Genomic DNA, 57,671 nt, shown 5'->3' with positions numbered 1-57,671 from the left:
GCTTCGCGAGCATCAGCGAGGTCGCCTACGGCGAGGAGGAGGCCTTCCGCCGCACCCTCGTCGCCGGCACGACGATCCTCGACACCGCCGTGAGCAAGGCGAAGGCGGCCGCGGACGGCCGTCCCCGGCTCGGCGGCGCCGACGCGTTCGCGCTCCACGACACCTACGGCTTCCCGATCGACCTCACCCTCGAGATGGCCGCCGAGCAGGGCGTGAGCGTGGACGAGCAGGGCTTCCGCGAGCTCATGGCCGAGCAGCGCGAGCGCGCCCGCGCCGACGCCCTCGCCAAGAAGGCCGGGCACGTCGACCCGGCGCAGTACCGCGAGCTGCAGACCCGCCTGGGCGGGGACACCCTCTTCCTCGGCTACACCGACCTCACCAGCGAGGCGCGCGTCGTCGGGCTGCTCGTCGACGGCAGGGCCGTCCCGGCGGCGACCGCTCCTGCCGACGTCGAGGTCGTCCTGGACCGCACGCCGTTCTACGCCGAGGCCGGTGGCCAGCTCGCCGACCACGGCACGATCAGCCTCCAGGGCGGGGGCATCGTCGCGGTCGACGACGTCCAGGCGCCGGTCAAGGGCCTGGTCGTGCACCGCGGCCGCCTCACCGAGGGCACCGTGACCCTCGACGAGAACGGCGTGGCGATGATCGACGTCACCCGCCGCAAGGCGATCGCCCAGGCGCACAGCGCCACCCACATGGTCCACAAGGCGCTGCACGAGTCCCTCGGCGACCAGGCGACGCAGGCCGGCTCGGAGAACGCGCCCTCGCGCCTGCGCTTCGACTTCCGCCACGGCTCGCAGGTCCCGGCCAGCGTCCTCGGCGAGATCGAGGAGCGGGTCAACGGCCAGCTCCTGGAGAACCTCGACGTCAGCGACGAGGTCATGGACATCGACGACGCCCTCGCCTCCGGCGCGATGGCGCTCTTCGGCCAGAAGTACGGCTCGCGGGTGCGCGTCGTGTCGATCGGCGGGGACTGGTCCAAGGAGCTGTGCGCGGGCACCCACGTGCCCTCCACCGGCCACATCGGGCGGGTCACCCTGCTCGGTGAGTCCTCCATCGGCTCGGGCGTGCGCCGCGTCGACGCCCTCGTCGGCGCCGGCGCCTACGGCTTCCAGGCCAAGGAGCACGTCCTCGTCGGTCAGGTGACGAGCATGCTCGGCGGGCGTCCGGAGGAGCTGCCCGAGCGGGTCTCCAGCCTCATGAGCCGGCTCAAGGCCGCCGAGAAGGAGCTCGCGACGCTGCGTCGCCAGCAGCTCCTCGCCGGCGCGCGGCAGGTCGCCGACTCCGCCCAGGACGTCGCCGGCACCCTCGTCGTCGTGCACGACGCCGGGGAGGTCGCGGGCGACGACCTGCGCACCCTCGCGCTCGACGTGCGCGGGCGGCTCGGGGACGCGCGTCCCGCCGTCGTCGCGGTCGCCGGCACGAGCAACGGCCGCCCGTCCGTCGTCGTCGCGACCAACGCGGGGGCCCGGGACCTCGGCCTGCGCGCCGGCCAGCTCGTCCGCGGCGCCGCCGGGCGCCTCGGCGGTGGCGGCGGGGGCAAGGACGACGTCGCCCAGGGTGGCGGTACCGAGACCGCGGCGGTGCCCGCGGCGCTCGACGGAATTGTCGCCGACGTACGGAGCGTGGTCGCCTGATGACGGACGACTCCCCGACCTTCAGCCGCGGGGTGCGCCTCGGGGTCGACGTCGGTGCCGTGCGGGTGGGTCTCGCACGCAGCGACGCAGACGGACTGCTCGCGACTCCGGTCGAGACGGTCACCGGTGACAGGGACGCCCAGGTGCGACGGATCGTCGAGGTCGCGCAGGAGCTGGGGCGGTCGCTCTGGTCGTGGGCCTCCCGCGCCAGCTGTCCGGTGCGGAGGGACGTGCTGCGCAGGCGGCGCGGGAGTACGCTCTGGTGCTGGCGCGGGCATGCTCGCCCGTGCCCGTGCGGCTCGTCGACGAGCGGCTGACGACCGTGAGCGCCCATCAGGCACTGCACCGGTCGGGTCGTCCGGGACGGCAGCACCGCGCGGTCGTCGACCAGGTGGCCGCGGTGATGATCCTGCAGGAGGCATTGGACCAGGAGCGCCGGACGGGTCAGCCGGCGGGGGAGCTCGTCGACCATGGAACGGAGATCGAGTCGTGAGCGACCTCTTCGACCAGACGTTGCTGGCCGACGAACACCATCCTCCCGCCGAGCGCGTCGGACGCGCGGCCAGGCGCGACCGCGCCGCCCGCAAGCGGCGCCGCCGCCGCAGGACGGCCATCGCGGTGACGCTGAGCGTGCTGCTCGTCGCGGCCCTCGCCATCGGTGGCTTCATGGTCCTCCGCCCGCTCTTCGACGGGCGCGAGGCCGCGTCGACCGAGGACTTCGCCGGTCCCGGCAGCGGGAGCGTGTCGGTCGTCATCGCCGAGGGCGCCACCGGCGCCGCGATGGGTGACGCGCTCGTCGCAGCCGGCGTCGTCGCCTCGCGCCAGGCGTTCGTCGAGGCGTTCACCGCCAACCCCGACGCCGCGCAGATCCAGCCGGGCACGTACTCGCTCATGACCGAGATGCGCGCCGAGGACGCGGTGTCCGCACTGCTCAACCCGGCGAACAAGTCCGAGCTGCGGATCACCGTCCCGGAGGGCTGGCGCGCGAGCCAGATCTTCGAGCGCATCGCCAGCGTCGCGCAGATCCCGGTGGAGGAGGTCGAGGCCGCGGCACAGGACCGCGCCGCCATCGGCCTGCCGGAGCAGGCCGCGGACAACCCCGAGGGCTGGTTCGCCGCGACGACCTACATCCTCGAGCCGGACGCCGACGCGACGGAGATCCTCGCCGCGATGGTCGAGCAGACCAAGCGGACCCTCGAGCGCTACGGCGTGCCCGCCGAGGACCAGCACGACGTCCTCACCAAGGCCTCGATCATCGAGCACGAGGTCAACCGCGACGAGGACCGCGGCAAGGTGGCCCGGGTCCTGGAGAACCGCCTGGCGAACTGCTCCGGCGACGGCCTCATCGGCATGGACTCGACGATCAACTACGGGGTCGGGCGCTCCGGCGGTGTGCCCGAGCGCTCGGAGCTGAACAACGCGGAGAACCCCTACAACACCCGCATCCACGCCGGGCTCCCGCCGACCCCGATCGGCGCGCCCGGGGCCGCCGCCATCGAGGCGGTGCTCGAGCCGCCAGAGGGTGACTGGTGCTACTTCGTCACCGTCGACCTCGACAGCGGCGAGACCCGGTTCACCGGCGACTACTCCGAGCACCTGCGCAACCAGGAGCTGTTCCGCCAGTGGCTGGCGAACAACCCCACCGAGGAGGACGAGGGCTGAGCGTGAGCAGTGTGCCGGGCGTCCTGCCCACGTACGACCGGGCGCCGACCGGCACGCTGCCGGCCGGCGCGCGCCGCGCCGCCGTGCTCGGCAAGCCCGTGGCCCACTCGCTGTCCCCGGTGCTCCACGACGCGGCGTACGCCGCCCTGGGCATCGACTGGGTCTACGGCGTCGCGGAGGTCGACGAGGCCGGCCTGCGCGGCGTCGTCGCCGCGCTGGACGGGGAGTGGGCCGGGCTCTCGCTCACGATGCCGCTCAAGCACGTCGCCCTCGAGGTCGCGGACGTCGTCGACCCGCTCGCGCAGGTCGTCGGCGCCGTCAACACGCTCATCGTCCAGCCCGGCCCCGGCCGCGGCCTGCTCGTCGGGGCGAACACCGACGTCCACGGCGTCGTCGCGGCCCTGCGCGAGGCGGCCGGCCGTGCGGACTGGCGTCCGCACGGCGCGGTCGTCCTGGGCGGTGGAGCGACGGCGGCCTCCACCCTCGCCGCGCTGGCCGAGCTCGGCATCACCTCCTCCCTCGTGCTCGTGCGCAACCCCGCCCGCGCCGGCGCCCTCCAGCGGGCCGCCCACCGGATGGGGGTGGACATCACCCTGCGGCGGTGGACCTCCGCGGAGCAGGCCGCGGACGCCGTGCGCGCCGCCGACGTCACCGTCTCCACGCTGCCCGCCCACGCCGGTGACGACCTCGGGGACCACCTCGCCGCGACGGCGCAGGGGCAGGGCGCCGGCCGCGTCCTGCTCGACGTCGCCTACGACCCGTGGCCCAGCCGGCTCGCCGCCGGCTTCACCGCCGACGGCGGCGCGGTCGCCCCGGGGTGGGCGATGCTCCTGCACCAGGCCGCCGAGCAGGTCCGGCTCATGACCGGCCGCCCCGCGCCGGTCGAGGCGATGCGCACGGCGCTGACCGACGCCCTCGCCCGCCGTGGCGGCTGACGCCGCGCTCCCCGGAGCGGCCGGGCGCAGACGCCCTTCGCCGACCGTGCTCGCGGTCGCCTGCATGGTGGCCGCCGTGCTCGCCGTCGTGCTCCACGGCTGGCGCGCCGACCTGCCGGCCGCCGTCGTGCTCGCCGTCGCCGGGGTCCTCCTCGCTGCCGAGGACCTCGCCTCCCACCGGCTGCCCAACGCCGTCCTCGGCCCGACGGGCGCGGCGCTGGCAGCTCTCCTCGTCCTCGCCGCGGCCCTCACGGGGGAGTGGGCGGGGCTCGGGCGCGCAGCGCTGGCGGCGGTGCTGTGCGGGGCGGGGTACCTGCTCCTCGCGCTGCTGCGGCCCACCGGCCTGGGGATGGGCGACGTCAAGCTCGGCGCCCTGCTCGGCGCCTGGCTGGGGTGGCTCGGCTGGGGTGCCGTCCTGCTCGGGGTGGTCGCCGGGTTCGTCCTCGGTGGCCTCGCCGGGCTGGTGCTCCTCGCCACGCGCCGGGCGACCCGGACCACGGCCATCGCCTTCGGGCCGTGGCTGCTCCTCGGCGCGGCCCTCGCCTCGGTCCTCACCGTGCGCCTCGGCCCGGTGCTCTGAACGCCGCCCCGCCGCTCCGGCTGGCGGACGCGCGGCAAGGACGTCGGTGGGCCGTGGGAGGATGCCGGGCATGCGTTGGTTGACAGCAGGGGAGTCGCACGGGGAGGCCCTCGTCGGGGTCGTCGAGGGGGTTCCCGCCGGTGTGGAGGTGACCACGGAGGACATCCGCTCGGTCCTCGCCCGGCGGCGCCTCGGCCACGGCCGCGGCGCCCGGATGAAGTTCGAGCAGGACGAGGTGCGCCTGCTCGGCGGTGTGCGCCACGGGCGCACCATGGGCGGCCCTGTGGCCATCGAGATCGCGAACTCCGAGTGGCCCAAGTGGCAGACGGTCATGTCCGCCGACCCGGTCGACACCCGGCTGCTCGAGGTCGACGCCGGCACCGGCGACACCCGTGAGATCGCCCGCAACAAGCCGCTGACCCGCCCCCGGCCCGGGCACGCCGACCTCGTCGGCATGACGAAGTACGCGCTGGAGGACGCCCGGCCGGTGCTCGAGCGCGCCAGCGCGCGGGAGACCGCCACCCGCGTCGCGCTCGGCGCGGTCGCCGCCGCGATCCTCGAGCAGGTCGCCGGTGTGCGGCTCGTCTCGCACGTCGTGTCCGTCGGTGAGGTCGAGGTGCCCGACGGCGCCCCCCTCCCCGGCCCGGACGACGTCGCCGCCCTCGACGGCGACCCCATCCGCTGCTTCCACCCGGAGACGTCGGCCGCGATGGTCGCGGAGATCGACGAGTGCCGCAGGGACGGCGACACCCTCGGCGGCGTCGTCGAGGTGCTCGTCTACGGACTGCCGCCCGGTCTCGGCTCCTTCGTCCACGGGGACCGCAAGCTCGACGCGCGCCTCGCCGGCGCGCTCATGGGCATCCAGGCGATCAAGGGCGTCGAGGTCGGTGACGGCTTCCGCACCGCCCGGCGCCGCGGCTCGGTCGCCCACGACGAGATCGTCCGCGACGCCCACGGCGTGCGCCGCACGACCAACCGGGCCGGTGGCATCGAGGGCGGGATGAGCAACGGTGAGGTGCTGCGTGTGCGCGCCGCCCTCAAGCCGATCTCCACCGTCCCCCGCGCCCTGCGGACCATCGACGTCGCCACCGGTGAGGCGGCCACCGCCATCCACCAGCGCTCCGACGTCTGCGCCGCCGCGCCGGCCGCGGTCATCGCCGAGGCCATGACCGCCCTCGTGCTCGCCGACGCGCTCCTGGAGAAGACCGGTGGTGACTCCGTCGCGGAGTGCCGGCGCAACCTCACCTCCTACCTCGAGTCGATCCCGGAGGTGCTGCGATGAGCGCCCGACGCGCCACCGTCGTCCTCGTCGGTCCTCCCGGTGCTGGGAAGACCACCGTCGGCGGCGAGCTCGCCCGGCTCCTCGGCGTCGAGCTCCTCGACACCGACGAGGACGTGGAGCGCCGCGAGGGCCGCACGATCAGCGACATCTTCATCGACGACGGCGAGGCGCACTTCCGCGCGCTCGAGCACGCGGCCGTGGTCCGGGCGCTGGAGGCGCACGAGGGGGTCGTCGCGCTGGGCGGAGGAGCGGTCGAGCACCCCGAGACCCGCGCCGCGCTGCGCTCGGTGCCCGTCGTCTACCTCGACGTCTCCATGGCCAAGGCCCTGCCGCGGGTGGGACTGTCCGGAGCGCGCCCGCTCCTCGTCGACAGCCCCAGGGCCCGCTGGAAGGCCCTCATGGACGCCCGGCGCCCGCTGTACCAGGAGGTTGCCGGCCTCGTCGTCCTCACCGACGACGAGCCCGTCGAGCGCCTCGCCACGCTCATCGCCGAGGCGCTGGAGCGCGGGGAGCTGCGCCCCCGGGACGAGACATGATCGAGGCGCGCGTGCCCGTGCGGGCCGAGCACGACTACGAGGTGCTCATCGGCCGGGGCCTGGAGGCCGAGACCGCGCGAGCCGTGGGCAGTGAGCCCCGCCGGGTGCTGCTCGTCCACCAGCCGCCGCTCGCCGAGCGCGCCGCCCGGCTCGCCGACGTGCTGCGCGACGCCGGTCACGAGGTGCTCCCCGCCGAGGTGCCCGACGGCGAGGCTGCCAAGACCGCCGCCGTCCTCACCGACCTGTGGGGCCGCCTCGGCCGCGCCGCCTTCACCCGCCAGGACGTCGTCGTCGGGCTCGGGGGAGGGGCGGCCACCGACCTCGCCGGGTTCGTCGCCGCCTCGTGGCTCCGTGGCGTGGCCGTCGTCCACGTGCCCACGACCCTCCTCGGCATGGTCGACGCCGCCGTCGGGGGGAAGGCCGCGATCAACACGGCGGAGGGCAAGAACCTCGTCGGAGCCTTCCACTCGCCCCGCGCCGTCGTGTGCGACCTCGACACCCTCGCCACGCTGCCGCCCCAGGACCACGCCGCGGGTCTGGCCGAGGTCGTCAAGTGCGGCTTCATCGCCGACCCCCGCATCCTCGAGCTCGTCGAGGCCGACGCCGGCACGGCGGCCCTCGACCCGTCCACGCCGGTGCTCGCCGAGCTCGTCCGCCGCGCGGTCGAGGTCAAGGCCGACGTCGTGTCCGCCGACCTGCGTGAGGCCGGGCGCCGCGAGTTCCTCAACTACGGCCACACCCTCGCGCACGCGATCGAGCTGAGCGAGGACTTCCGCTGGCGGCACGGCGACGCCGTCGCCGTCGGGATGGTCTTCGCCGCCGAGCTCGCCCGCGCCGCCGGCCGCCTCGACCCCGCCGACGTCGCACGTCACCGCGAGGTGCTCGGGATGCTCGGCCTGCCGACCACCTACCGCCAGGACCGGTGGGCGGAGCTCCTCGAGGCGATGGGCCGGGACAAGAAGACCCGTGGCTCGACCCTCCGTTTCGTCGTCCTCGACGGGATCGGCCGGCCGGGTCGCCTCGAGGGTCCCGACCCCGAGCTGCTGCGCAGCGCGTACGCCACCCTCGCGAGATGAAGGCCTCGGCCTTGATCTGCGCGCATCAAGGGCTTAACCTTGCGCCATGTTCGTCATGACGGCCGACCAGAAGGGCAGCCGCCGGCGGGGTGACGCCGTCCCCGGGCTGCTCACCGCCGTGTCCGCCTGGGCCGAGGAGTGGGGCGACCCGTTCGTCCTGCCCGTCCAGCGCACCGTGGGCGACGAGGTCCAGGGTGTGCTCGCCGACCCCGCGGCCGTCGTCAGCCTGGCTCTGCTCCTCCAGCGGCTCGGCGGGTGGAGCGTGGGGATCGGCGCGGGCCCGGTCACCGAGCCGCTGGCGTCGAGCGCGCCGGCGAGCGCCGGTGAGGCCTTCGTCCTCGCACGCGACGCCGTCGAGCGCGCCCGCGGACGGGCCGTGAGCGTCCCGCTCGCCGTCGCCGGCGCCGAGCCCCGCGCCGCCGAGGAGGCCGAGGCGCTCCTCCAGCTCCTCGCCGCCGTCGTCCGCCGGCGCACCGCCGCCGGCTGGGAGGTCGTCGACCTCATGGCGCGCGTCGGCACGCAGCGGGAGGCCGCCAACCGGCTGGGCATCAGCGCCCAGGCGGTGAGCCAGCGCCTCGACACCGCGCTGTGGCACGAGGAGACCCGCCTGCACCCCCTCGCCGCGCGGCTGTTGCGGACCGCGGAGGTGGCGGCATGACGTGGGCCGCCGCCGGGGTCGTCGCCGGAGCGCTCGTCCTGTCGGTCCTCCTGGGCCGAGTCGTCACGGCGCTCGTGCTCCGGCGCGTGGAGTCCGAGGCCCCCGGGAACGGGGTGCTGCGAGGCGGCGCGTGGATCGGGATGCTCGAGCGGGCCGCCATCACCGGCTCCTTCCTCGCCGGGTTCCCCGAGGGCATCGCCGTCGTCCTCGCCGTCAAGGGCCTGGGCCGCTACCCGGAGCTGCGCGAGAGCCACCCGGACAAGCGCAGCCCCGCTGCGGAGCGGTTCATCATCGGCACGCTCATCTCCTACACGTGGGCCGGTGCGTGCGCTGCGCTGGGAGCCTGGGGCCTCCACGCGTTAGGCTGACTGGCGCTCATCCCCGAAAGGACATCCCTGTGGCCACCACGAACGACCTGAAGAACGGCATGGTGCTCGTCATCGACGGCAACCTCTGGTCCGTCGTCGAGTTCCAGCACGTCAAGCCCGGCAAGGGTCCGGCCTTCGTGCGGACCAAGATCAAGAACGTGCTCTCGGGCAAGACGGTCGACAAGACCTTCAACGCCGGCGTCAAGGTCGAGACCGCGACCGTCGACCGGCGCGACATGCAGTACCTGTACCAGGACGGCGACGACTACGTCTTCATGGACACCTCGACCTACGACCAGCTGCCGGTGAGCGGCGACGTCGTCGGCGACGCGGCGAACTTCCTCCTCGAGGGCCAGATCGCCACGGTGGCCACCCACGAGGGCCGGGTCCTCTACATCGACCTGCCCGCCTCGGTCGTCCTCGAGATCACCTACACCGAGCCCGGCCTCCAGGGCGACCGTTCCTCGGCCGGCACGAAGCCCGCGACCGTCGAGACCGGCTACGAGATCCAGGTGCCCCTGTTCCTCGAGCAGGGGACCAAGGTCAAGGTCGACACCCGCACCGGGGCCTACCTCGGCCGCGTGAACGACTGAGATGGCCGCACGCAGCAAGGCGCGGGCGCGCGCCGTGGACGTGCTCTACGAGGCCGACCAGCGCGCGCTCGCCGGCTGGGACGTCGAGCTCCGGGAGCTGCTCGCGCAGCGCCTCGAGCGCACGACCGCCCAGACCGCCCTCCCGCAGTACGCCGTCGACATCGTCGAGGGCGTGGCCGACCACGCGGCCGAGATCGACGAGCTCATCACCACCTACGCCCAGGACTGGACGCTGCCGCGGATGCCCGCGGTCGACCGTGCCATCCTGCGGCTGGGCGTGTGGGAGCTGATGTTCAACGACGACGTGCCCGGTGCCGTCGCCGTCGACGAGGCGGTCGCCCTCGCGACCAAGCTCTCGACCGACGAGTCGCCGCGGTTCGTCAACGGCCTCCTCGGCCGGATCCTCCAGCTCGAGGCCGGCGGCCGGGACTAGCCTCCGGCAGGCCGGCCAGCCGCACGTCGCGCGCGTGGGGGCGCAGCCCCACCGACTCGTAGGTGGCCCTGGCCCCCGGCGCCGCGGCTGGCCGGCTGCCGGCTCGCCACCTGCCATCTCGGCAGGGGCGCGCCGTGCCCCCGCCACCACGCGGAGAGCTCGCCGGGGTGCCGCCGGCCCGACCAGCCCCACAGGCGGCCGGCGAGCTCGCGCACCCGCCTCAGCGCCCCGCGTCGCAGCCCGTGACCAGCTCCGGCTCCACGCCCGCCCCCTCCGTCGCGGACCGCTCGCGAGTGACCTTGTCGACCTTGCGCGGAGGCCCCCCACAGGCGCATCGTGGAAGGGAGCGTGACCTCGGTAGGGCGGCCTCGGCCCTCGTACCAGGATGTAAGACGTTCGCCGTGTCCGGGGCCCATATGTCCAACCGCAGGGTCACCGGGGCGTAAAGTCTCGGCACGCTGGGTCAACGGCGCCCCACCTCTCGTCATGGACATCTGTTAACGAAAGGACACTCATGGGGCCGATCCACGGGAACCCGCCGCAGTCCGGAGCGCCGCCGCGTCAGGGGCTGTACGACCCCGCGAACGAGCACGACGCCTGCGGTGTGGCCTTCGTCGCAACCCTCCGTGGCACCCCTTCCCGCGAGATCGTCGAGTCCGCCCTCACGGCGCTCATGAACCTCGACCACCGCGGCGCCGTCGGCGCCGAGGAGGACACCGGCGACGGCGCCGGCATCCTGCTCCAGGTCCCCGACGCCTTCCTCCGCGAGGAGCTCGGCTTCCCCCTGCCCGACCCCGGGTACTACGCCGTCGGCATGGCCTTCCTGCCGGGCGGGACCAGCGCCTCGACCGAGCGCGCCGCCGCCGTCGCCGCCGTCGAGCGCATCGCCGCCGAGGAGGGCCTGCGGGTCCTGGGCTGGCGTGAGGTCCCCGTCGTCGCCGACCTCGTCGGCCCGATGGCCCGTTCGACCATGCCGGCCCTGCGCCACCTCGTCGTCACCGACGCCGACGGGACGCGCTCCGGCGTCGCGCTCGACCGCCTCGCCTACCGGCTGCGCAAGCGCGCCGAGCACGAGGTGGGCGTCTACCTCGCCTCGCTGTCCTCGCGCACCCTCGTCTACAAGGGGATGCTCACGACGACGCAGCTCGCGCCCTTCTTCCCCGACCTCGGGGACCCGCGGATGGTGAGCGCACTCGCGCTCGTCCACTCGCGCTTCTCGACGAACACCTTCCCCTCCTGGCCGCTGGCCCAGCCGTTCCGGCTCGTCGCGCACAACGGTGAGATCAACACGGTGCGTGGCAACCGCAACTGGATGGGGGCGCGCGAGGGCGTGGCCTCCAGCGAGCTGCTCGGGGACCTCGAGCCGCTGCTGCCGATCTGCCCGCCGGGGGCGAGCGACTCCGCGTCCTTCGACGAGGTGCTCGAGCTGCTCCACCTCGCCGGCCGCTCCCTGCCGCACGCCGTGCTCATGATGATCCCCGAGGCGTGGCAGAACCACGCCGAGATGGACGCCTCACGCCGCGCCTTCTACGAGTACAACTCCACGATCATGGAGCCGTGGGACGGCCCCGCGGCCATGACGTTCACCGACGGCACGCTCATCGGGGCGGTGCTCGACCGCAACGGCCTGCGCCCGGCCCGCTACTGGGTGACCGACGACATCGTCGTCCTCGCCTCGGAGGCCGGGGTGCTCGACCTCGACCCCTCGACGATCACCCGCAAGGGACGCCTCGAGCCAGGGCGCATGTTCCTCGTGGACACCGCCGCCGGGGAGGTCGTGGACGACGACGCCCTCAAGGCCGAGCTCGCCGCCCAGCACCCGCACGCCGACTGGCTCGCCGAGCACACCCTGCACCTGGGTGACCTGCCCGACCGCGAGCACGTCCTGCACTCGCGCTCCTCGGTGGTCCGCCGCCAGCAGGTGTTCGGGTACAGCGACGAGGAGCTGCGCATCGTTCTGGCGCCGATGGCCCAGACCGGCGCCGAGGCGCTCGGGTCGATGGGCACCGACACGCCGGTCGCCGTGCTCTCCAGCCGTCCGCGCCTGCTCTTCGACTACTTCGCCCAGCAGTTCGCGCAGGTGACCAACCCGCCGCTCGACGCGATCCGCGAGGAGCTCGTCACCTCCCTCGGCGGCGCGATCGGCCCCGAGCCCAACCTCCTCGCCGACCTGCCCGAGCACGCGCGCAAGCTCGTCCTGCCGTTCCCGACGATCGACAACGACCAGCTCGCCAAGATCGCCCACCTCGGCACGGCGCGCGCCGCCAAGGGCCTGAGCTCGGTCGTCGTGTCCGGCCTGTACCCCGTCGCCGGCGGGGGAGCGGCGCTCGAGCAGCGCCTGCAGGAGATCTTCGCGGAGGTCGACGAGGCCATCGAGCGTGGCGTGAGCTTCATCGTGCTGTCCGACCGGCACGCCACCGCCACGCTCGCCCCGATCCCCTCCCTGCTCCTCACCGCCGCGGTGCACCACCACACGCTGCGCCGCCGCACCCGCACGAAGGTCAGCCTCCTCGTCGAGGCCGGGGACGTGCGCGAGGTCCACCACGTCGCCATGCTCATCGGCTACGGCGCGGCGGCGGTCAACCCCTACCTCGCGATGGAGAGCGCCGAGGAGCTCGTCCTCGGGGGCACGGTCACCGGGGTCAGCGCCGAGCAGGCGGTCGCCAACGTGATCCGCGCGCTGGGCAAGGGCGTGCTCAAGGTCATGAGCAAGATGGGGATCTCCACGGTCTCCTCCTACCGCGGCGCGCAGGTGTTCGAGTCCCTCGGCCTGTCCCGCGAGCTCGTCGACACCTACTTCACCGGCACACCCGCCCCGATCGACGGCGTCGGCCTCGACGTCGTCGCCGCGGAGGTCGCCGCCCGCCACGCGACCGCCTACCCGCCCTCGGGCATCTCCCCGGCCCACCGCAGCCTGCGCGTGGGCGGGGAGTACCAGTGGCGCCGCGAGGGCGAGCCGCACCTGTTCGACCCCGAGACCGTCTTCCGGCTCCAGCACGCCACCCGTTCGCGCAAGATGGACGTGTTCCGCGACTACACCCGCCGGGTGGACGAGCAGTCCGAGCGGCTCATGACGCTGCGCGGCCTGTTCCGCCTGCGGACGGGGGAGCGCCCGCCGGTGCCGATCGACGAGGTCGAGCCGGTGAGCGAGATCGTCAAGCGCTTCTCCACGGGCGCCATGTCCTACGGCTCGATCTCCGCCGAGGCGCACGAGACGCTCGCGATCGCCATGAACACCCTCGGTGCCAAGTCCAACAGCGGTGAGGGCGGGGAGGACACCGACCGCCTCCACGACCCGCTGCGCCGCTCGGCGATCAAGCAGGTCGCCTCCGGACGGTTCGGCGTCACGGCCGACTACCTGAGCAGCGCGGACGACATCCAGATCAAGGTCGCGCAGGGCGCCAAGCCGGGCGAGGGCGGGCAGCTGCCCGGCCCGAAGGTCTACCCGTGGGTGGCCGGCACCCGGCACTCCACGCCGGGCGTCGGGCTCATCTCCCCGCCGCCGCACCACGACATCTACTCCATCGAGGACCTCGCCCAGCTCATCCACGACCTCAAGAACGCCAACCCGCAGGCGCGCGTGCACGTCAAGCTCGTCTCCGAGGTCGGCGTCGGGACCGTGGCGGCGGGCGTCGCCAAGGCGCACGCCGACGTCGTCCTCGTCTCCGGGCACGACGGCGGGACCGGGGCCAGCCCGCTGACCTCGCTCAAGCACGCGGGCGGCCCGTGGGAGCTCGGCCTGGCCGAGACCCAGCAGACGCTCGTGCTCAACGGGCTGCGTGACCGGATCGTCGTCCAGACCGACGGGCAGCTCAAGACGGGGCGCGACGTCCTCATCGCGGCGCTGCTCGGCGCGGAGGAGTACGGCTTCGCCACCGCGCCGCTCGTCGTCGCCGGCTGCGTCATGATGCGCGTGTGCCACCTGGACACCTGCCCGGTCGGCATCGCGACGCAGAACCCCGAGCTGCGCGCGCGGTTCACCGGCCGCGCCGAGCACATCGTCACGTTCTTCGAGTTCGTCGCCCAGGAGGTGCGCGAGCTGCTCGCCTCCCTCGGTCTGCGCTCGATCGACGAGGCCATCGGCCGCGTCGACCTGCTCGACACCGACGAGGCCGTGGGCCACTGGAAGACCGCGGGCCTGGACCTCAGCCCCGTGCTCGCCGACATCGACCCCGCGCCGGGGACGGCCCGGCGGCGCGTGCGCGAGCAGGACCACGGGCTCGACAAGAGCCTCGACGTCGCGCTCATCGAGCAGGCCCGCCCCGCGCTGGAGGACGGCACACCGGTGCGCATCGACGTGCCGGTCCGCAACGTCAACCGCAGCGTCGGCACCCGCCTGGGCCACGAGGTGGCCCGCCGGTACCGGTCCGCGGGGCTGCCGGACGGCACCATCGACGTCACCCTGCGCGGCACGGCGGGGCAGTCCTTCGGGGCGATCCTGCCCGCCGGGATCACCCTGCGGCTGCTCGGCGACGCCAACGACTACGTCGGCAAGTCGCTGTGCGGCGGGCGGATCATCGTCCGGCCCGAGCCCGACTCCCGGCTGCGCGCGGCTGAGAACACCATCGCGGGCAACGTCATCGGCTACGGCGCCACCTCCGGGGAGCTCTTTCTCTCCGGCCGCGTGGGGGAGCGGTTCTGCGTCCGCAACTCCGGCGCGACCGCCGTCGTCGAGGGGGTGGGGGACCACGCGCTGGAGTACATGACCGGCGGCACGGTCCTCATCGCCGGTCCGACCGGCCGCAACCTCGGCGCCGGCATGTCCGGCGGCACCGCCTACGTCCTCGACCTCGACCGTGCCCGGGTCAACGCCCCGGCCGTCGCCGACGGCGAGCTCCTCCTCGTCGACCTCGACGCCGAGGACCGCTCGATCGTCCTCGACCTCCTGCGTCGTCACCTCGAGCACACCGGGTCCACCGTCGCCGCCGAGCTCCTCGACGACGCCGACGCCACCTGCGCCCGGTTCGTCAAGGTCCTGCCCCGCCGCTTCGCGGCCGTCTCCGCCGCCCTCGCCGACGCCGCCCAGGAGGGCCTGGACGCCGGATCCCCGGACGTGTGGAGCACCATCCTGGAGGTGTCCAATGGCTGACCCGCGCGGCTTCCTGACCTACCGGGAGCGCGAGCTTCCCGCCCGCCGTCCGGTGCCCGTCCGCATCCTCGACTTCCACGAGGTCTACGAGCGCCGCCAGGAGGACGCGCCGGCGCTCGTGCGGCAGGCGACCCGCTGCATGGACTGCGGCGTGCCGTTCTGCCACGCGGGCTGCCCGCTCGGCAACCTCATCCCGGAGTGGAACGAGCTCACCCGGCGCGAGGACTGGGAGGCGGCGATCGGCCGGCTCCACGCGACGAACAACTTCCCGGAGTGGACCGGGCGGCTGTGCCCGGCGCCGTGCGAGAGCGCGTGCGTCCTTGGCATCAACCAGCCGCCGGTGACGATCAAGAACATCGAGCAGTCCATCGCGGACAACGCCTGGGAGCAAGGGCTCGTCACCCCCCAGGTGCCGCCGCGGCAGACGGGCCGGACGGTCGCCGTGATCGGCTCCGGGCCGGCCGGCCTGGCCGCCGCGCAGCAGCTCACCCGCGCCGGCCACACCGTCGCGGTGCTCGAGAAGGACGACCGGGTCGGTGGCCTGCTCACCTACGGCATCCCCGACTTCAAGATGGAGAAGGTCCAGGTCACGCGCCGGCTGGAGCAGATGGAGGCCGAGGGCACGATCTTCCGCACGGGGGTCGAGGCCGGGACCACCATCACCGGTGAGGAGCTGCTCGAGCGGTACGACGCCGTCGTCCTCGCGACCGGCTCCACCGTGGCCCGCGAGGTCCCGGTGCCGGGGCGTGAGCTCGACGGCGTCGTGCTCGCCATGGACTACCTCGTCCAGTCCAACCGGGTGGTCGCCGGGGACGTCGTCCCCGACCAGATCCTCGCCACCGGCAAGGACGTCGTGGTCATCGGCGGTGGAGACACCGGCTCCGACTGCTTCGGCACCGCCAAGCGCCAGGGCGCCCGGTCGGTCACCCAGATCGACATCAACGTGCGCCGGCCCGACGAGCGCGCACCCGGCGAGCCGTGGCCGATGGACCCCCGCGTCTTCACCGTCTCGACCTCCCACGAGGAGGGCGGGGAGCGGGTCTTCGGCACCGCGACCCTCGAGCTCCTGTCCGACGGCTCCGCCGGTGAGGGCAAGGTCAGCCACGTCCGCCTCGTCGAGGTGGTCCGCCACGCGGACCGGTCCACGACGCCGGTCGAGGGCACCGAGCGGATCATCCCCGCCCAGCTCGTCCTCATCGCCATCGGGTTCTCCGGGGTGCCGCGCGAGGGCCTCGTGGAGCAGCTCGGGCTCGAGGTCGACGAGCGCGGGCGTGTCGTCCACGACGAGACGTTCGCCACGTCCGTGCCCGGCGTCTTCGTCGCCGGCGACGCGGGCCGCGGCCAGTCGCTCATCGTGTGGGCAATTGCGGAGGGCCGGTCCTGCGCGGCAACCGTGGACCGCTACCTCGGCGGGGGCACCGCGCTGCCCGCCCCGGTGAGCCGTTCCAGCGCGCCGATCGGGGCCGACATCGCCGGACTGGCGCGCTAGCGCAGCGAGGGGGACGTTCGCTGGCCGAACGTCCCCCTCGCGAGGTCCGATTCGGGCGATAGGGTGACAACCATGCGTAGAGCGAAGATCGTGTGCACCATCGGCCCGGCAACGGAGTCCGCAGACCAGATCCAGGCCCTTGTCGACGCGGGGATGGACGTGGCGCGGATCAACCGCAGCCACGGCGACGCCTCCGAGCACGAGGCCGTGTACCACCGGGTGCGCGACGCCGCCCAGGCCTCCGGCCGCGCGGTCGCGGTGCTCGTCGACCTGCAGGGCCCCAAGATCCGCCTCGGGCGGTTCGTCGAGGGCGAGGTCGAGCTCGTCGAGGGCCAGACCTTCACCATCACCACCGAGGACGTCCCCGGTACCGCCGAGATGGCCTCGACGACCTACTCGGGCCTCCCGGGCGACTGCAAGCCCGGTGACCGCATCCTCATCGACGACGGCCGCGTCGCGGTGCGGATCCTCGAGGTCGACGGCCCGCGCGTCGTCACCCGCGTCGAGGTCGCCGGCCCCGTCTCCAACAACAAGGGCCTCAACCTCCCCGGTGTCGCCGTCAGCGTCCCCGCCCTGTCCGAGAAGGACAAGGAGGACCTGCGCTGGGCCGTGCGCCTCGGTGCCGACCTCATCGCGCTGTCCTTCGTGCGCAGCGCGGCGGACATCGACGACGTCCACGCGATCATGGACGAGGAGGGACGCCGCGTCCCCGTCGTCGCCAAGATCGAGAAGCCGCAGGCGGTCGACAACCTCGTCGAGATCGTCGACGCGTTCGACGGCATCATGGTCGCCCGCGGCGACCTCGGCGTCGAGCTGCCCCTCGAGGAGGTGCCGGTCGTCCAGAAGCTGGCGGTCGAGCTCGCCCGTCGCAACGCCAAGCCGGTCATCGTCGCCACCCAGGTGCTCGACTCGATGATCACCAACCCGCGCCCGACCCGCGCCGAGGTGTCCGACTGCGCCAACGCCATCCTCGACGGTGCCGACGCGGTCATGCTCTCCGGTGAGACCTCGGTGGGCCAGTTCCCGATCGAGGCCGTCCGCACGATGGCGCGCATCGTCGAGCACACCGAGGAGGAGGCCAGCGACCGCATCGCGCCGCTCGGCACCACCCCGCACACCCGTGGTGGCGTCATCACCCGCGCGGCCGCCGAGATCGGCGAGCTCCTCGGGGTCAAGTACCTCGTGACCTTCACCCAGTCCGGTGACTCCGCCCGCCGCATGTCGCGGCTGCGCTCCTCGATCCCGCTCCTGGCCTTCACGCCGCTCACCTCCACGCGCAACACCCTCGCGCTGAGTTGGGGCGTGCAGACCTACGAGGTGCCCGAGGTGACCCACACCGACGACATGGTCGCCCACGTCGACAAGGTCCTCCGCAGCTCCGGCCTCGCCGAGGAGGGTGACCGCGTCGTCATCGTCGCGGGCATGCCCCCCGGCAAGGTCGGCACGACCAACTCGATCCGCGTCCACCGGCTCGGGGAGCTCCCCCAGTCCTGAGGTCGCTGACCGTCGGCGCCGGCCGTCCCCCTCGGGGGGCGGCCGGCGTCCGTCTTCCCGGCCTCAGCCGCGCAGCTGGTCGGCGAGGACGGCGGGGTCGGTCGTCGGCAGGTCGCACACGAAGCCGCGGCAGGCGTAGGCCGTCGGCAGGCCGTCACGTTCGGTACGTCCCTCGAGCAGCTGCGGGGGAGCGCCGCGGCCCACCGCGAGCACGAGGCCGGGCGCGCTCGAGCGCCGGGCGACGGACGCCAGCGCGCCGGTACGGGGGTCCTCGCGGTCCCCGACGACGGCGACCTGTCGCGGTCCGTCGAGCGCGGCCTCCGCGGTGGCCAGCGCCCAGCCCGCGGCCCGGGGGTAGCGCACGGCGATGACGGCCACCCGTCCCAGCGCCGCCTCGGCCTCCTCGCGGGCCGCGGTGTCACCGGTGAGCGCGCTCCAGGTGAGGAGCGCGCCCGCGGCGACGGCATGCCCCGAGGGCGTCGGTCCGTCGGCCGGATCGGCCGGGCGGCCGAGCCGCGCGACGGCGGGGTCGGTGGCGTCGTCGGCGGTGTCGAAGACGGTGCCGTCGGTGCCCGCGAACCGGCTGCGCACGGTGTCGAGCAGCCGTCCTGCGGCTGCGAGGAGGGCGGCGTCGCCCGTGACCTGGTGGAGCGTGAGCAGGCCCTCGGCCAGGGCGGCGTAGTCCTCGAGGACGGCCGGACTCGTGCCGGCGGCCCCGTCGCGTGACGTCCGCACCAGGCGACCGTCCCGCTCCTGCACGCGGAGGACGAGGGAGGCAGCCTCCTCCGCCGCGTGCACCCACTCCGGCCGCTCGAGGAGGGCTCCCGCCTCGGCCAGCGCGGTGACGGCGTACCCGTTCCACGCGGCGACGACCTTGTCGTCGCGAGCGGGCCGCGGCCGGGCCTCGCGGACTGCGTGCAGGGCGGCGCGGACGCGCTCGTAGCGCGCGGGGTCCGTCGGGTCGGAGGGGAGCTGGAGGACCGAGGCGCCCTCCTCGAAGGTGCCGTCGGGGGTGACCCCCCAGACCTCCGCCGCCCACGCGCCGTCCTCCTCCCCGAGCGCCTCGTGCAGCTGCTCCGGGGTCCATACGGAGAAGGCGCCCTCTCCGCCGGGGGAGTCGGCGTCGAGCGAGGAGGCGAACCCGCCCTCCGGGGTGCGCAGCTCGGCGAGCATCCAGCCGGCGGTCTCCTCGGCCACGCGGCGGGCGAGCGGGGATCCGGTCTGCCGCCACCAGTGGGTGTAGACGCGGAGCAGCAGAGCGTTGTCGTAGAGCATCTTCTCGAAGTGCGGCACCGTCCACGTCTCGTCGACGCTGTACCGGGCGAACCCGCCGGCGAGCTGGTCGTAGATGCCGCCGCGGGCCATCGCGGTGAGCGTCCCCTCGGCCATCTCCAGCGCCCGGGTGTCGCCCGTCCGTGCGGCGCGGCGCAGGAGCCACTCGCAGACCATCGAGGGCGGAAACTTCGGCGCCCCGCCGAACCCTCCGTGGCGCGCGTCGTAGCTCGCCGCGAGGGTGTCCAGCGCGCGGGAGAGGACGTCCTCGTCCAGCGGTGCGGGTGGGGCCGGGGCGGCGACCTGCGCGAGGTGGGCGCGGACCCGCTCACCGGTGCGCTCGAGGTCGGCGCGCTGCTCGCGCCACGCCCGCGACACCGCCTCGAGGACCTGCGGGAAGGACGGCGTGCCGAAGCGGGGGACCGGCGGGAAGTAGGTGCCGCAGAGGAACGGGGTGCCCTCCGGCGTCGTGAAGACCGTCATGGGCCAGCCACCCCGGCCGGTCATCGCCTGTGTCGCCGCCATGTAGACCGCGTCGACGTCCGGCCGCTCCTCGCGGTCCACCTTGACATTGACGAACCCGGTGTTCATCAGCTCCGCCGTCGCCTCGTCCGCGAAGGACTCGTGGGCCATGACGTGGCACCAGTGGCACGCTGCGTAGCCCACCGACACGAGGAGGGGGACGTCCCTGCGCCGCGCCTCGGCGAAGGCGTCCTCGCCCCACTCGTACCAGTCCACCGGGTTGTCCCCGTGCTGCTGGAGGTAGGGGCTCTGGGCGCGGGTGAGTCGGTTGGCCATGCCACCCACGCTAGGTGCGCCCAGCGGTCACCGCGCGGCATCGTCGTTCATGTGCCGGCTGGGGACGCAACAGGGCGAGGGCCGTTGCCGACCCTCGCCCTGGAGAAGCTCAACAGCTCAGACGCGACACCAGTACCACCAGCCGACGACCTGGCAGAAGGAGAGGTTGGGGCTCACCTCGCTGCCGCCGGGCTCGAGACCCGGGGCGGTCACGGGGGCGCCGGGCAGCTCGAGGCTGTCCGGCGCAGCGGTGGCGGGCGCCATGGAGAGCCCGATGACGGCGACAGCGACGGCGGTCGCCCGGACCAGGGTGCGCTTCATCTTTGCCTCATTCTCGTGGTGGTGGAGGGGACATGGAGGTCAATCGTCATGTTCGCGTCCACCCCGGGCGGAGTGCATCCTACGAAAGGAGGAGAGGCACCCTCCGGCAGCATGATTTCTGCAGGTGCAGCAAATCAGCGCACGAGGCGCCGTTCGTAGGCGTGGACGACGATCTCGAGGCGCGAGCCGACCCCCATCTTTCGCATGATCGAGGAGACGTGGGTCTTCACGGTGGTCTCGGCCACGAACAGCTCCTCGGCGATCTGGCCGTTGGACCGTCCGCGGCAGAGCAGCTCGAGGACCTCCTGCTCCCTGCCGGAGAGGCCGATGTCGGAGGCGTCGGCCGTGCTCGGGGACCGCAGGAGGTAGTTGTCGATGAGGCGATCGGTCGGACCCGGGGAGACGACGCGGTTGCCGCTGTGCGCCCGGCGGATCGACTGGACGAGGTCCTGGGGGCTCGTGTTCTTCAGGAGGAAGCCCGCCGCGCCGGCGTCGAGCGCCTCGAGGAGGAACTCGTCCTCGTCGAACGTGGTGAGCAGGACGATGCGCAGCTCCGGGAACTCCTTGCGCAGCTGCTGGGTGGCCTCGATGCCCGTCATCGTCGGCATCTGGATGTCCATGATGACGAGGTCCGGCGTGTGCTGCCGGACGAGGTCGCGCACCTTGTGGCCGTCGTCGCCCGTCCCGACGACCTCGACGTCGTCGGCGGTCGCGACGTAGCTCTGGAGCGTGGCGAGGACCATCGGGTCGTCATCGACGAGCAGCACCCGGATGGTGGGTGTCGTCCCGGTCTGGCGGTCGGTTCCCTCAGTGCTGTGCTGCACGCTCTACCTGTCCTTCGCTAGCGGAACTGATCGTCGGGATCAGGGCCTGGATGATCCACCTGCCATCATGATGTCGTACCGCGAGGCTCCCGCCGACAGCCTCCACCCGTTCACGGGCGCCGATGAGGCCGACCCCGGAGCTCAGGGCTGTGTCGACGCGGCCGCCCTCCCGCACGTCGTTGATGAAGAGGGCGCGGGTCTCGGTGTCCGTGCGCTCGACCATGACGGTGCACGGGGAGCCGGGCTCGGCGTACTTGACCATGTTCGCCGTGCACTCCTGGATGACGCGCACGAGCGCGGTACGGACCGACAGGGGCATGGGCAGGTCGATCTGGTCCTCGAGGTGCACGCGCAGCTCGTGGCCCATCCGCCCGAGCGTCTGTCGGGCGTCCTCCAGGGCGCGCTGCACCGTCGACGTCGATGCGAGCACGGTTGGGATGGCGTCGGGCGTGCGGGTCTGGAGGGTGTCCTCGGACCGCAGGATCTTGAGCACGCCGCGCATGCTCACGACCGACTGGCGGCCTGCGGCGATCGCGTGGTCGATCTCCTCGAGCGCCTTCGGCGTCCCGAGGCCGACGAGCTTGGCGCGCTCGAGCGCCATGATCATCGCGGTGATGTCGTGGATGGACGTGTCGTGCAGCTCGCGGGCGAGATCGCGGCGCTGGCGGCCGAGCTGGGCCTGGGAAGCCAGCCGGATCTCCTCGACGGAGCTTCGCCAGAAGCGCACTCCCTCCCCGAGCAGGCAGGGGATGAGGAAGACGGTGAGCCAGGTGGCGAGGTCCGCGAGCGGCTGCTCGGTGCGTTGGAGCGAGGTGAGCGCGCCGACCATGAGGAGGGCGTAGGCGTAGCCGAACTGCCGTACCTGCGTGGCGACGAGCAATCCTGTCATGAGCAGGGGCACGACGATCATCAGGGAGACGGGGTCGACGCTGACCCACATCTCCACGACGAGGAAGGGGATCGAGACGGCCGCTGAGGCGAGGGGCCAGCGTGGCATCCCGACGAGGGTGAGGACCGCGGCCGCTCGCACGACGGTCTGCAGTGGCGTGAGGCCCTGGATGTGGCTGAGGTAGACCTCCCACCCCAGCAGCGCGAGGGCGAGGATGTAGAGCACGATCCGGGCGCGCTCGGCCCACCGCGTCTGTGAGCCCGACTCTCCCCCGAGCCGGACGGCGGCGCGAGCGGTTCGCGTCCGCAGCCGGTGCAAGAGCTCCATCCTCCGAATGCTTCCACAGCGGGGCGACCCGGGGGGAGACTCCGCCGCAGACGTTGGGAGCGCGCGCCCGGGGCGCGCGCTCCCAGCTCCCCGGTGGCACTCGGCCGCTCGCCGTGCGCCCTGCACCCTCCCGCGCAACACTCGCAGTCCGGAGTGACCCGGATCACATCGAGCAGTGAGCACCGGGTCCAGGACACGGAGGGGAAACATGTACTTCCACAAGCAAGAGCTCCAGTTCAAGTCCACACCCGACAAGCCGGACGCCGTCTACGCCCGCAAGCTCCAGGAGGTGCTGGGCGGGCAGTACGGCGAGATCAGCGTCGCTATGCAGTACGCCTTCCAGGGGTGGAACATGCACCTGCCTGGCAAGTACCGGGACCTCGTCTTCGGCATCGGGGCCGAGGAGTTCGGTCACGTCGAGATGCTCGCGACGATGATCGCGCAGCTCCTCGAGAAGGCCCCGCTCGGTATCACCGAGGACGCCGTCCAGGACGACCCGACCGTCGCCGCCGTCGTCGGGGGCATGGACGTCCAGCACGCCATCGTCGCCGGGGCCGGCGCCCGTCCGGTGGACTCCAACGGCAACCCCTGGCAGGGGTCCTTCATCACCGCGAGCGGCAACCTCTACGCGGACTTCATCGCCAACGCGAACGCCGAGATGCAGGGCCGGGTCCAGGTGGCCCGGCTGTACCACATGACGGACGACGCGGGCGTGCGGGACCTGCTCGCCTTCCTCCTCGCCCGCGACACGATGCACCAGAACCAGTGGCTGCGGGCTGTCGAGGAGCTCAAGGCGGACGGGCTGGAGTCGCTCCCGGTGCCGAGCAACTTCCCGCAGAAGAAGGAGCACACCGAGGTCTCCTACCAGTACCTCAACTTCTCCGACGGGCAGCAGGCCAAGGACGGCGGGTGGGCCTCGGGGCCGTCGGTCGACGGCAAGGGCGAGCACACCTACCACGAGGGCCCGACGACGTCGGCACCCATGCCGCCGCCCACCCGGCCCGACGCCCGCTACTACGGCACCACCGACCTGCCGAACACCGTCGAGAAGATCGCCGGCACCGTGCAGGACAAGCTCCACAGGGAGTGACGTCCCGCGCGCACCTCACCCTGGGACACCCCTGGGAGCCGTGGGACGCCCCCTACGCGGGCTGCTGACACCGCACAGGGGCGTCCCAGAGGAGTGACGGCGACCCCCGCCCGCGGCAGCGGCGACCCATCGCAGGTGGCCGGGCGCCGTAGCGGCTAGCGTCCGTCGGGTGGGAGGCAGCGGGGGGAGCGGGTCCCACCGGGAGCAACCGGTGGCGGAGTCCACCCGCGCCCTCGTCGTCACCGGGCTCCTGCTGCTCACCTGCGCCTCGGGCGTGGTCGACGCCCTCTGCTACTTCAGCCTCGACCAGGTGTTCGCCGGCAACATGACCGGCAACGTCCTGTTCCTCGGGTTCGCCCTCGTCGGCGAGGCGGGCAACCCGGTGAACAACGGCATCGCGGTCCTCGGGTTCCTCGTGGGTGCGACGGCGGCCGGGCGGCTCGTGCCCCACGGGCGCCGGGACGTCGTGCCCACGTCGACGCTGTGGACGCTCGCCGGCGGCACCACGTTCGCCGCGCTGCTCTGCGGCGCGTGGGTCCTGGCGGGCGACCTCGGCACCGGGGGCACGCTTGCCGTCAGCGCCCTGCTCTCGGTCGTCATGGGGTCCCAGCTCAACGCGGTCAAGCCGATCGGCAACGCGAACATCACGACGGTCGTCGTCACCGGCACCCTGGGCAACCTCGCGCGCGACAGCCGCCTCGCGGGCGCCCCACCCGACGTCCACTCGAACTGGGTCGACCGGTCGCTCGCCGTCGTCGCCCTCGCGCTGGGTGCGGCTGCCGGTGCCGCCCTCGACCGACGGGTCTCGCCCGCCGCCGCGCTCGGACTCGCCGTCGTCCTCATGCTCGCGGGCGCCGCGGTGCTGCTCGTCGTCCGCCGCAGGCAGCTCACGGCGCGACGCGCGGCGCTGCAGGCCGGGTGAGATGTGTGACGTGTCCTGCACCGACCGGCCTCCGCGGGCCGTCCGCGGCCGCCGGGGGAGCGTCGGTCCGGCGGGGTCCCGAGCCGGGCAGTTCCGCGCGGGTCCGCGCAAGGTGGTGCCCCGAGTGGGATTCGAACCCACACTGGATCGGGTTTGAGCCGATTGCCTCTGCCGGTTGGGCTATCGGGGCGCCGTCGAGCGACTGAGGCCGCCCACCGAGTAGGCTAACCGGCGTGACTGAGAACAACGAAGCAGCCGGCGAGGCCGCCACCGCAGATGACATCGTCCTGCCCGTCCGGGAGGACGCGCCCAAGGCTCCCGCGGGCGAGGCGCGTCGCGTCGTCGTCGCGGAGGACGAGACCCTCATCCGCCTCGACATCGTCGAGACGCTCAAGGAGGCCGGTTACGACGTCGTCGGCGAGGCCCCCGACGGTGAGACCGCCGTGCGACTCGTCACCGAGCTCGAGCCCGACGTCGTCGTCATGGACGTCAAGATGCCCGGGATGGACGGCATCTCCGCCGCCGAGAAGATCATGGCCGACCGCACCTGCGCCGTCGTCATGCTCACCGCGTTCTCCCAGACCGAGCTCGTCGAGCGTGCGCGCGACGCCGGTGCGATGGCCTACGTCGTCAAGCCGTTCACGACGGCCGACCTGCTGCCGGCGCTCGAGATCGCCGTCTCCCGCTTCCAGGAGATCAGCTCGCTGGAGTCGGAGATCGCCGACCTCAACGAGCGGTTCGAGACCCGCAAGCGCGTCGACCGCGCCAAGGGCCTGCTCATGACGAAGATGGGCCTCACCGAGCCCGAGGCGTTCCGCTGGATCCAGAAGACGTCGATGGACCGCCGCCTGACCATGCGCGAGGTCGCCGACGCCGTCATCGACCAGGTCGGCAGCAAGTAGCCGACGCGCCGCCTACGGGCGGTCGACGAGCATGCAGGTGAGACGGGCGGTGCACACGCGCCGCCCGTCCTCGTCGTCCACGGCGATCTCGTAGGTCGCCAGCCGGCTCCCCAGGTGCAGTGGAGTGGCGACGGCGGTCACCCAGCCGGACCGCACCGCGCGATGGTGCGTGGCATTGAGCTCGACGCCGACGGCGCCGCGTCCCTGCCCGGCGTGCAGCGTCGCGGCCACGGAGCCGACGGTCTCGGCGAGCGCCGCCGATGCGCCGCCGTGGAGCAGCCCGACGACCTGGGTGTTGCCCTCGACCGGCATGCGCGCCGTGACGTTCTGCGCACTCGCGGTGACGAACTCGATGCCGAGCCGCTCGGTGAGGGTGCCGGGATGGCCGACGGTGGCCTGGAGACGAGCGAGGAGGTCGAGGTCGGTCATGGGCCCAGCCTGCCACGGGCCCGAGCGGCGGTGGCGCGCGGTGTCGGTACGGGCACCTAGGGTTGGGGCGTGAGCACGAGCACCGAGCGACCCCGTCTCCTTCTCATCGACGGCCACTCGATGGCCTACCGCGCGTTCTACGCGTTGCCCGTGGAGAACTTCTCCACGACCACCGGGCAGCCGACCAACGCGGTCTTCGGCTTCACATCGATGCTGATCAACCTCCTCGCGGCGGAGAGCCCCACGCACGTCGCGGTGGCGTTCGACTCGGGCCGCACCACCTTCCGCACCGAGCAGTACAGCGAGTACAAGGCCACCCGGGACCAGACGCCCGAGCCGTTCAAGGGGCAGGTCGACCTCATCGTCGAGGTGCTCGACGCGATGGGCATCCCCTCCCTCAAGAAGGAGAACATCGAGGCGGACGACATCCTCGCGACGCTCGCCACGCAGGGCGCCGCCGACGGGCTCGACGTCCTCGTCTGCTCGGGCGACCGCGACACCTTCCAGCTCGTGCGCGAGGACGTCACGGTCCTCTACCCGGTCCGTGGCGTCTCCACGCTCACGCGGATGACCCCCGATGCCGTCGTCGAGAAGTACGGGGTCCCGCCCGAGCGTTACCCCGACGTCGCCGCGCTCGTCGGTGAGACCAGCGACAACCTCCCCGGCGTGCCGGGCGTCGGGCCGAAGACCGCCGCGAAGTGGGTCGTCGCCTACGACGGCCTCGACAACGTCCTCGCCCGCGCTGGGGAGATCAAGGGCAAGGCCGGGGAGTCGCTGCGCGCCAACCTCGAGCAGGTCGCGCTCAACCGCCAGATCAACCGCCTCCTCACCGACGTCGAGCTGCCGGTCAAGGTCGACGACCTCGCGCGCCGACCCATCCATCGCGAGTCGGTGCACGAGGTGTTCGACGCCCTCGAGTTCGCCGTGCTGCGCGAGCGGCTCTTCGCCAGCCTCCCGGCCGAGACCCCGCCCGCCCCGGAGCAGGGCGTCGAGCTCACCGTCGAGACCCCCGCACGGGGTGAGCTGGCCGGCTGGCTCGAGCCGCGCCGCGCTGCGCTGCTCGGCGTCGACGTCACCGGCACGGCCGCGCAGGGCACCGGCGACGCGTGGGCGCTGTCCATCGCCGACGACGCCGCGACCGCCGTCACTCTCGACCTCACCGACATCTCGCCGGAGGACGACAAGGCCCTCGCCGACTGGCTCGCCGACGCCTCGGCGCCCAAGGCGCTGCACGACGCCAAGGCTGCCATCCACGCGCTGTCCGGCCGCGGCCTGGAGCTCGCCGGGCTCACGTTCGACACCGCCGTCGCCGCCTACCTGTGCCGGCCCGACAACCGCCGGTACGACCTGTCGGACCTCAGCGTGCGCTACCTCCGCCGCGAGCTCGAGGCCGAGGAGGACGCCACCGGCCAGGGCATGCTCGTGCTCGACGAGGCGAACGCGGGCAAGCAGGCGGCCGTGCGTGCCGTCGCCGTTCGCGACCTCGTCGACGTCCTCCAGGGCGAGCTCGAGGACCGTGGGGCGGGGCACCTGCTCGCCGACCTCGAGCTGCCCGTCCTCGAGGTGCTCGCGCGGATGGAGCGCTCCGGCATCGCCGCGGACCTCGGGTACTTCGAGGAGCTCGAGAAGCGCTTCGGCGCGGCCGTGGACGACGCCGCCCAGCAGGCGTACGCCGTCATCGGGCACGAGGTGAACCTCTCCTCCCCGAAGCAGCTCCAGGAGGTGCTGTTCACCGAGCTCGACATGCCGAAGACGAAGAAGACCAAGACCGGCTACACGACCGACGCCGACGCCCTGGCCGACCTCTTCGCCAAGACCGAGCACCCGTTCCTCGCCCACCTGCTCGCCCACCGTGACGCCATCCGGCTGCGGCAGACCGTCGAGGGCCTGCTCCGCTCGGTCGCGCCCGACGGGCGCATCCACACGACGTTCAACCAGACCATCGCGGCGACGGGGCGGCTCAGCTCCACAGACCCGAACCTGCAGAACATCCCGGTGCGGACCGAGGAGGGGCAGCGGATCCGGCGCGGCTTCGTCGTCGGCGAGGGTTACGCGACCCTCCTCACCGCCGACTACTCCCAGATCGAGATGCGCATCATGGCGCACCTGTCGCAGGACCCGGGGCTCATCGCCGCGTTCCGCAGCGGGGAGGACCTCCACTCCTACGTCGGCTCCCGGGTCTTCGAGGTGCCCACCGACCAGGTGACCGGCGCGATGCGGGCGAAGATCAAGGCGATGAGCTACGGCCTGGCCTACGGGCTCTCGGCGTTCGGGCTCTCCCGTCAGCTGCGCATCGAGGTCTCCGAGGCCCGCAACCTCATGGACGACTACTTCGAGAGGTTCGGGGGCGTGCGCGACTACCTGTCCGGCGTCGTGGACGAGGCGCGTCGCACCGGCTACACCGAGACGATCATGGGCCGCCGGCGCTACCTGCCCGACCTCACGAGCGACAACCGCCAACGGCGCGACATGGCCGAGCGGATGGCGCTCAACGCCCCGATCCAGGGCAGCGCGGCGGACATCATCAAGGTGGCGATGGTCCAGGTCGAGCAGGCGCTCACCGAGGCGGGGCTCCGCTCGCGCCTGCTGCTCCAGGTGCACGACGAGCTCGTCCTGGAGGTCGCGGCGGGGGAGGAGGAGACCGTCGAGTCCCTCGTCCGCACGCACATGGCCGGCGCCGCGGACCTCCTCGTCCCGCTCGACGTCTCCGTCGGCCTCGGCCGCTCCTGGCACGACGCCGCCCACTGACCACCCGCCGCCGCCCACACCCGCCCCCATCCACACGGGGGCGGTCTGGGTTCCCCGCGCCGACAGCCGAGTTCCGCGCGAGAGCGGACTTCTGCGCGAGAGCGGACTTCCGCGCGAGAGCCGACTTCCGCGCGAGAGCGGACTTCCGCGCGAGAGCGGACTTCCGCACGACAGCCGAGTTCTGCGCGAGAGCGGACTTCCGCGCGACAGCCGACTTCTGCACGGGATCGCTGTCCCGGTGTGCCCGCGGCTGACGCGAGTCGCCCGGTCGGCGACCTGCGACCGAGGGGAGAGGATGGACCCATGAGTCGCGTGGGGTTCTACGACGTCGATGCTGCAGCGGCGGCGCGGGCGAACGGCAGGTGGTGGAGCGAGAACGCGGGCGAGTACATCGACGAGCACGGGGCGTTCCTCGGGGACGCGGACTTCCGCTGGTGTCCCGAGGGCCTGCGCGAGGAGGACGCGCGGCTCCTCGGCGACGTCGAGGGCCTGCGCGTGCTCGAGGTCGGCGCGGGCGCTGGGCAGTGCTCACGTTGGCTGGCGGGGCGCGGCGCTGATGTCCTCGCCACGGACATCGCGCCCGGGATGGTGGCACAGTCGGCCGAGCTGGACCGGCGCACCGGCCGGCGAGTGCCCGCCGTCGTGGCGGACGCCCGGGCCCTCCCGCTCGCCGACGACTCCTTCGACGTCGCCTTCACGGCGTTCGGCGCGATTCCCTTCGTGCCTGACGCCCAGCGGGTGCACGCCGAGGTTGCCCGGGTCCTGCGGCCCGGCGGGCGCTGGGTCTTCGCCGTCGTCCACCCCGTGCGGTGGATCTTCCCCGACGATCCGTCCCCCGAGGGGATGCGGGTCCTGCGCTCGTACTTCGACCGCACGCCCTACGTCGAGACCGACGACGCCGGCGCACCGCTGTACGCGGAGTACCACCGCACGTTCGGAGACCACGTCCGCGAGGTGGCGGCGGCCGGCCTGGTGATCGACGACGTCGTCGAGCCGGAGTGGCAGGAGGGGAACCTCCAGGTCTGGGGCGGGTGGGGACCTCACCGCGGCCGGTACGTGCCCGGCACCGCCATCTTCGTCACGCACCTTCCCCGCTGACGGCGCGTCGCGGGAGCCTCGACGTCCAGAAGTCGGCTCTCGCGCAGAAGTCGCTGTCGCGAGCAACTCGGCTCTCGCGCAGAAGTCGGCTCTCGCGCAGAAGTCGGCTGTCGCGAGCAACTCGGCTCTCGCGCAGAAGTCGGCTGTCGCGGGTGAAGGGGGACGGGGAGAAGCGGTCTGGGACCTCGGGTGGGTGAGGTGTGTGATGTGCATGGATAGTGTTGTCGTCGGAATCACACTCGTCCTTTCCCCACAGACCCAGGGAGTACCTCGTGCGAATCGGCCTCCTCACCGGCGGCGGCGACTGCTCCGGACTCAACGCCGCCATCCGTGCCGTCGTCAAGCACGGCATCGGTGAGTACGGGCACTCCATCATCGGGTTCCGCAACGGCTGGAAGGGCGTGGCCGAGGGGGACGTCCGTCCGCTGACCCGCAGCGACATCCGCGGGGTCCTCGACACCGGCGGCACCCTGCTCGGGACGGCCCGCTACCACCCGCACAGCGCCGACGGCGGCCTCGACGCCGTCCGCAGCACGCTGGAGAACGAGCGGATCGAGGCCCTCATCTGCATCGGTGGGGACGGCACGCTCCACGCGGCGAGCAAGGTCGCCGAGACGGGCGTGAAGATCGTCGCGATCCCGAAGACCATCGACAACGACGTGGCCGGGACCGACCGCTCGATCGGCTTCGACACGGCGGTCCACGTCGCCACGGACGCGATCGACCGCATCCACACGACGGCGGAGAGCCACAACCGGGTCATGGTCGTCGAGGTCATGGGCCGGTCCGCGGGCTGGATCGCCGTCCAGGCCGGTATCGCCGGTGGCGCGGAGTTGGTCCTCACCCCGGAGGCGCCCTTCGACATCGACAGGATCGCCCGCTACCTCCGGCACCGGCACCGTGCCCACGCGTCGTTCTCCATCGTCGTGGTCGCCGAGGGCGCCGTGCCGGCGGAGGGCACCTCGATGGAGTGGCAGACGAAGTACGGCAGGTTCGGCGAGATCGTCTCCGGGGCCATCAGCGAGCGCGTCGCCGCGGAGATCCAGGAGCGCACCGGGTTCGACACGCGAGTGACGGTCCTCGGGCACGTCCAGCGCGGCGGCACGCCGCTGCCCTCGGACCGCATCCTCGGCTCGCGCTTCGGCGTGGCCGCCGTCGACGCGCTCCAGCAGGGCCGCACCTCGGTGATGACGGCACTGCGAGGGGAGGAGGTCATCCTGGTCCCGCTCGAGGAGGTCGCCGGCAAGGCCAAGCCCGTCCCGCCCGAGCTCATCAGGACGGCCAACGCGCTTTCCTGACGGGGGAGTGGCGTGCTTGTCCCCACGGTCGACGATGGTTAGAATATTTGCCGGTGACGTGTGCTCGCGGCCGGCGACACTCTGGTGGATCAGCTCCGCCAGGCCTGTGGGTCGCGGTGCGCGTACCGACAACCAGTATCCGCACTATTCCCTGTCCGCATCGGAGTCCGTAACTCAATGACCATCACCACGCCCACTCAGCCGACTGCCCCGCAGGTCGCCATCAACGACATCGGGTCGGCCGAGGAGCTCCTCGCCGCTATCGACGAGACCATCAAGTACTTCAACGATGGTGACATCGTCGAGGGCACCGTCGTCAAGGTCGACCGGGACGAGGTTCTCCTCGACATCGGTTACAAGACCGAGGGCGTCATCCTCTCCCGCGAGCTGTCGATCAAGCACGACGTCGACCCCGACGAGGTCGTCTCCGTCGGTGACAAGATCGAGGCCCTGGTCCTCCAGAAGGAGGACAAGGAGGGTCGCCTGCTCCTGTCCAAGAAGCGCGCGCAGTACGAGCGGGCCTGGGGCACCATCGAGAAGATCAAGGAGGAGGACGGCGTCGTCACCGGCACCGTCATCGAGGTCGTCAAGGGCGGCCTCATCCTCGACATCGGACTCCGCGGCTTCCTGCCGGCCTCCCTGGTGGAGATGCGTCGCGTCCGCGACCTCCAGCCGTACGTGGGCAAGGAGCTCGAGGCCAAGATCATCGAGCTCGACAAGAACCGCAACAACGTCGTGCTCTCGCGCCGCGCCTGGCTCGAGCAGACGCAGTCCGAGGTCCGCTCGACCTTCCTGCAGACCCTGCAGAAGGGCCAGGTCCGCCAGGGCGTCGTCTCCTCGATCGTCAACTTCGGTGCGTTCGTGGACCTCGGCGGCGTCGACGGTCTCGTCCACGTCTCCGAGCTGTCCTGGAAGCACATCGACCACCCGAGCGAGATCGTCGAGGTCGGCCAGGAGGTCACCGTCGAGGTTCTCGACGTCGACATGGACCGCGAGCGCGTCTCCCTGTCGCTCAAGGCGACGCAGGAGGACCCGTGGCAGGCCTTCGCCCGCACGCACGCCATCGGTCAGGTCGTGCCGGGTAAGGTCACCAAGCTCGTCCCCTTCGGTGCGTTCGTCCGCGTCGAGGACGGCATCGAGGGCCTCGTCCACATCTCCGAGCTGGCCGTGCGCCACGTCGAGGTCCCCGAGCAGGTCGCGAAGGTCGGCGACGAGGTGTTCGTCAAGGTCATCGACATCGACCTCGACCGTCGCCGGATCTCGCTGTCCCTCAAGCAGGCCAACGAGGGCGTCGACCCGAGCAGCGACGACTTCGACCCGTCGCTCTACGGCATGGCCGCGGAGTACGACGAGCAGGGCAACTACAAGTACCCCGAGGGCTTCGACCCGGAGACCAACGAGTGGCTCGAGGGTTACGACGCCCAGCGCGAGGCCTGGGAGGCGCAGTACGCCGAGGCCCACGCTCGCTGGGAGGCCCACAAGAAGCAGGTTGCGGCCGCGATGGAGGCCGACGTCGAGGCGTCGACCACCACGAGCAGCAGCACCAGCAGCAGCTCCGGTGGTGGCGCTCCCACCACCTACACCTCGGCCCCGGCCGAGGTGGGCGGCACCCTTGCTTCCGACGAGGCGCTCGCCGCGCTGCGTGAGAAGCTGACCGGCAACTGACCGGCTGAACCACGACGGCGGCCCGTCACCCGAGAGGGTGGCGGGCCGCCGTCGTTGTGTCCCGGCCCGGCTCCGGGGCGCCGGGAGGTCCCTGCCGGCGGCGGGTTAGGCTCGCCTCATGAGTGCCATCGCCTCCACTTTCCGCCAGGAGCGCGTGCGTCACGTCCTGGGCACCCGGACCCTGCGGGTGACCGCGTGGCGCGACCTCACGCCCCGTATGCGCCGGGTGACCCTGGCCGGTCCGCTGGAGGACCTCGTCAGCCCCGGCCCCGGCGACCACGTCAAGGTCTTCTTCCCCGACCCGCTCACCGGGGTGCTCAACGCGCCCCGCGTCGTCGACGGGCAGCTCGTCCGGCCCGCCGGCGAGGTCACCGCCCGCGACTACACCCCGCTCCTGTCCGACAGCGGGGAGCTCGAGCTGGACTTCGTCCTCCACGGCGACGACGGCCCCGCCTCCCGCTGGGCCGCCCGGGTACAGCACGGTGAGGAGCTCGTCGTCGCCGGCCCGCGCGGCTCCCTGCTCCCGCCGCAGGGCCCGGACTGGTACGTCCTCGCGGGCGACGAGACCGCGCTGCCCGCCATCTCCCGCTGGCTGCGGCTGCTCCCGGCCGACGCCGACGTCACGGTCCTCGCGGAGGTCCAGGACGCCGAGGACGAGGCCTACCTCGGTGGGCTCGCCGCCGGCCGCGCGGTCACCTACCTCCGCCGCGGCGACGCCGCGCCGGGGACGACGACGCTGCTCGCGCAGGCCGTGCAGGCACTGCCGCAGCGGCCGGGCGCGGGCTTCTGGTGGCTGGCGGGCGAGGCACAGTCCCTCGTCCCGGCCCGCCGCTACCTGCGTCGTGAGCTCGGGCTCGACCCGTCCGCGGTCGACTGCAGCGGCTACTGGCGGCGCGGCGCTGCGGACCACGACCACCACGCTCCCGTGGACCCGGGGGACCAGTGAGCACCGTCCTCGTCACCGGGTTCGGCCCGTTCGGCGGGCACACCGACAACCCCGCCGCGCGGGCCGTCGAGCTGCTCGCCCGCGAGTGGGCGCCCCCCGCCGGCTCCCGCCTCGTCACCGCGGTGCTCCCCGTCTCCTTCGCCCGCGCCACCGCGCAGCTCCGTGCTCTCGTCGAGGAGCACGCGCCCGCGGTCGTCCTCGGTGTCGGGCTCGCCGCCGGCCGGAGGCGCCTCGGTCTGGAGCGCGTGGCGCTCAACCTCGTCGACGCCCGGATCCCCGACGTCGACGGCGCCCAGCCGGTCGACGTCCCCGTCCTGCCCGGTGAGCCGACGGCACGGCTGACCACCCTCCCGGTGAAGTCCGCCCTCCTCGCGCTCCAGGACGCCGGCCTGCCCGCCGAGCTGTCCCTGTCGGCCGGCACCTACGTGTGCAACGCGGTGATGTTCGCCGGACTCACCTACGCCTCGGACGACGCCGTGGCCGGGTTCCTCCACGTCCCCGACGTCGACGTCCTGCCCGTCGCCGAGACCGCCCGGGCAGTGAGCGTCGTCCTCACCACGGTGCTCGCCTCGACCACCGACGTGGTCGTGCCCGGCGGGCGCGAGCACTAGGGTCGGCGCCGTGACACGCATCGGTCTGACCGGCGGCATCGGGGCCGGCAAGTCCACCGTCGCCCGGGAGCTGGCCCGGCTCGGCGCGCTCGTCGTCGACGCCGACGCCATCGCGCGCGAGGTCGTCGCGCCGGGTACGCCGGGTCTCGCCGCGGTCGTCGCGGAGTTCGGGGACTCCGTCCTCGCACCGGACGGCGCGCTGGACCGGGCAGCGCTCGGCCGGGTCGTGTTCGCCGATCCCGCAGCCCGGGCGCGCCTCGAGGCGATCACCCACCCGCTCATCGGCGCGGAGAGCGCGCGGCGCACGGCGGCCGCGCCCCCGGGAACCGTCGTCGTCCACGACGTCCCGCTCATCGTCGAACGCGGCCTCGCGGCGCAGTACGACCTCGTCGTCGTCGTCGGGGCGGACGAGGAGGTCCGGATCGACCGCCTCGTCAGGGACCGCGGCATGACCCGGGAGGAGGCGCTGGCGAGGGTCCGGGCCCAGGCCACCGACGCCCAGCGGCGGGCGGTCGCCGACGTCTGGCTCGACAACTCCGGCACCCGGGAGGAGCTCCTCGAGAGGGTCCGCGAGCTGTGGCGGGAGCGGCTCGCGCGCTGAACAGGCGGCGGGGCGCGGACATCGACCCGCCACCGTCCGCTCCTCGCGAAGTGGCACCACCGATGTCGGGGGCCCGACGTACCGTGGACGCATGCGCCCTGTCACCGACCTCAAGCGGTCCGTCGCGCCGATCGAGGTGATCTCCGAGTACACCCCGTCGGGCGACCAGCCGACGGCGATCGCCGAGCTCACCGAGCGCCTCAAGGCGGGGGAGAAGGACATCGTCCTCCTCGGTGCCACGGGTACCGGCAAGTCCGCGACGACCGCCTGGCTCATCGAGCAGGTCCAGCGCCCCACCCTCGTCATGGCGCCGAACAAGACGCTCGCCGCGCAGCTCGCGACCGAGTTCCGCGAGCTCCTGCCGAACAACGCCGTCGAGTACTTCGTCTCCTACTACGACTACTACCAGCCCGAGGCGTACGTCCCGAGCACCGACACCTTCATCGAGAAGGACTCCTCGATCAACGACGAGGTCGAGCGGCTGCGCCACTCGGCGACGAACAGCCTGCTCACCCGGCGTGACACCGTCGTCGTCGCCTCCGTCTCGTGCATCTACGGCCTGGGCACGCCCCAGGAGTACGTCGACCGGATGGTGCAGCTCCAGGTGGGCGACGTCCTCGACCGCGACGACCTCCTGCGCCGGTTCGTCCAGATGCAGTACACCCGCAACGACCTCGCCTTCACCCGCGGGACGTTCCGTGTCCGGGGCGACACCGTCGAGATCATCCCGGTGTACGAGGAGCTGGCGATCCGCATCGAGATGTTCGGTGACGAGATCGAGGCGCTGTACACCCTGCACCCGCTCACCGGTGAGGTCGTGCGCCAGGAGCAGGCCGTCCACCTGTTCCCCGCGAGCCACTACGTCGCCGGCCCGGAGCGGATGGAGCGCGCGATCGGCACGATCGAGACCGAGCTCGCCGAGCGGCTCGAGGAGCTCGAGTCGCAGAACAAGCTGCTCGAGGCGCAGCGGCTACGGATGCGCACGACCTACGACATCGAGATGATGCGGCAGATCGGCACCTGCTCGGGCATCGAGAACTACTCGCGGCACATCGACGGCCGTGGGCCGGGCACCCCGCCCCACACGCTGCTCGACTACTTCCCCGAGGACTTCCTCCTCGTCATCGACGAGTCGCACGTCACCGTGCCCCAGATCGGGGCGATGTACGAGGGCGACATGTCCCGCAAGCGCACCCTCGTCGAGCACGGCTTCCGGCTGCCCAGCGCGATGGACAACCGGCCGCTGCGCTGGGAGGAGTTCCTCGAGCGGATTGGGCAGACCGTCTACCTCTCGGCCACCCCGGGCGCCTACGAGCTGTCCCAGTCCGACGGCGTCGTCGAACAGATCATCCGGCCCACCGGCCTCGTCGACCCCAAGGTCGTCGTCAAGCCGACCGAGGGGCAGATCGACGACCTCCTCGGGGAGATCCGCGAGCGGACCGAGCGTGACGAGCGCGTGCTCGTCACCACGCTGACGAAGAAGATGTCCGAGGACCTCACCGACTACCTCCTCGAGCGGGGGGTCAAGGTCCAGTACCTCCACTCCGAGGTCGACACACTTCGCCGGGTCGAGCTGCTCCGCGAGCTGCGGCTCGGCACCGTCGACGTCCTCGTCGGCATCAACCTGCTCCGTGAGGGCCTCGACCTGCCCGAGGTGTCCCTCGTCGCGATCCTCGACGCCGACAAGCAGGGCTTCCTGCGCTCGGCGACCTCGCTCATCCAGACCATCGGACGCGCCGCCCGCAACGTGTCCGGCGAGGTCCACATGTACGCCGACCACGTCACCCCCGCGATGGCCGAGGCGATCGAGGAGACCAGCCGGCGGCGCGCGAAGCAGATCGCGTACAACGAGGAGCACGGGATCGACCCGACGCCGCTGCGCAAGCGGATCGCCGACGTCACCGACATGCTCGCCCGGGAGGCCGTCGACACCGCCGAGCTCCTCGAGGGGGGTTACCGCCGCGCCAACATGGGGCCGGGTGGCAAGGAGCGCAAGGTCGCCGGGTCGGCCGTCCGGGAGCGGCTGGGCACCGCCGCCGCCAGCGATCTCGCCGACCTCATCCACCAGCTCAACGGTCAGATGCTCGCCGCCGCCGAGGAGCTGCAGTTCGAGCTCGCTGCCCGCCTGCGCGACGAGATCCACGACCTCAAGAAGGAGCTGCGGCAGATGCAGGCCGCGAACTGAGGCAGTGTCCCGGGGCCCGGTGATGTCGCTCACCGGGACGGTGCGTGCCCGCTCGCGGGAATTGCCGTAACGTTCTGCGCCGGAGGGGAGTATTCCCCAACGGTGGTGTCGTCAGTACGGCGGGTCAGTGCCCGCTCGGTGCCATCGGCGTACGAGGTGCGGGAGGGTTCGACCGCGGCGGACGCGGAAGAGACCTCCGGTACCTGGCCCTACGTACCGGAGGCACCGTGGAAGTACATGCCCTCGCGTGGATCATCCTCTTCGCAGTCATCATCACGATGATCACCGTCGACATCGTCGGTCACGTGCGCACACCGCACGCGCCCACCCTCAAGGAAGCGGCGTGGTGGTCGGTCGCCTACGTGGCGATGGCACTCGTCTTCGGCGTCATCGTGCTCCTCGTGTGGGGCCCCACGTACGGACTGGAGTACTTCTCCGGTTACGTGACGGAGAAGAGCCTGTCGGTCGACAACCTCTTCGTCTTCGTCATCATCATCGCCGCGTTCCGGGTGCCCCGGAACTACCAGCAGGAGGTCCTGCTGGCGGGCATCGTCATCGCCATCGTGCTGCGCGGTGCGTTCATCGCGGCCGGCTCCGCGGCGATCGACAACTTCTCCTGGGTCTTCTACCTCTTCGGGGCGTTCCTCGTGTGGACGGCCATCTCCCAGGCGCGGCAGGGCGTGGAGACCGGTGACCACGACGACGAGTACCAGGAGACCGCCTTCGTCCGTCTGGTCCGGCGCTTCTTCCCGGTGACCGACGACTACGTCGGCGGCAAGCTCGTGACGAAGCAGAACGGCAAGCGGATGATCACGCCGATGCTGCTCGCCATCGTCGCCATCGGCAGCGCCGACATCCTCTTCGCGGTCGACTCCATCCCGGCGATCTTCGGTCTCACCCAGGAGCCCTACCTCGTCTTCGCGGCGAACGCGTTCTCGCTCCTCGGCCTGCGCCAGCTCTACTTCCTCATCGACGGGCTGCTCGAGAAGCTCGTCTACCTCCACTACGGCCTGGCGGCGATCCTCGGCTTCATCGGCATCAAGCTCGTCATCCACGCGCTGCACACCAACGAGCTCCCGTTCATCAACGGCGGCGAGGAGTGGCACGCGCTGCCCGAGCCGGGCATCGTGGTGTCCCTGCTGTGGATCGTCGGCGTCCTCACCGTCACCGTCCTCGCGAGCATCGCCAAGAACAAGAAGGACGTCCGCGCGGCGGAGGGCAACGCCGACCGCTGACGGCTCGCCCCGGGGTGCTCACCAGCCGCGGGCACGCCACTGCGCGAGCTGGGGACGCTCGGCCCCGAGGGTGGTCGGTTCGCCGTGGCCCGGCCAGACGACCGTGTCGTCCGGGTACACGGCGAACAGCCGCTCCTCGACGTCGTCGAGGAGGCTGGTGAAGGCCTCGGGGCTGGTCGTCCGGCCGACGCCGCCGGGGAACAGGCTGTCGCCGGTGAACAGGTGCACACGCCCGGGGCTCTCCCCGCCCTCGCCCTCGGTGAGGGCGAGGGCGACCGACCCGGGCGTGTGCCCGTGCAGGGCGATGACGTCGAGGACGACCTCCCCGGCGGCGTCCACCGCCAGGCTGTCCCCGTGCTCCAGAGGGACGTCGACCGGCACCGGGAGGTCGGCCGCGTCCGCGGCACCGGCCGCCGTGCGTGCGCCGGTCGCGGCGACGATGGCGGGCAGGGCCCGGTGGTGGTCCCAGTGGCCGTGCGTCGTGACGACGGTGCGCAGCGGCCCGCCGCCGGCGAGGAGGGCGAGGATCGCGTCGGCGTCGTCGGCGGCGTCGATGAGGAGCTGCTCGCCCGACGGGGCGGTGAGCAGGTAGACGTCGTTGTCCATCGGCGAGACGGCGATGTGGTCGAGGCGTGCGGTTCCCAGGTCCATGGCCCGATCCTCCCAGGTGCGCCGCGCCGGTGACGTCGAACACATGTACAGGTCCAGGTGTGCCTCGTATCATCTCCGGGTGAGTGAAAAGCTGGTCGTCCGCGGCGCGCGCGAGCACAACCTCCGTGGCGTCGATCTCGAGCTTCCTCGCGACAGCCTGATCGTGTTCACGGGCCTGTCCGGCTCCGGAAAGTCGTCCCTTGCGTTCGACACGATCTTCGCCGAGGGCCAGCGGCGCTACGTCGAGTCGCTGTCGTCCTACGCACGCCAGTTCCTCGGCCAGATGGACAAGCCGGACGTCGACTTCATCGAGGGCCTGAGCCCGGCGGTCGCGATCGACCAGAAGTCCACCAGCCGCAACCCGCGCTCGACGGTCGGCACGATCACCGAGATCTACGACTACCTCCGCCTCCTCTACGCGCGGGCCGGCACGCAGTACTGCCCGGTGTGCGGCGAGCGGGTGACCGCCCAGACCGCGCAGCAGATCGTCGACCGGCTCCGTGAGATGCCCGAGGGCACCCGGTTCCAGGTCCTCGCCCCCGTGGTCCGCGGCCGCAAGGGCGAGTACAGCGAGCTCTTCCGTGAGCTGCAGTCCACCGGCTTCTCGCGCGCCCGCGTCGACGGGACCGTCGTCTCGCTCGCCGAGCCGCCGACCCTGGAGAAGAAGGTCAAGCACGACATCGACGTCGTCGTCGACCGTCTCGTCGTCCGCGAGAGCATGCGCCAGCGGCTCGCGGACTCCGTCGAGACCGCCCTGCGGCTGGCGGACGGGCTGCTCATCGCCGAGCTCGTCGACCTCCCGGACGACGACCCCGAGCGTGAGCGCCGCTTCTCCGAGAAGCGCGCCTGCCCCAACGACCACCCGCTGCAGCTCGACGAGATCGAGCCGCGCACCTTCTCCTTCAACGCGCCCTACGGCGCCTGCCCCGAGTGCTCCGGCATCGGGTCCCGGCTCGAGGTCGACCCCGAGCTCGTCGTCCCGGACGAGGAGCTCTCCCTCGCCGAGGGCGCGATCCAGCCGTGGGCGCGCGCCTCCTCGGAGTACTTCCTGCGCCTGCTCACGGCGCTGGGGGAGGACCTCGGGTTCTCCGTGGACGTGCCCTGGCGCGCGCTGCCGGCGCGGGCCAAGGAGGCCGTCCTGTACGGCAAGGACTACAAGGTCCACGTGAAGTACCGGAACCGGTGGGGCCGCGACCGCGCCTACACGACCGGCTTCGAGGGCGCCGTCGCGTTCGTCGAGCGCAAGCACGCCGAGACGGAGTCCGAGTCCTCGCGCGAGCGGTACGAGGGCTACATGCGCGAGGTCGCCTGCCCCACCTGCAAGGGCGCCAGGCTCAAGCCCGAGGTGCTCGCCGTCAAGGTCGGCGGCCTGTCGATCGCCGAGCTGTGCGACATGCCGATCGACCAGATCAGCCCCTTCCTCTACGCCCTCGAGCTGGGGGACCGGGAGCAGGCCATCGCCGGGCAGGTGCTCAAGGAGATCCACGCGCGCCTCGGCTTCCTCGTCGACGTCGGGCTCACCTACCTCTCGCTGTCGCGCCCCGCGGGCACGCTGTCCGGCGGAGAGGCGCAGCGCATCCGGCTCGCCACCCAGATCGGCTCGGGCCTCGTCGGCGTCCTGTACGTCCTCGACGAGCCGAGCATCGGTCTGCACCAGCGCGACAACCGCCGGCTCATCGACACGCTCGTGCGCCTGCGCGACCTCGGCAACACGCTCATCGTCGTCGAGCACGACGAGGACACCATCCGCGTGGCCGACTGGGTCGTGGACATCGGTCCGGGCGCCGGCGAGGCGGGCGGCCACATCGTCCACTCCGGGCACTACTCGGGCCTGCTCGAGAACGAGCGCTCCGTCACCGGCGCCTACCTCTCCGGACGACGCTCCATCCCCATGCCCCCGGTGCGCCGACCCGTCGACAAGGGCCGCATGGTCCGCGTCGTCGGCGCGCGGGAGAACAACCTGCGCAACGTCACCGTCGACTTCCCGGTCGGCTGCTTCATCGCGGTCACCGGGGTGTCCGGCTCGGGCAAGTCCAGCCTGGTCAACGGCATCCTCTACACCGTCATGGCCAACGAGCTGAACAACGCCCGCCGGGTGCCCGGCCGGCACAAGCGGGTGACCGGCCTGGAGCACCTCGACAAGGTGGTCCACGTCGACCAGAGCCCGATCGGCCGCACGCCGCGCTCCAACCCGGCGACGTACACCGGCGTGTGGGACCACGTGCGCAAGCTCTTCGCCGAGACGCCCGAGGCGAAGGTCCGCGGCTACGCCCCCGGGCGCTTCTCCTTCAACGTCAAGGGCGGGCGCTGCGAGGCGTGCAAGGGTGACGGCACGCTGAAGATCGAGATGAACTTCCTCCCGGACGTCTACGTCCCGTGCGAGGTCTGCCACGGCGCGCGGTACAACCGCGAGACCCTCGAGGTCCGCTACAAGGGCAAGACCGTCGCCGAGGTCCTCGACATGCCGATCGCCGAGGCCGCGGAGTTCTTCGGCGCCTCGCAGAAGATCTCGCGCTACCTGCGCACGCTCGTGGACGTCGGGCTCGGCTACGTCCGCCTCGGGCAGAGCGGCACGACCCTCTCCGGTGGCGAGGCGCAGCGCGTCAAGCTCGCCTCCGAGCTCCAGCGCCGCACGACGGGCCGGACCGCCTACGTGCTCGACGAGCCGACGACCGGGCTCCACTTCGAGGACATCCGCAAGCTGCTCGAGGTGCTGCAGAACCTCGTCGACAAGGGCAACACGGTCATCGTCATCGAGCACAACCTCGACGTCATCAAGAACGCCGACTGGGTCATCGACATGGGTCCTGAGGGCGGGTCCGGCGGTGGCACGGTCATCGCCGAGGGCACGCCCGAGCACGTCGCCGGCGTCGAGGGCTCGCACACCGGCCGGTTCCTCGCGGACGTGCTCGCCGAGTCCCCGTCCCACCAGCCGCTGGAGCTCGGGGTCTGACCCCGGCGTATCGCGGCGTGACGTGCGCCACGCCCGGCTAGGGTGAGGTCATGGGAGCACTGCACACCTACACGGTGACCGTCGACTGGACCGGCGCGGACGAGGTCGGCACCAGGAGCTACACGTCCTACTCGCGGGACCACGAGGTCCGTGTCGAGGGCAAGCCGACCCTCCTCGCGACGTCCGACCGCAAGGTCGCCTCCGACGTCGCCCGGTACAAGGCCGAGGAGCTCTTCGTCGGCGCCGTCTCCCAGGCACAGATGCTCTGGTTCCTGCGCACGGCGGCGGCGCACGGCGTCGTCGTCGTCGGCTACACGGACGTCGCGACGGCGACCGAGCGGGTCGAGGGCTCGAACTCCGGCCCGTTCTCCGACATCGTGCTGCGTCCGCGGGTGACCTACGCCCAGCCGATCAGCGACGAGGCCGCGGCGCGGCTGCACGAGGACGCCCGGGCGCAGAACCACATCGTCCGCTCTCTCGCCTGCCCCGTCCGGGTGCAGCCCGCACCTCCCGCGGTGGAGCCGAACGTAGGCTGAGGGGCATGGCCGACCCTTCCACCTACCGCCCGCGTCCGTCGGAGATCCCCACCTCACCGGGGGTCTACCGCTTCCGCGACGCGCACGGCCGGGTCATCTACGTCGGCAAGGCGAAGAACCTCCGCAACCGGCTGAACAGCTACTTCCAGGACGTCGCCGGCCTGCACCCGCGCACCCGCCAGATGGTGACGACGGCGGCGTCGGTGGAGTGGACCGTCGTCGAGACCGAGGTGGCCTCCCTCGCGCTCGAGTACTCCTGGATCAAGGAGTACGACCCGCGGTTCAACGTCAAGTACCGCGACGACAAGTCCTACCCGTACCTCGCGGTGACGATGTCGGAGGAGATCCCGCGCGCCATGGTCATGCGCGGCGCCAAGCGCAAGGGCAACCGGTACTTCGGCCCCTACGGCCACGCCTGGGCGATCCGGGAGACCGTCGACCTCATGCTCCGTGTCTTCCCCATCCGCACGTGCTCCGCCGGGGTCTACCGGCGCGCCGAGCGGGCCGGGCGCCCGTGCCTCCTCGGCTACATCGACAAGTGCTCCGCGCCGTGCGTCGGGCGCATCTCCCCGGAGGACCACCGCGCCCTCGCCGAGGACTTCTGCACGTTCATGGGCGGCCAGACGCGGCCGTTCGTCCGTCGTCTCGAGCAGGAGATGCGCTCCGCCGCCGCCGCCCTCGACTTCGAGCGCGCCGCACGGCTGCGCGACGACCTCGGCGCGATGCAGCGGGTCGTGGAGAAGAACGAGGTCGTCCTGCCCGACGGCACGGACGCCGACGTCTTCGCCATGGCCTCCGACGAGCTCGAGGCCTCCGTCCAGGTCTTCCACGTGCGCGACGGACGGGTGCGCGGCCAGCGGGGCTGGGTGGTGGAGAAGGTCGAGGAGCTCGACGACGGCGAGCTCGTCGAGCGCCTGCTCCAGCAGGTCTACGGCGACATCGACCCCGACGCCGAGGAACGGACCGCGACCCGCAGCACCGCCGTCCCGCGCGAGGTCCTCGTCCCCGTCCTCCCGCCGGACGTCGACCAGGTGACGACCTGGCTGCGCGGCCTGCGGGGCGCGAACGTCGACGTCCGCGTCCCGCAACGCGGCGACAAGCGCGCGCTCGCGCAGACCGTCCGGCGCAACGCCGAGCACGCCCTCGTCCTCCACAAGACCCGGCGTGCGGGGGACCTCACCAGCCGGTCCCAGGCGCTGTCGGACCTCACCGAGGCGCTCGACCTGCCGGAGGCGCCGCTGCGCATCGAGTGCTACGACATCTCCCACACCCAGGGCACGCACCAGGTGGGCTCGATGGTCGTCTTCGAGGACGGCCTGCCCCGCAAGAGCGCCTACCGCCGGTTCATCGTGCGCGGTGCCGACGGCAGCGGCGCCCGGGACGACACCGAGGCCATCGCCGAGGTCCTCTCGCGCCGCTTCCGCAACTACCGCACCGCGCGCGAGGAAGCCACCGACGACGACGGCAAGCCCCTCGTCTCGGGCCCCGTCGACCCCGAGACCGGTCGCCCGTCGCGCTTCGCCTACCCGCCCAACCTCGTCGTCGTCGACGGCGGCCAGCCCCAGGTGAACGCGGCCCAGCGGGTGTTCGACGAGCTCGGCGTCGAGGACGTCGCACTCGTCGGCCTCGCCAAGCGGCTGGAGGAGGTGTGGCTGCCCGGGGAGGACTTCCCCATCGTCCTGCCACGGACGAGCGCCGGCCTCTACCTGCTCCAGCGGCTGCGCGACGAGGCCCACCGCTTCGCGATCACCGCGCACCGTGGCCGGCGCAGCAAGGCGATGACCCGTTCTGTGCTCGACGACGTCCCCGGCCTGGGCCCCACGCGGCAGAAGGCGCTGCTCGCGCACTTCGGCTCGGTGGCCAACCTGCGCCGGGCGACGCCGGAGGAGATCGCCGCGGTCAAGGGCGTCGGGCTGCGGACCGCGCAGGCCGTCGTCGACGCGCTGCGCACGACCCCCACCGCCCCGACCGCCGCCAGTCCGGCCGACGGCGCCTCCCCGGACGTCGCCGGCTCCGCGCCCACGCCCGAGCCGGCCGGGGCCGCGTCCGGCTCCGCCGACGGCCCCGGGCCCGGCCTGGCATCCTAGGAACATGACGAGCGCAGGAGCAGACGCGGTGGCCCGTGGGCTGCCCGAGGACCAAGGACCGCCCACCGTGCCGGAGGGCATCCCCGCCCTCGACGAGAGCACACCGCCCCCCGAGGTGGACCGCCGCGAGCTGCTCATCATCACCGGCATGTCCGGCGCGGGCCGCACCCGGGTGGCGAACACGCTCGAGGACATGGACTGGTTCGTCGTCGACAACCTGCCCCCGCGGATGCTCGAGCCGCTCGCCCGCATGATGTCGGCCTCCGACAGCGGCGTGAAGCGCCTGGCCGCCGTCGTCGACGTCCGCAGCGGGGAGTTCTTCGCCGAGCTCGTCAACATCCTCGACGAGCTGCGCCGGCACGGCACGGACTACCGGATCCTCTTCCTCGAGGCCGACGACGCCGAGCTCGTCCGGCGCTACGAGCAGGTCCGCCGCGCCCACCCGCTCCAGGGCGACGGGCGCATCCTCGACGGGATCGCCCGGGAGCGCGAGCTGCTCGCCGAGCTGCGGCGCCGCGCCGACACGATCATCGACACGACGAGCTTCAGCCCGTACGACCTCGCGCGCCACATCCGCCAGCGGCTCGGTGAGGACGCCGCCCAGCCCGTCCAGATCACCCTCGTGTCCTTCGGCTTCAAGCACGGGCTGCCGCTGGACGCCGACCACGTCGTCGACGTGCGCTTCCTGTCCAACCCGTACTGGGTCACCGAGCTGCGCCACCTGTCCGGCAAGGACGAGGCGGTCAACCGCTACGTCCTCGACCAGCCGGGCGCGGAGGAGTTCGTCGACAACTACGTGAAGACGCTCCTGCCGGCGATCGCCGGGTACGAGCGCGAGCTCAAGCACTACGTGACGATCGCGGTCGGCTGCACCGGCGGACGCCACCGGTCGGTCGCCATCTCCGAGGCCATCGCCGAGGGGCTGCGCTCCAACGGGCTGCGGGTCCGCACGCTGCACCGCGACGTGGGGCGCGAGTGACGACCGATCCGTGGCCCGCCCTCGGGGGGGCCGGCCGGGGGCCACGTGTCGTGGCGCTGGGTGGCGGCCACGGCCTGGCGGCGACGCTCGGCGCCCTGCGGCACGTGTCGAGCGACATCACCGCCGTCGTCACGGTCGCCGACGACGGGGGCTCCTCCGGGCGGCTGCGGGTCGAGCTCGGCAAGCTGCCGCCGGGTGACCTGCGCATGGCTCTGGCCGCCCTGTGCGACGAGTCGGAGTGGGGTCTCACCTGGCGCGACGTCCTGCAGCACCGCTTCCGTTCCGGTGGCCCGCTCGACGGCCACGCGGTGGGCAACCTGCTCATCATCGCCCTGTGGGAGCTGCTCGGTGACGAGGCCGACGGCCTCGCCTGGGTCGGACGGCTGCTCGGCGTGCGCGGGCGTGTCCTGCCGATGGCCTCCGTGCCGCTCGACATCGAGGCGCAGGTGCACCTCGCCGGCTCGGACCACCTGCACACCGTGCGCGGCCAGTCCCGCGTGGCGGTGACGAGCGGGGGCATCGAGTCCGTCCGCCTCATCCCCGACGACCCGCCGGCGCACCCCGAGGCGGTGCGCGCCGTGCGCGACGCCGAGTGGGTCGTCCTCGGGCCGGGCTCCTGGTACACCTCGGTCATCCCGCACCTCCTCGTGCCCGAGCTCGCCCGCGCCCTGGAGGAGACGGACGCGCGCCGGGCGCTCACCCTCAACCTCTCCGCCCAGCCGGGGGAGACCGAGGGCATGTCCGCGGCCGACCACCTGCGCACGTTCCTCGAGCACGCGCCCGACATGCGGCTCGACGTCGTCATCGCCGACCCGGCCGCCGTCGGGGACGACCTCGACGAGCTGCTGGAAGCCGCCCGCACCCTCGGCGCGCAGGTGCTGCTACGCCAGGTCGCCGCCGGGGACGGGACCCCGCGACACGACCCGCTGCGGCTCGCCGCGGCGTACCGTGATGCCTTCGACGACGTACTCGGTGATGTGGGGGAGACCACCGCCGAGCAGGGCTGAGCACGCCGTGGGTCGTGAGATCGTGCAGGGTGCGCCACGACCCGCGGCGCAGGAACCAGGGGGCACAGTGAGTGGGAGGAAGTCGGCCATGTCGCTGACGGCGTCCGTCAAGGACGAGCTTGCCCGGCTGCAGGTGGACAAGGTGTCGGCACGCAAGGCCGAGGTCGCCGCGACGCTGCGCTTCGCCGGCGGGCTCCACATCATCTCGGGCCGGATCGTCATCGAGGCCGAGCTCGACCTCGGCGTCGCGGCCCGTCGGCTGCGCCAGGCCATGGCCGAGCTGTACGGCCACACGAGCGACGTGGTCGTCGTCTCCGGCGGTGGCCTCAAGCGCGGCAACCGCTACGTCGTCCGCGTCGTCAAGGACGGGGAGTCCCTCGCGCGCCAGACCGGCCTGCTCGACGGCCGCGGCCGCCCCGTGCGCGGCCTGCCGCCCGCCGTCGTCTCCGCCGGGGTGGGGGAGTCCGTCGCCGCCTGGCGCGGCGCGTTCCTCGCCCGCGGCTCGCTCACCGAGCCCGGACGCTCCTCCGCCCTGGAGATCACCTGCCCGGGCCCCGAGGCGGCTCTCGCGCTCGTCGGCGCCGCCCGCCGGCTCGGCATCAGCGCCAAGGCCCGCGAGGTCCGCGGGGTCGATCGCGTCGTCATCCGCGACGGCGACGACATCAGCGCCATGCTCGCCCGGATGGGCGCCCACGACGCCGTCCTCACCTGGGAGGAGCGGCGTACCCGCCGCGAGGTTCGTGGGACGGCCAACCGGCTGGCGAACTTCGACGACGCGAACCTGCGCCGCTCCGCCCGCGCGGCCGTCGCCGCCGGGGCCCGCGTCGAGCGCGCGTTCGAGATCCTCGGCGACGGTGTCCCCGACCACCTCTACCAGGCCGGGCAGCTGCGCCTGGCGCACAAGCAGGCCAGCCTCGAGGAGCTCGGTGCGCTGTCCGACCCGCCGCTGACGAAGGACGCGATCGCCGGGCGCATCCGGCGGCTGCTCGCCATGGCCGACAAGCGCGCCCACGAGCTCGGGATCGTCGACACCGAGGCCGTTCTCACCCCGGACATGCTCGACCTCTGAGACGTCCAGGGCGCCACGCCGTTCCTGCGCGTGAAGCGCCTCACACCCCCGCGCGCCGTTCGCGCGGGGCGGACATTCCGGACGGCGAAAGCTCGGACCTACGTCCCTGCGGTCCCTTTTGTCCCGGTGTAGGTTGGGGACCATCCGGAAGGCCCGCCGCTCTTGGCGGACCCGGTGCAGCGCTTCGAGCGCAGCAGCAACAACTTCAGACGACATGCGTGCGCCTACCGGCGCACTGGAGGAGGACATAGTGACCATCCGCGTCGGTATCAACGGCTTCGGCCGCATCGGCCGCAGCTTCTTCCGCGCCGTGCTCAACTCGGGTGCGGACATCGAGATCGTCGGTGTCAACGACCTCACCGACAACAAGACCCTCGCTCACCTCCTCAAGTACGACTCCGTGATGGGCGTGCTGGCCGAGGACGTCACCTACGACGAGGACAGCATCACCGTCGGTGGCCGCAAGGTCCGTGCGCTGGCCGAGAAGGACCCGGCCAAGCTGCCGTGGGGTGAGATCGGCGCGGACATCGTCATCGAGTCCACCGGGCGCTTCGTGAGCGGCGAGGCCGCCAAGGCGCACCTCGAGGGTGGGGCCAAGAAGGTCATCATCTCCGCGCCCGGCAAGGACGTGGACGCCACCTTCGTCATGGGTGTCAACCACACCGATTACGACCCGGAGAAGCACAACATCTTCTCCAACGCGTCCTGCACCACCAACTGCCTCGCGCCGATGGCGAAGGTCCTTCACGAGAACTTCGGCATCGTCCGCGGCCTCATGACGACCATCCACGCCTACACGGCCGACCAGAACCTGCAGGACGGCCCGCACCGCGACCTTCGTCGCGCCCGCGCCGCCGCCCTCAACATGGTCCCGACCACCACCGGTGCGGCCAAGGCCGTCGCGCTCGTGCTGCCCGAGCTCAAGGGCAAGCTGGACGGCTACGCCATGCGCGTTCCCACCCCGACCGGCTCGGCCACCGACCTCACCTTCACCGTGGAGAAGGAGGGGGTCACGGTCGAGGAGATCAACGCCGCGATGAAGGCCGCCGCGGAGTCCCCGGAGCTCAAGGGCATCCTCAAGTACACCGAGGACCCGATCGTCTCCAGCGACATCGTGGGCGACCCGCACACCTCGATCTTCGACGCCGGCCTCACCAAGGTGATCGGCGACCAGGTCAAGGTGCTCAGCTGGTACGACAACGAGTACGGCTACTCCGCCTCGCTCGTCGGCCTCGCGACCTACGTGGGCGAGCGCCTCTGAGGCTCCCCGTCCTCACCCTGCAGTGAACGGACGTCCGCGTGCCGCCGAACGCCCGGCGCACGCGGACGTTCGTCTGTCCGCACCCAGCACCTGGAGAGCCATGAAGACCATCGACACCTTGGGCGACCTGCGCGGCAAGCGCGTGCTCGTCCGCTCCGACTTCAACGTCCCCCTCGACGGGACGACCATCACCGACGACGGGCGCATCCGCGCCGCGCTGCCGACGCTGACCGAGCTGCTCGACGCCGGCGCGAAGGTCATCATCACCGCTCACCTCGGCCGCCCCAAGGGCAGCCCTGACCCGAAGTACTCCCTCGCCCCCGTCGCGCAGCGGCTGGGCGAGCTCCTCGGCAAGCCCGTGACCCTGGCCGCCGACACCGTCGGCGAGGACGCCAAGGCCAAGGCCGATGCCCTCGGCGAGGGCGAGGTGCTGCTCCTGGAGAACATCCGGTTCGACCCCCGCGAGACGTCCAAGGACGACGCCGAGCGCGGCGCCCTGGCCGACGAGCTCGCCTCCCTCGCCGACGCCTTCGTCTCCGACGGCTTCGGCGTCGTGCACCGCAAGCAGGCCAGCGTCTACGACGTCGCCAAGCGCCTGCCGCACGCGGCCGGCAAGCTCGTCTTCAAGGAGATCGACTCCCTGAGCAAGGCGACCGGCAACCCCGAGCGTCCCTACGCCGTCGTCCTCGGTGGCTCGAAGGTGTCCGACAAGCTCGGCGTCATCGGCAACCTGCTCACCAAGGCCGACGAGCTCCTCATCGGTGGCGGCATGGTCTTCACCTTCCTCGCGGCCAAGGGCTACTCGGTGGGCACCTCGCTCCTCGAGGAGGACCAGATCGAGGCCGTCAAGGGCTACCTGCGTGACGCGGAGGCCAACGGCGTCGAGATCGTCCTGCCCGTCGACATCGTCGTGGCACCCGAGTTCAAGGCCGACGCCCCCGCGACCGTCGTGCCGGCCGACGCGATCCCGGCCGACCAGATGGGCCTGGACATCGGCCCCGAGTCCGCCAAGCTGTTCGCCGACAAGATCGCCCAGGCGAGGACCATCGTCTGGAACGGCCCGATGGGCGTCTTCGAGTTCGACGCCTTCGCCAACGGCACCAAGGCCGTCGCCCAGGCGATGCAGGACGCGGCCGGCTTCACGATCGTCGGCGGTGGCGACTCCGCCGCTGCCGTGCGCATCCTCGGCTTCGACGAGTCGAAGTTCGACCACATCTCCACGGGTGGCGGCGCCAGCCTCGAGTTCCTCGAGGGCAAGGAGCTCCCGGGCGTCGCGGTTCTGGGAGACTGACCTCATGGCGAACCGCACCCCGCTCATGGCGGGCAACTGGAAGATGAACCTCGACCACCACGAGGCCACGCACCTGGTGCAGAAGCTCGCGTGGGAGCTCAAGGACAAGGGCCACGACTACGACGCCGTCGAGGTCGTCGTCCTGCCCCCGTTCACCGACCTGCGCTCCGTGCAGACCCTCGTGGACGGCGACAAGCTGCAGATCCGCTACGGCGCCCAGGACGTCTCCGCCCAGGAGAAGGGTGCCTACACCGGTGAGATCTCCGGCACGATGCTCGCCAAGCTGGGCGCGAGTTACGTCGTCGTCGGGCACTCCGAGCGCCGGCAGTACCACGCCGAGGACGACGCCCTCGTCGGCGCCAAGGCGAAGGCGGCACTCGGCCACGGCATCACCCCGATCATCTGCGTCGGGGAGGGGCTGGACGTCCGCAAGGCGGGCGACCAGGTCTCCTACACCCTGGCGCAGGTCGACGGCGCGTACGCCGGCCTCGACGCCGACGCCGCGAAGAAGACCGTCATCGCCTACGAGCCCGTCTGGGCGATCGGGACCGGTGAGGTCGCGACCCCGGAGGACGCGCAGGAGGTCTGCGGCGCGATCCGCACCCGTCTCGCCGAGCTGTACGACCAGGACGTCGCCGACACCGTGCGCGTCCTGTACGGCGGCTCTGTGAAGTCCGGGAACGTCGCCTCGATCATGGCCAAGGAGGACGTCGACGGCGCCCTCGTGGGCGGCGCGAGCCTCCAGGCCGAGGAGTTCGCGGCGATCGCGCGCTACCAGCAGCACGCCTGACGAGACACCGACATGGTCCCCGGCCGGGTCACCGGCCGGGGACCTGGCGTGTCCCGGGCGGAAGGTGGTCCCGGACGTCGCCCGGATCACCTATCCTTGACGGGTTGCGGCTGAGCCGCGCCCGCCCGACCTTCGAAAGGAGCCGCAGGCTCGTGGATGCACTCCGGATCGCCCTGCAGGTGGTGCTGGTTCTCACCAGCATCTTCCTCATCCTGTCCATTCTCATGCACAAGGGGAAGGGCGGTGGCCTGTCGGACATGTTCGGTGGTGGCATCAGCTCCTCGATCGGCTCCTCGGGTGTGGCTGAGCGGAACCTCAACCGCATCACCATCGGCATCTCGGTCATCTGGGCGACGGTCATCGTGCTGCTCGGCCTGATGCAGCGGTTCGTCTGAGCGGGGGAGAGGGACATGGCTGGAGGTAGCGCGATCCGCGGCTCGCGGGTCGGGGCAGGGCCCATGGGCGAGACGGAGCGCGGTGAGGCGGCGCCGCGGGTCCGGGTGTCCTACTGGTGCGCGAACGCGCACGAGACGCGTCCGAGCTTCGCCAAGGAGCCGGAGATCGTCATCCCGGAGACCTGGGACTGCCCGCGCTGCGGGCTGCCCGCCGGGCAGGACCGTGAGGCGCCGCCCGAGGCGCCGAAGAACGAGCCCTACAAGACCCACCTGGCCTACGTGAAGGAGCGGCGCACCGACGCCGACGGCGAGGCCCTGCTGGAGGAGGCGCTCACCGCCCTCCGCGCCCGCCGCAGCGGCGTCTCCACCCGCGACCGCTAGAGCACGACGCCCGCGGGCGCGGAACCACCCCGCGCCCGCAGCAGCACCTGCCCGGCCAGCAACGCCGCTGCCGGCCAGTGCCCACCCCGCGCGCGCCCCAGCTCCGCCGACAGCCGACTTGTGCGCGAGAGCCGACTTCCTCGCGACAGCCGAGTTTCTCCCGACAGCGGGATTGTGCGCGAGAGCCGACTTCCTCGCGACAGCCGAGTTTCTCCCGACAGTCGACTTGTGCGCGAGAGCCGACTTCCTCGCGACAGCTGACTTTCTCCCGACAGTCGACTTGTGCGCGAGAGCCGACTTCCTCGCGACAGCTGACTTTCTCCCGACAGTCGACTTGTGCGCGAGAGCCGACTTCCTCGCGACGGCCGAGTTTCTCGCGAAAGCGGAGTTACCGGCTGGGATGCCGCTTGTGCCGCTTGATGCCCAGGATCTGCATTGGTCTCGCAGATAGTGGCGGCGACTTCTCGTTCAGTCCTAGCAGCGGACACTGCACACGTCGGAGTCTGTGCGGAAGTCCGCTGTCGCGCGCAATCCCGCTGTCGGGCGGAAGTCCGCTGTCGCGCGGAATCCCGCTGTCGCGCGGAAGTCGGCTGTCGCGCGCAATCCCGCTGTCGGGCGGAACTCGGCTGTCGGGCGGAAGTCGGCTGTCGGCGGGGAGGGAGAGTCAGGCGGTGGGGAGGGCTGTGGTCGCCGGGAGGTCGAGGAGCCAGAGGGTGCGGCCGCGGGCGTGGACGCGGCCGGCGGGGACGCTCGAGCCGTCGTCAGTGCCTCCCTGGGACTCCGGGAGCGACGTGCCGGCCAGCGCGGCGGCCACGGCGGGCGCCTTGCCCTCGCCGGACACGACGAGCCACACCTGGTCGGCCGAGCACAGTGTCGGCAGGGTGAGGCTCACGCGCTCGGGCGGCGGCTTGGGGGAGTCCGTCTCCGCCAGCGCGCCCAGCGCGTCGACGTCGAGGCTCGGGCGGCCCGGGAACAGGGAGGCGACGTGGCCGTCCGGCCCCATCCCGAGGAGGACGACGGCGAGCTCGGGCACCCGCGCCCCCTCCGGGGCGTAGCGCTCCAGCTCCTCGCTGTAGGCCCGTGCGGCCGCGGCGACGTCGGCCACCCGGTCGGGACCGGGGACGGCGTGGATGTTCTCGGGCGGCAGCGGGACCGCGGAGAACAGGGCGGCATGGGCGTCGCCGTCGTTGCGGTCGGGGTGGCCCTGCGGCGCGAACCGTTCGTCGCCCCACCACACGTGCACCGAGGTCCAGTCCACCGCGTCGCGCAGCGGGTCGGCGGCGACCGCACGCAGCGTGTCGACGAGGATGCTGCCGCCCGTGAGGGCGACGTGCACCGGGCTCGTCACCGACTGCGCGTCGATCAGCGCGAGGAGGAACCGTGACGCGGTCGCACGGGCGAGGAGGTCGGCGTCCGGGTGGACGACGACGTGCGTGTGGTCGGTGGCCGTCACTGCTGCTCCGCCTCCTGGACGAGGGCCAGGCCCTGGGTGAGGACACGGCCGTAGGTCTCGTCGGCGTCGAGCCGGCGCAGCTCCTCGGTGAGGCAGTCGGCCAGCGTGCGCTCGGGCAGGTTGATGCGCTGGTCGATGCGCCCGGGACGGGTGAGGACGGCGACGTTGCCGCCGGGACGACGGCTCAGTGTGATCGGCCCGCGGTCGCGGTCGAGCTCGACGCGGGTGACGGCACTGGACTCCTCGATGCCGATCTCCACCGGCACGCCGAGCGACTCGGCGAGCCACGCGGCGAGGATGTACACCGAGGGGCGGCGGTGGGCCCCGACGACGCGCACCCCGGTGATCGGCTCGTGCGGCGGCTCGTCGAGGGTCGCGGCGAGCAGGCCGCGCCACAGCGTGACGCGTGCCCAGGCGAGGTCCGTGTCGCCCGGCGCGTAGCCGGGGGCGAGGGAGCGCAGCGTGGCGAGCGGGTCGGTGCAGGCGGTGACGTCGGTGATCCGCCGCTGGGCCATCGCCCCGAGCGGGTCCTTGCTCGGCTCGGCGGGCGGCTGGCCGGTCCACCACACGACGATCGGGGCGTCGGGCAGGAGCAGCGGCATGACGAGCGTGTCGATCGCGCCGGCCGGCTCGCCGCTCGGCTGGAGGATGACGACCTCGCTGAGGCCGGCGTCCCCGCCGACCCGGATCTGCGCGTCGATGGTCGCCGGGCGGTCCCCGGAGCCGGCGACGACGGCGATGATCCGGCACGGGTGCTCACGGGAGGCGCCGTTGGCTGCCTTGATCCCGCGCTCGGCGCCGTCGAGGTCGTCGGCGACGATGATGAGGGTGAGCACCCGGGTGAAGGTGTGGGCTCCGCTGGAGCGGCGCATCGCGGACAGCCGGGCGCTCACGGCCGCGGCGGTGGTGGCGCGCATCGTGGTGATCATGTCGTCGTCTCCCTACGGCATCCGCCAGCGACGACCGTCGCGGGCCAGCATCTCGTCGGAACCGGCGGGGCCCCATGAGCCGGGCGCGTACGCCTCCGGCTGCCCGGCGGACTCCCAGTACTCGGTGATCGGGTCGAGGATCTGCCAGGAGAGCTCGACCTCGCGCTGGTGGGGGAAGAGCGGCGGGTCGCCGAGGAGGACGTCGAGGATGAGGCGCTCGTAGGCCTCGGGGGAGTTCTCGGTGAAGGCGTTGCCGTAGCCGAAGTCCATCGACACGTCGCGCACCTCCATCGCCGTGCCCGGCACCTTGGCCCCGAACCGGATGGTCACGCCCTCGTCCGGCTGGACGCGGAAGACGATCGCGTTCTGGCCCAGCGCCCCGGAGTCGCCGAGGTCGAAGGGCAGGTGCGGGGCCCGCTTGAAGACGACGGCGATCTCGGTGACGCGTCGTCCGAGCCGCTTGCCGGCGCGGAGGTAGAACGGGACGCCCGCCCAGCGTCGGGAGTCGACCTCCAGGCGCATGGCCGCGTAGGTCTCGGTGATGGAGTCCGACCCGATGCCGTTCTCCTCCAGGTAGCCGCGCACGTGCTCCCCGCCCTGCCACCCCGCGGCGTACTGCCCGCGGGCGGTGGAGGTCGCGAGGTCGTCCCCGAGCCGGACGGCGGAGAGCACCTTCTCCTTCTCGCGGCGCAGGGAGTTGGCGTCGAAGGAGAAGGGCTCCTCCATCGCGGTGAGCGCGAGGAGCTGCAGGAGGTGGTTCTGGATGACGTCGCGGGCCGCGCCGATGCCGTCGTAGTACCCGGCGCGGCTGCCGATGCCGATGTCCTCGGCCATCGTGATCTGCACGTGGTCGACGTAGTGGTTGTTCCACACCGGCTCGAAGAGCTGGTTGGCGAACCGCATCGCGAGGATGTTCTGGACCGTCTCCTTGCCCAGGTAGTGGTCGATGCGGAAGACGGAGTCCTCCGGGAAGACCTCGGAGACGACGGCGTCGAGCTCGCGGGCGGACTCGAGGTTGTGGCCGAAGGGCTTCTCGATGACCACGCGGCGCCAGGTGTCGGCGCTCGGCTGGGACAGCCCGGAGCGCTTGAGCTGGTTGAGCACGAGCGGGAAGGACCGCGGCGGCACGGAGAGGTAGAAGGCGTGGTTGCCGCCGGTGCCCCGCTCTGCGTCGAGCGCGGCGACCGTCCGGGCCAGCTCGTCGAAGGCGGCGTCGTCGTCGAACTCGCCCTGGACGAAGCGGAAGCCCGAGGCGAGCTGCTCCCACGTGCGCTCGGAGAACTCCGTGCGGGCGTGCTCGCTCACGGCGTCGTGGACGATCTGGGCGAAGTCCTCGGTCGACCAGTCGCGCCGGGCGAACCCGGTGAGGGCGAAGGACGGCGGGAGCAGCCCGCGGTTCGCGAGGTCGTAGATGGCCGGCAGCAGCTTGCGCTTGGCCAGATCCCCGGTCACACCGAAGATCACCAGGCCGGCCGGCCCGGCGATGCGCGGTAGACGGCGGTCTCGGGGATCGCGCAGGCGGTTGCCGGGCGGGGTCGGTGCGGTGCTCATGGTCTCCTCACGGCCCTGTCAGGGGGTACGGCGCGACACACTACCGGTGAGCCAGGCGAGAGCGTCCGGGGTGTCCACGCGCAGGCGCAGGACCGGCCGTCCGAGGCCGGTGAGCACCCGCGCATCGGCGTCGGCCTGGGCGGTGACGAGCTCGGCGAAGTCGAAGTCACGGCCCGGGACGGCCAGGTGGGAGGCCGGTCCGCCGGTGACCATGAGGAAGACGCCGTGGGGCGGGCCGCCCTTGTGCAGCTGGCCCGTGGAGTGCAGGTAACGCGGGCCCCAGCCGAAGGTGACCGGGCGCCCGGTGCGCCGGGCCAGGAGGTCGCGCACGCCGCGCAGCATCTCGGCGGCGCGCCCCTCCCGGTCGAGGTAGGCGAGGACGGCGAGGTAGCCGTGCTCGGGGTCGAGCCGCTCGAGCAGGGCGGTGACGGCGTCGGGCACGGTCCGGGCGCCGTCGAGCAGCGCGCGCGTGGCCCGGACCTCGACGCCGGAGTCGGTGAACGCGGGCGGCTCGAGGGAGGGCATGCCGCCGAGGAACTCCCGGGTGGCCGCCTTGGTGGACTCGACGTCCGGCTGGTCGAAGGGGTTGACCCCGACCACGCGTCCGGCGATCGACACGGCGTACTGCCACAGGAGGAACATCCCGCCGAGGGAGCCTGCGACGGTGACCTCGGTGGGCGCGACCGGGGCGCCGGTCTCGAACTCGCCGCTGACGGCGACGTGCCGGGTGGGCACCGACGGGTCGGCGACCTCCTCGACGGCGGTCGCGGCGTCGTCGTCGTCGAGGAGCGGGTTCAGGAGCACGGGGAGCGTGCCGGGGGCGTGGTCGGTGGCCTCGGGCGCGGTCGCGTCGACGACGACAGGGACGAGCCCGTGGCCGTCCTTGCCGAGCGACTCGGCGAGCAGCTCCTCGGCCCAGTCACCGAAGTGGTACAGGCCGCTGCCGGCGTCGACGAGGGCGACGGTCCCGCGCAGCGGGCGGGTGCCGACGAGCGCGGCGGCGAGGACGAGGGCGGGGTTGGCCTCGGTGTCCTCGGCGAGGAAGGGCGCGACCTCGGCCGCCTCGTCGAGCAGCCGGCCGACGTCGACGCCGGCCAGGGCGCTGGGCACGAGCCCGTAGGCGGACAGGGCGGAGTATCGCCCGCCGACCCGCGGGTCGGCGGCGAACACCTCGCGGTAGCCCTCGGTGCGGGCGAGCTCCTCGAGCGGGGAGCCCGGCTTGGTGACGACGACGACGTGGGGACCGGGATCCAGCCCCTCGGCCCGCAGGGCCGCGACGAACGCGCGACGGTGCGAGTCGGTCTCCACGGTCGTGCCCGAGCGCGAGGACACGACGAGGACCGTGTGGCGCAGGTCGCCGCCGAGGGCACGTTCGACGGCGGCGGGCGCCGTCGAGTCGAGGACGGTGAGCGGGACGCCGAGCGTGCCGGCGATGACCTCGGCGGCGAGCGAGGAGCCCCCCATCCCGGCGAGGACGACCCGGTCCAGTCCCTCCGCACGCAGCTCGGCGCGCAGCGTGGCCAGCCGATCGACGAGTCCCCGGGAGGTCTGGTGCAGGTCGGTCCAGCCCAGCCGGTCCGCGACGTGCTCGGCGAGCTCCTCGCCCCACACGGTCGTGTCCTGGGCGGTGACCCGGGAGGCGACGCGGTCGGCGAGCAGGTCGGGCACGACGGCGTGGACGGCCTTTGCCGCGTCGCCCGTGGCGCTCACCTCGACGACGGCGGCGCCCTCGTCGCCGGCCCAGGTGACGACCGCGTCGACGGGGCTCACTGCCGGCCCGGAGCCTCGAGCCCGGTCCGGACCCGCTCGCCCAGCTCGTCCCAGCTCTGCTGGAACTTGGCCACCCCCTCGGCCTCGAGGGCCTCCATGACGTCGCGGTAGGAGATGCCGTACCGCTCGAGGGAGGCGAGCACCTCGCGCGCCTCGTCCTCGCGCCCGTGGACGGTGTCCCCGCTCAGCCGGGCGTGGTCGGCCACCGCACGGAGGGTGGACTCGGGCATCGTGTTGACGACGCCGGGGACCACGAGCTCCTCGACGTACTTCGTGTCGGGGTAGGCCGGGTCCTTGACGCCGGTGGAGGCCCACAGGAGGCGTTGCGGCCGGGCCCCGGCCGCTGCGAGATCGGCCCAGCGCTCGGTCCCGAAGATCTCCTCGTAGGCCTCGTGGGCGAGCCGGGCGTTGGCGACGGCCACCTTCCCGCGCAGCGCGCGGGCGTCCTCGGAGTCGAGCTCGTCGAGCCGGGCGTCGATCGCCGTGTCGATGCGCGAGACGAAGAACGAGGCGACCGAGTGGATGGTCGAGAGGTCGACGCCGGCCTCGTGCGCCCGCTCGAGGCCGTCGACGTA

The 57,671-nt window shown here is 72.4% G+C and carries 48 protein-coding genes, 1 tRNA gene and 1 pseudogene (2 of these 50 running past the window's edge); 38 read left to right on the top strand and 12 right to left on the bottom strand.

Going from position 1 to position 57,671, the window contains the following annotated elements; translation table 11 throughout:
- From alaS to pyk, 15 genes and pseudogenes are all read left to right on the top strand, one after another.
- A protein-coding gene (gene alaS / locus FE251_RS08185) for an alanine--tRNA ligase (RefSeq protein WP_139948450.1) crosses the window boundary here: on the top strand, positions 1–1,637 show its 3' portion. 1,048 nt of this gene lie to the left of the window's left edge; 1,637 of the gene's 2,685 nt are visible here — the last part of the coding sequence; its start codon lies off the left edge, out of view; it ends in the stop codon at positions 1,635–1,637.
- Positions 1,637–2,130: pseudogene (gene ruvX, locus FE251_RS08180) on the top strand (Holliday junction resolvase RuvX). The gene alaS and the pseudogene ruvX overlap by 1 nt, the downstream one beginning before the upstream one ends.
- Positions 2,127–3,299: an endolytic transglycosylase MltG gene (gene mltG / locus FE251_RS08175; protein ID WP_139948449.1), complete on the top strand. Its 1,173-nt coding sequence runs from the start codon at positions 2,127–2,129 to the stop codon at positions 3,297–3,299. Before ruvX ends, mltG begins: the two are co-directional and overlap by 4 nt.
- A gap of 2 nt (positions 3,300–3,301) precedes the next feature.
- Positions 3,302–4,234 (top strand): shikimate dehydrogenase, encoded by a 933-nt coding sequence (locus FE251_RS08170; protein ID WP_330998285.1) that lies wholly within the window; start codon positions 3,302–3,304, stop codon positions 4,232–4,234.
- Positions 4,235–4,298: 64 nt separating this feature from the next.
- On the top strand, positions 4,299–4,814 hold the full coding sequence (locus tag FE251_RS08165) for a prepilin peptidase (RefSeq protein ID WP_139948448.1): 516 nt from the start codon (positions 4,299–4,301) through the stop codon (positions 4,812–4,814).
- A 70-nt stretch (positions 4,815–4,884) separates the two neighbouring features.
- Positions 4,885–6,096 (top strand): chorismate synthase, encoded by a 1,212-nt coding sequence (gene aroC, locus FE251_RS08160; protein WP_223147508.1) that lies wholly within the window; start codon positions 4,885–4,887, stop codon positions 6,094–6,096.
- On the top strand, positions 6,093–6,632 hold the full coding sequence (locus FE251_RS08155) for a shikimate kinase (protein ID WP_139072928.1): 540 nt from the start codon (positions 6,093–6,095) through the stop codon (positions 6,630–6,632). Before aroC ends, FE251_RS08155 begins: the two co-directional genes overlap by 4 nt.
- Entirely contained in the window at positions 6,629–7,708 is a 1,080-nt protein-coding gene (aroB, locus tag FE251_RS08150) for a 3-dehydroquinate synthase (protein WP_139948446.1), read from the top strand. The genes FE251_RS08155 and aroB overlap by 4 nt, the downstream gene beginning before the upstream one ends.
- A gap of 46 nt (positions 7,709–7,754) precedes the next feature.
- The gene (locus tag FE251_RS08145; RefSeq protein WP_139948445.1) at positions 7,755–8,366 is read left to right on the top strand and encodes a hypothetical protein; all 612 of its coding nucleotides are present in this window, start codon (positions 7,755–7,757) and stop codon (positions 8,364–8,366) included.
- Entirely contained in the window at positions 8,363–8,734 is a 372-nt protein-coding gene (locus tag FE251_RS08140; RefSeq protein ID WP_139072925.1) for a hypothetical protein, read from the top strand. Before FE251_RS08145 ends, FE251_RS08140 begins: the two co-directional genes overlap by 4 nt.
- A 29-nt stretch (positions 8,735–8,763) precedes the next feature.
- The gene (gene efp / locus FE251_RS08135; protein WP_139072924.1) at positions 8,764–9,327 is read left to right on the top strand and encodes an elongation factor P; all 564 of its coding nucleotides are present in this window, start codon (positions 8,764–8,766) and stop codon (positions 9,325–9,327) included.
- 1 nt (position 9,328) lies between these two features.
- Positions 9,329–9,760, top strand: a complete 432-nt coding sequence (gene nusB / locus FE251_RS08130; protein WP_139072923.1) for a transcription antitermination factor NusB — start codon at positions 9,329–9,331, stop codon at positions 9,758–9,760.
- A gap of 514 nt (positions 9,761–10,274) precedes the next feature.
- Complete coding sequence (gene gltB, locus FE251_RS08125; RefSeq protein ID WP_139948444.1) at positions 10,275–14,849, top strand: glutamate synthase large subunit; 4,575 nt, start codon at positions 10,275–10,277, stop codon at positions 14,847–14,849.
- A complete protein-coding gene (locus FE251_RS08120; RefSeq protein WP_139072921.1) occupies positions 14,842–16,338 on the top strand; it encodes a glutamate synthase subunit beta in 1,497 nt (498 codons plus the stop codon). Before gltB ends, FE251_RS08120 begins: the two co-directional genes overlap by 8 nt.
- Positions 16,339–16,410: 72 nt before the next feature.
- A complete protein-coding gene (gene pyk, locus FE251_RS08115; RefSeq protein ID WP_139948443.1) occupies positions 16,411–17,832 on the top strand; it encodes a pyruvate kinase in 1,422 nt (473 codons plus the stop codon).
- Positions 17,833–17,895: 63 nt separating this feature from the next.
- Here the strand turns inward: pyk and FE251_RS08110 are convergent, their stop codons facing one another.
- From FE251_RS08110 to FE251_RS08095, 4 genes are all read right to left on the bottom strand, one after another.
- The gene (locus FE251_RS08110; RefSeq protein WP_139948442.1) at positions 17,896–19,902 is read right to left on the bottom strand and encodes a thioredoxin domain-containing protein; all 2,007 of its coding nucleotides are present in this window, start codon (positions 19,900–19,902) and stop codon (positions 17,896–17,898) included.
- A 117-nt stretch (positions 19,903–20,019) separates the two neighbouring features.
- Positions 20,020–20,223: a hypothetical protein gene (locus FE251_RS08105; protein WP_139072919.1), complete on the bottom strand. Its 204-nt coding sequence runs from the start codon at positions 20,221–20,223 to the stop codon at positions 20,020–20,022.
- Between the two features lie 134 nt (positions 20,224–20,357).
- The gene (locus FE251_RS08100) at positions 20,358–21,047 is read right to left on the bottom strand and encodes a response regulator (protein WP_139072918.1); all 690 of its coding nucleotides are present in this window, start codon (positions 21,045–21,047) and stop codon (positions 20,358–20,360) included.
- A complete protein-coding gene (locus FE251_RS08095; protein ID WP_168202685.1) occupies positions 21,031–22,263 on the bottom strand; it encodes a sensor histidine kinase in 1,233 nt (410 codons plus the stop codon). Before FE251_RS08095 ends, FE251_RS08100 begins: the two co-directional genes overlap by 17 nt.
- Before the next feature lie 208 nt (positions 22,264–22,471).
- On the opposite strand from FE251_RS08095, the gene FE251_RS08090 reads away from it, so the two are divergent.
- Positions 22,472–23,353 (top strand): manganese catalase family protein, encoded by an 882-nt coding sequence (locus FE251_RS08090; RefSeq protein WP_139948440.1) that lies wholly within the window; start codon positions 22,472–22,474, stop codon positions 23,351–23,353.
- Positions 23,354–23,564: 211 nt separating this feature from the next.
- Positions 23,565–24,275, top strand: coding sequence for a YoaK family protein (locus FE251_RS08085; protein WP_168202684.1), 711 nt, complete (start codon positions 23,565–23,567; stop codon positions 24,273–24,275).
- A 113-nt stretch (positions 24,276–24,388) separates the two neighbouring features.
- Here the strand turns inward: FE251_RS08085 and FE251_RS08080 are convergent.
- Positions 24,389–24,465 (bottom strand) — tRNA-Leu (locus tag FE251_RS08080).
- A 91-nt stretch (positions 24,466–24,556) separates the two neighbouring features.
- Between FE251_RS08080 and FE251_RS08075 the strand changes: the two genes are divergently transcribed.
- The gene (locus FE251_RS08075) at positions 24,557–25,177 is read left to right on the top strand and encodes an ANTAR domain-containing response regulator (RefSeq protein ID WP_230976615.1); all 621 of its coding nucleotides are present in this window, start codon (positions 24,557–24,559) and stop codon (positions 25,175–25,177) included.
- A gap of 12 nt (positions 25,178–25,189) precedes the next feature.
- On the opposite strand, the gene FE251_RS08070 is transcribed toward FE251_RS08075, so the two are convergent.
- Positions 25,190–25,606: a hotdog fold thioesterase gene (locus FE251_RS08070; RefSeq protein ID WP_139948438.1), complete on the bottom strand. Its 417-nt coding sequence runs from the start codon at positions 25,604–25,606 to the stop codon at positions 25,190–25,192.
- Positions 25,607–25,675: 69 nt separating this feature from the next.
- Here FE251_RS08070 and polA point away from each other — a divergent pair, with 69 nt between their 5' ends.
- From polA to FE251_RS08025, 9 genes are all read left to right on the top strand, one after another.
- Complete coding sequence (gene polA, locus FE251_RS08065) at positions 25,676–28,354, top strand: DNA polymerase I (protein ID WP_139948437.1); 2,679 nt, start codon at positions 25,676–25,678, stop codon at positions 28,352–28,354.
- A gap of 303 nt (positions 28,355–28,657) precedes the next feature.
- Positions 28,658–29,452 (top strand): class I SAM-dependent methyltransferase, encoded by a 795-nt coding sequence (locus FE251_RS08060; RefSeq protein WP_139948436.1) that lies wholly within the window; start codon positions 28,658–28,660, stop codon positions 29,450–29,452.
- A gap of 272 nt (positions 29,453–29,724) precedes the next feature.
- Complete coding sequence (locus FE251_RS08055; RefSeq protein ID WP_139948435.1) at positions 29,725–30,750, top strand: 6-phosphofructokinase; 1,026 nt, start codon at positions 29,725–29,727, stop codon at positions 30,748–30,750.
- A 177-nt stretch (positions 30,751–30,927) separates the two neighbouring features.
- Positions 30,928–32,415 (top strand): 30S ribosomal protein S1, encoded by a 1,488-nt coding sequence (gene rpsA, locus FE251_RS08050; protein WP_139072909.1) that lies wholly within the window; start codon positions 30,928–30,930, stop codon positions 32,413–32,415.
- A gap of 118 nt (positions 32,416–32,533) precedes the next feature.
- Positions 32,534–33,361, top strand: a complete 828-nt coding sequence (locus tag FE251_RS08045) for a siderophore-interacting protein (RefSeq protein WP_139948434.1) — start codon at positions 32,534–32,536, stop codon at positions 33,359–33,361.
- Positions 33,358–33,972, top strand: a complete 615-nt coding sequence (locus tag FE251_RS08040; RefSeq protein WP_139948433.1) for a pyroglutamyl-peptidase I family protein — start codon at positions 33,358–33,360, stop codon at positions 33,970–33,972. Before FE251_RS08045 ends, FE251_RS08040 begins: the two co-directional genes overlap by 4 nt.
- 10 nt (positions 33,973–33,982) lie before the next feature.
- Complete coding sequence (gene coaE / locus FE251_RS08035) at positions 33,983–34,573, top strand: dephospho-CoA kinase (RefSeq protein ID WP_139948432.1); 591 nt, start codon at positions 33,983–33,985, stop codon at positions 34,571–34,573.
- A gap of 91 nt (positions 34,574–34,664) precedes the next feature.
- On the top strand, positions 34,665–36,758 hold the full coding sequence (uvrB, locus tag FE251_RS08030) for an excinuclease ABC subunit UvrB (protein WP_139072905.1): 2,094 nt from the start codon (positions 34,665–34,667) through the stop codon (positions 36,756–36,758).
- A gap of 227 nt (positions 36,759–36,985) precedes the next feature.
- Complete coding sequence (locus FE251_RS08025) at positions 36,986–37,993, top strand: TerC family protein (RefSeq protein ID WP_139072904.1); 1,008 nt, start codon at positions 36,986–36,988, stop codon at positions 37,991–37,993.
- A gap of 18 nt (positions 37,994–38,011) precedes the next feature.
- On the opposite strand, the gene FE251_RS08020 is transcribed toward FE251_RS08025, so the two are convergent.
- Positions 38,012–38,644, bottom strand: coding sequence for an MBL fold metallo-hydrolase (locus FE251_RS08020; RefSeq protein ID WP_139948431.1), 633 nt, complete (start codon positions 38,642–38,644; stop codon positions 38,012–38,014).
- Between the two features lie 79 nt (positions 38,645–38,723).
- Here FE251_RS08020 and uvrA point away from each other — a divergent pair, with 79 nt between their 5' ends.
- The 11 genes from uvrA (at position 38,724) to FE251_RS07965 (ending at position 51,393) form a co-directional block, all read left to right on the top strand.
- Positions 38,724–41,597, top strand: coding sequence for an excinuclease ABC subunit UvrA (gene uvrA, locus FE251_RS08015; protein WP_179954745.1), 2,874 nt, complete (start codon positions 38,724–38,726; stop codon positions 41,595–41,597).
- 50 nt (positions 41,598–41,647) lie between these two features.
- A complete protein-coding gene (locus tag FE251_RS08010; protein WP_139072901.1) occupies positions 41,648–42,133 on the top strand; it encodes an OsmC family protein in 486 nt (161 codons plus the stop codon).
- Between the two features lie 5 nt (positions 42,134–42,138).
- Positions 42,139–44,220, top strand: coding sequence for an excinuclease ABC subunit UvrC (gene uvrC / locus FE251_RS08005; RefSeq protein WP_139948430.1), 2,082 nt, complete (start codon positions 42,139–42,141; stop codon positions 44,218–44,220).
- Between the two features lie 4 nt (positions 44,221–44,224).
- Positions 44,225–45,199 (top strand): RNase adapter RapZ, encoded by a 975-nt coding sequence (gene rapZ, locus FE251_RS08000; RefSeq protein ID WP_139072899.1) that lies wholly within the window; start codon positions 44,225–44,227, stop codon positions 45,197–45,199.
- Between the two features lie 50 nt (positions 45,200–45,249).
- Positions 45,250–46,206: a gluconeogenesis factor YvcK family protein gene (locus FE251_RS07995; RefSeq protein WP_456237465.1), complete on the top strand. Its 957-nt coding sequence runs from the start codon at positions 45,250–45,252 to the stop codon at positions 46,204–46,206.
- 88 nt (positions 46,207–46,294) lie between these two features.
- Complete coding sequence (gene whiA, locus FE251_RS07990; protein ID WP_139072897.1) at positions 46,295–47,275, top strand: DNA-binding protein WhiA; 981 nt, start codon at positions 46,295–46,297, stop codon at positions 47,273–47,275.
- Between the two features lie 250 nt (positions 47,276–47,525).
- Positions 47,526–48,536: a type I glyceraldehyde-3-phosphate dehydrogenase gene (gene gap / locus FE251_RS07985; RefSeq protein WP_139072896.1), complete on the top strand. Its 1,011-nt coding sequence runs from the start codon at positions 47,526–47,528 to the stop codon at positions 48,534–48,536.
- A gap of 100 nt (positions 48,537–48,636) precedes the next feature.
- A complete protein-coding gene (locus FE251_RS07980; protein WP_139072895.1) occupies positions 48,637–49,827 on the top strand; it encodes a phosphoglycerate kinase in 1,191 nt (396 codons plus the stop codon).
- A 4-nt stretch (positions 49,828–49,831) separates the two neighbouring features.
- Positions 49,832–50,617, top strand: a complete 786-nt coding sequence (gene tpiA / locus FE251_RS07975; protein ID WP_139072894.1) for a triose-phosphate isomerase — start codon at positions 49,832–49,834, stop codon at positions 50,615–50,617.
- 152 nt (positions 50,618–50,769) lie between these two features.
- Positions 50,770–51,012, top strand: a complete 243-nt coding sequence (gene secG / locus FE251_RS07970; protein ID WP_139072893.1) for a preprotein translocase subunit SecG — start codon at positions 50,770–50,772, stop codon at positions 51,010–51,012.
- Positions 51,013–51,027: 15 nt separating this feature from the next.
- On the top strand, positions 51,028–51,393 hold the full coding sequence (locus FE251_RS07965; RefSeq protein ID WP_139072892.1) for an RNA polymerase-binding protein RbpA: 366 nt from the start codon (positions 51,028–51,030) through the stop codon (positions 51,391–51,393).
- A gap of 664 nt (positions 51,394–52,057) precedes the next feature.
- Here the strand turns inward: FE251_RS07965 and pgl are convergent.
- The 5 genes in view from pgl to tal are tightly spaced (at most 18 nt apart) and all read right to left on the bottom strand, a layout consistent with a single transcriptional unit that may run on beyond the window.
- Positions 52,058–52,846 (bottom strand): 6-phosphogluconolactonase, encoded by a 789-nt coding sequence (pgl, locus tag FE251_RS07960; RefSeq protein ID WP_139948429.1) that lies wholly within the window; start codon positions 52,844–52,846, stop codon positions 52,058–52,060.
- A complete protein-coding gene (locus FE251_RS07955; protein ID WP_139072890.1) occupies positions 52,843–53,775 on the bottom strand; it encodes a glucose-6-phosphate dehydrogenase assembly protein OpcA in 933 nt (310 codons plus the stop codon). The genes pgl and FE251_RS07955 overlap by 4 nt, the downstream gene beginning before the upstream one ends.
- Before the next feature lie 12 nt (positions 53,776–53,787).
- A complete protein-coding gene (zwf, locus tag FE251_RS07950) occupies positions 53,788–55,326 on the bottom strand; it encodes a glucose-6-phosphate dehydrogenase (protein ID WP_139072889.1) in 1,539 nt (512 codons plus the stop codon).
- A gap of 18 nt (positions 55,327–55,344) precedes the next feature.
- Complete coding sequence (locus FE251_RS07945; protein ID WP_139948428.1) at positions 55,345–57,096, bottom strand: glucose-6-phosphate isomerase; 1,752 nt, start codon at positions 57,094–57,096, stop codon at positions 55,345–55,347.
- Positions 57,093–57,671: the 3' portion of a transaldolase gene (gene tal / locus FE251_RS07940; protein WP_139072887.1), read on the bottom strand. 543 nt of this gene lie beyond the right edge of the window; the window shows 579 of its 1,122 coding nt (coding positions 544–1,122); its start codon lies beyond the right edge, outside the window — the gene reads right to left on this strand; its stop codon occupies positions 57,093–57,095. Before tal ends, FE251_RS07945 begins: the two co-directional genes overlap by 4 nt.

This window comes from Georgenia wutianyii (assembly GCF_006349365.1).
Taxonomy (GTDB): domain Bacteria; phylum Actinomycetota; class Actinomycetes; order Actinomycetales; family Actinomycetaceae; genus Oceanitalea; species Oceanitalea wutianyii.
Note: the sequence above shows the minus strand (reverse complement) of the source record. Positions and strands in the feature narration are given on the sequence as shown.

Excerpts from the sequence above, each read along its gene's own strand:
- FE251_RS08165 (WP_139948448.1), top strand. The coding sequence starts at position 4,299 with ATGGTGGCCGCCGTGCTCGCCGTCGTGCTCCACGGCTGGCGCGCCGAC.
- aroC (WP_223147508.1), top strand. The coding sequence starts at position 4,885 with ATGCGTTGGTTGACAGCAGGGGAGTCGCACGGGGAGGCCCTCGTCGGG.
- FE251_RS08155 (WP_139072928.1), top strand. The coding sequence starts at position 6,093 with ATGAGCGCCCGACGCGCCACCGTCGTCCTCGTCGGTCCTCCCGGTGCT.
- aroB (WP_139948446.1), top strand. The coding sequence starts at position 6,629 with ATGATCGAGGCGCGCGTGCCCGTGCGGGCCGAGCACGACTACGAGGTG.
- FE251_RS08145 (WP_139948445.1), top strand. The coding sequence starts at position 7,755 with ATGTTCGTCATGACGGCCGACCAGAAGGGCAGCCGCCGGCGGGGTGAC.
- FE251_RS08140 (WP_139072925.1), top strand. The coding sequence starts at position 8,363 with ATGACGTGGGCCGCCGCCGGGGTCGTCGCCGGAGCGCTCGTCCTGTCG.
- nusB (WP_139072923.1), top strand. The coding sequence starts at position 9,329 with ATGGCCGCACGCAGCAAGGCGCGGGCGCGCGCCGTGGACGTGCTCTAC.
- gltB (WP_139948444.1), top strand. The coding sequence starts at position 10,275 with ATGGGGCCGATCCACGGGAACCCGCCGCAGTCCGGAGCGCCGCCGCGT.
- FE251_RS08120 (WP_139072921.1), top strand. The coding sequence starts at position 14,842 with ATGGCTGACCCGCGCGGCTTCCTGACCTACCGGGAGCGCGAGCTTCCC.
- pyk (WP_139948443.1), top strand. The coding sequence starts at position 16,411 with ATGCGTAGAGCGAAGATCGTGTGCACCATCGGCCCGGCAACGGAGTCC.
- FE251_RS08110 (WP_139948442.1), bottom strand. The coding sequence starts at position 19,902 with ATGGCCAACCGACTCACCCGCGCCCAGAGCCCCTACCTCCAGCAGCAC.
- FE251_RS08105 (WP_139072919.1), bottom strand. The coding sequence starts at position 20,223 with ATGAAGCGCACCCTGGTCCGGGCGACCGCCGTCGCTGTCGCCGTCATC.
- FE251_RS08095 (WP_168202685.1), bottom strand. The coding sequence starts at position 22,263 with ATGGAGCTCTTGCACCGGCTGCGGACGCGAACCGCTCGCGCCGCCGTC.
- FE251_RS08090 (WP_139948440.1), top strand. The coding sequence starts at position 22,472 with ATGTACTTCCACAAGCAAGAGCTCCAGTTCAAGTCCACACCCGACAAG.
- FE251_RS08070 (WP_139948438.1), bottom strand. The coding sequence starts at position 25,606 with ATGACCGACCTCGACCTCCTCGCTCGTCTCCAGGCCACCGTCGGCCAT.
- FE251_RS08060 (WP_139948436.1), top strand. The coding sequence starts at position 28,658 with ATGAGTCGCGTGGGGTTCTACGACGTCGATGCTGCAGCGGCGGCGCGG.
- rpsA (WP_139072909.1), top strand. The coding sequence starts at position 30,928 with ATGACCATCACCACGCCCACTCAGCCGACTGCCCCGCAGGTCGCCATC.
- FE251_RS08045 (WP_139948434.1), top strand. The coding sequence starts at position 32,534 with ATGAGTGCCATCGCCTCCACTTTCCGCCAGGAGCGCGTGCGTCACGTC.
- uvrB (WP_139072905.1), top strand. The coding sequence starts at position 34,665 with ATGCGCCCTGTCACCGACCTCAAGCGGTCCGTCGCGCCGATCGAGGTG.
- FE251_RS08020 (WP_139948431.1), bottom strand. The coding sequence starts at position 38,644 with ATGGACCTGGGAACCGCACGCCTCGACCACATCGCCGTCTCGCCGATG.
- FE251_RS08010 (WP_139072901.1), top strand. The coding sequence starts at position 41,648 with ATGGGAGCACTGCACACCTACACGGTGACCGTCGACTGGACCGGCGCG.
- uvrC (WP_139948430.1), top strand. The coding sequence starts at position 42,139 with ATGGCCGACCCTTCCACCTACCGCCCGCGTCCGTCGGAGATCCCCACC.
- rapZ (WP_139072899.1), top strand. The coding sequence starts at position 44,225 with ATGACGAGCGCAGGAGCAGACGCGGTGGCCCGTGGGCTGCCCGAGGAC.
- whiA (WP_139072897.1), top strand. The coding sequence starts at position 46,295 with ATGTCGCTGACGGCGTCCGTCAAGGACGAGCTTGCCCGGCTGCAGGTG.
- FE251_RS07980 (WP_139072895.1), top strand. The coding sequence starts at position 48,637 with ATGAAGACCATCGACACCTTGGGCGACCTGCGCGGCAAGCGCGTGCTC.
- tpiA (WP_139072894.1), top strand. The coding sequence starts at position 49,832 with ATGGCGAACCGCACCCCGCTCATGGCGGGCAACTGGAAGATGAACCTC.
- FE251_RS07965 (WP_139072892.1), top strand. The coding sequence starts at position 51,028 with ATGGCTGGAGGTAGCGCGATCCGCGGCTCGCGGGTCGGGGCAGGGCCC.
- FE251_RS07955 (WP_139072890.1), bottom strand. The coding sequence starts at position 53,775 with ATGATCACCACGATGCGCGCCACCACCGCCGCGGCCGTGAGCGCCCGG.
- zwf (WP_139072889.1), bottom strand. The coding sequence starts at position 55,326 with ATGAGCACCGCACCGACCCCGCCCGGCAACCGCCTGCGCGATCCCCGA.